This window comes from Bacillus atrophaeus (assembly GCF_039519175.1).
Classification (GTDB): domain Bacteria; phylum Bacillota; class Bacilli; order Bacillales; family Bacillaceae; genus Bacillus; species Bacillus atrophaeus.
The window spans coordinates 1267188-1324858 of the sequence record NZ_CP154443.1; the positions used below are offsets into that span (position 1 = coordinate 1267188).

Genomic DNA, 57671 nt, shown 5'->3' on the forward strand with positions numbered 1-57671 from the left:
CCCAGAGCCGCGGAGGCAAGGGACTTAAAACATGTAAGATTACAGAAAACAATGGCCGATTGGTTACGGTGAAGGCGACTAAAGGGGAAGAAGACCTGATGATCATCACAGCAAGCGGTGTGCTGATCAGAATGGATATTGAAGATATCTCTATTACAGGCCGTGTAACTCAAGGAGTTCGTCTCATCCGTATGGGCGAACAAGAACATGTGGCCACAGTAGCATTAGTAGAAAAGAATGACGAGACTCAAGAAGAAGATGAGCCGGAAGAAGAATAAAAAAGAGGCAGCCGATCAAAGGCTGCCTCTTTTTTTATAAACAGATAAACAAGGTTCAATAAGAAATAAAAAAAGTCTTTGACAGTCTGAATAAGTATGATATAATTCATTCTGTTGTCTTTTAAGAAAGGCACAGGCGTCAAAAACTTTTTTTAAAAAAGTATTGACCCAGACAATTCGAAATGTTATGATTAAATGGTCGCTTCAAGAGCGGCACACAAAGTTCTTTGAAAACTAAACAAGACAAAACGTACCTGTTAATTCAAAGTTTTAACATAAAAATCGCACAGCGATGTGCGTAGTCAGTCAAACTACTTTATCGGAGAGTTTGATCCTGGCTCAGGACGAACGCTGGCGGCGTGCCTAATACATGCAAGTCGAGCGGACAGATGGGAGCTTGCTCCCTGATGTTAGCGGCGGACGGGTGAGTAACACGTGGGTAACCTGCCTGTAAGACTGGGATAACTCCGGGAAACCGGGGCTAATACCGGATGCTTGTTTGAACCGCATGGTTCAAACATAAAAGGTGGCTTCGGCTACCACTTACAGATGGACCCGCGGCGCATTAGCTAGTTGGTGAGGTAATGGCTCACCAAGGCAACGATGCGTAGCCGACCTGAGAGGGTGATCGGCCACACTGGGACTGAGACACGGCCCAGACTCCTACGGGAGGCAGCAGTAGGGAATCTTCCGCAATGGACGAAAGTCTGACGGAGCAACGCCGCGTGAGTGATGAAGGTTTTCGGATCGTAAAGCTCTGTTGTTAGGGAAGAACAAGTGCCGTTCAAATAGGGCGGCACCTTGACGGTACCTAACCAGAAAGCCACGGCTAACTACGTGCCAGCAGCCGCGGTAATACGTAGGTGGCAAGCGTTGTCCGGAATTATTGGGCGTAAAGGGCTCGCAGGCGGTTTCTTAAGTCTGATGTGAAAGCCCCCGGCTCAACCGGGGAGGGTCATTGGAAACTGGGGAACTTGAGTGCAGAAGAGGAGAGTGGAATTCCACGTGTAGCGGTGAAATGCGTAGAGATGTGGAGGAACACCAGTGGCGAAGGCGACTCTCTGGTCTGTAACTGACGCTGAGGAGCGAAAGCGTGGGGAGCGAACAGGATTAGATACCCTGGTAGTCCACGCCGTAAACGATGAGTGCTAAGTGTTAGGGGGTTTCCGCCCCTTAGTGCTGCAGCTAACGCATTAAGCACTCCGCCTGGGGAGTACGGTCGCAAGACTGAAACTCAAAGGAATTGACGGGGGCCCGCACAAGCGGTGGAGCATGTGGTTTAATTCGAAGCAACGCGAAGAACCTTACCAGGTCTTGACATCCTCTGACACCCCTAGAGATAGGGCTTCCCCTTCGGGGGCAGAGTGACAGGTGGTGCATGGTTGTCGTCAGCTCGTGTCGTGAGATGTTGGGTTAAGTCCCGCAACGAGCGCAACCCTTGATCTTAGTTGCCAGCATTCAGTTGGGCACTCTAAGGTGACTGCCGGTGACAAACCGGAGGAAGGTGGGGATGACGTCAAATCATCATGCCCCTTATGACCTGGGCTACACACGTGCTACAATGGACAGAACAAAGGGCAGCGAGACCGCGAGGTTAAGCCAATCCCACAAATCTGTTCTCAGTTCGGATCGCAGTCTGCAACTCGACTGCGTGAAGCTGGAATCGCTAGTAATCGCGGATCAGCATGCCGCGGTGAATACGTTCCCGGGCCTTGTACACACCGCCCGTCACACCACGAGAGTTTGTAACACCCGAAGTCGGTGAGGTAACCTTTATGGAGCCAGCCGCCGAAGGTGGGACAGATGATTGGGGTGAAGTCGTAACAAGGTAGCCGTATCGGAAGGTGCGGCTGGATCACCTCCTTTCTAAGGATATTTAACGGAATATAAGACCTTGGGTCTTATAAACAGTACGTTCCCTGTCTTGTTTAGTTTTGAAGGAACTTTGTTCCTTTTATATGGAAGATGGGCCTGTAGCTCAGCTGGTTAGAGCGCACGCCTGATAAGCGTGAGGTCGGTGGTTCGAGTCCACTCAGGCCCACCATCTTATCCGAATGGGGCCTTAGCTCAGCTGGGAGAGCGCCTGCCTTGCACGCAGGAGGTCAGCGGTTCGATCCCGCTAGGCTCCACCAACGTGTTCTTTGAAAACTAGATAACGATAAGTAAGACATCACATTCAAAAGTAAGACCAAGAATTACTGTAGTGATTCTTTTTTAACGGTTAAGTTAGAAAGGGCGCACGGTGGATGCCTTGGCACTAGGAGCCGATGAAGGACGGGACGAACACCGATATGCTTCGGGGAGCTGTAAGCAAGCTTTGATCCGGAGATTTCCGAATGGGGAAACCCACCACTCGTAATGGAGTGGTATCCATATCTGAATACATAGGATATGAGAAGGCAGACCCGGGGAACTGAAACATCTAAGTACCCGGAGGAAGAGAAAGCAAATGCGATTCCCTGAGTAGCGGCGAGCGAAACGGGATCAGCCCAAACCAAGAGGCTTGCCTCTTGGGGTTGTAGGACACTCTATACGGAGTTACAAAGGAACGAGGTAGATGAAGAGGTCTGGAAAGGCCCGCCATAGCAGGTAACAGCCCTGTAGTCAAAACTTCGTTCTCTCCAGAGTGGATCCTGAGTACGGCGGAACACGTGAAATTCCGTCGGAATCCGGGAGGACCATCTCCCAAGGCTAAATACTCCCTAGTGACCGATAGTGAACCAGTACCGTGAGGGAAAGGTGAAAAGCACCCCGGAAGGGGAGTGAAACAGATCCTGAAACCGTGTGCCTACAAGTAGTCAGAGCCCGTTAACGGGTGATGGCGTGCCTTTTGTAGAATGAACCGGCGAGTTACGATCCCGTGCAAGGTTAAGCAGAAGATGCGGAGCCGCAGCGAAAGCGAGTCTGAATAGGGCGCATGAGTACGTGGTCGTAGACCCGAAACCAGGTGATCTACCCATGTCCAGGGTGAAGTTCAGGTAACACTGAATGGAGGCCCGAACCCACGCACGTTGAAAAGTGCGGGGATGAGGTGTGGGTAGGGGTGAAATGCCAATCGAACCTGGAGATAGCTGGTTCTCTCCGAAATAGCTTTAGGGCTAGCCTTAAGGTAAGAGTCTTGGAGGTAGAGCACTGATTGGACTAGGGGCCCCTACCGGGTTACCGAATTCAGTCAAACTCCGAATGCCAATGACTTATCCTTAGGAGTCAGACTGCGAGTGATAAGATCCGTAGTCGAAAGGGAAACAGCCCAGACCGCCAGCTAAGGTCCCAAAGTATACGTTAAGTGGAAAAGGATGTGGAGTTGCTTAGACAACCAGGATGTTGGCTTAGAAGCAGCCACCATTTAAAGAGTGCGTAATAGCTCACTGGTCGAGTGACTCTGCGCCGAAAATGTACCGGGGCTAAACGTATCACCGAAGCTGCGGACTGTTCTTCGAACAGTGGTAGGAGAGCGTTCTAAGGGCTGTGAAGCCAGACCGGAAGGACTGGTGGAGCGCTTAGAAGTGAGAATGCCGGTATGAGTAGCGAAAGAGGGGTGAGAATCCCCTCCACCGAATGCCTAAGGTTTCCTGAGGAAGGCTCGTCCGCTCAGGGTAAGTCGGGACCTAAGCCGAGGCCGAAAGGCGTAGGCGATGGACAACAGGTTGATATTCCTGTACCACCTCCTCACCATTTGAGCAATGGGGGGACGCAGGAGGATAGGGTAAGCGCGGTATTGGATATCCGCGTCCAAGCAGTTAGGCTGGGAAATAGGCAAATCCGTTTCCCATAAGGCTGAGCTGTGATGGCGAGCGAATTATAGTAGCGAAGTTCCTGATTCCACACTGCCAAGAAAAGCCTCTAGCGAGGTGAGAGGTGCCCGTACCGCAAACCGACACAGGTAGGCGAGGAGAGAATCCTAAGGTGATCGAGAGAACTCTCGTTAAGGAACTCGGCAAAATGACCCCGTAACTTCGGGAGAAGGGGTGCTCTGTTAGGGTGCAAGCCCGAGAGAGCCGCAGTGAATAGGCCCAGGCGACTGTTTAGCAAAAACACAGGTCTCTGCGAAGCCGTAAGGCGAAGTATAGGGGCTGACGCCTGCCCGGTGCTGGAAGGTTAAGAGGAGCGCTTAGCGTAAGCGAAGGTGCGAATTGAAGCCCCAGTAAACGGCGGCCGTAACTATAACGGTCCTAAGGTAGCGAAATTCCTTGTCGGGTAAGTTCCGACCCGCACGAAAGGCGCAACGATCTGGGCACTGTCTCAACGAGAGACTCGGTGAAATTATAGTACCTGTGAAGATGCAGGTTACCCGCGACAGGACGGAAAGACCCCGTGGAGCTTTACTGCAGCCTGATATTGAATGTTGGTACAGCTTGTACAGGATAGGTAGGAGCCTTGGAAACCGGAGCGCCAGCTTCGGTGGAGGCATCGGTGGGATACTACCCTGGCTGTATTGACCTTCTAACCCGCCGCCCTTATCGGGCGGGGAGACAGTGTCAGGTGGGCAGTTTGACTGGGGCGGTCGCCTCCTAAAGAGTAACGGAGGCGCCCAAAGGTTCCCTCAGAATGGTTGGAAATCATTCGCAGAGTGTAAAGGCACAAGGGAGCTTGACTGCGAGACCTACAAGTCGAGCAGGGACGAAAGTCGGGCTTAGTGATCCGGTGGTTCCGCATGGAAGGGCCATCGCTCAACGGATAAAAGCTACCCCGGGGATAACAGGCTTATCTCCCCCAAGAGTCCACATCGACGGGGAGGTTTGGCACCTCGATGTCGGCTCATCGCATCCTGGGGCTGTAGTCGGTCCCAAGGGTTGGGCTGTTCGCCCATTAAAGCGGTACGCGAGCTGGGTTCAGAACGTCGTGAGACAGTTCGGTCCCTATCCGTCGCGGGCGCAGGAAATTTGAGAGGAGCTGTCCTTAGTACGAGAGGACCGGGATGGACGCACCGCTGGTGTACCAGTTGTTCTGCCAAGGGCATCGCTGGGTAGCTATGTGCGGACGGGATAAGTGCTGAAAGCATCTAAGCATGAAGCCCCCCTCAAGATGAGATTTCCCATTCCGCAAGGAAGTAAGATCCCTGAAAGATGATCAGGTTGATAGGTCTGAGGTGGAAGTGTGGCGACACATGGAGCTGACAGATACTAATCGATCGAGGACTTAACCACACTTTTGAATTAGTGCTTACGCGTTATCTAGTTTTGAGAGAATACTCTCAAATTGTTTGGTGGCGATAGCGAAGAGGTCACACCCGTTCCCATACCGAACACGGTAGTTAAGCTCTTCAGCGCCGATGGTAGTCGGGGGCTTCCCCCTGTGAGAGTAGGACGCCGCCAAGCAACGCAACCCAGTTCATGTTGAACTGGGTTTTTTTATATGAATTGATGGAGAAACATACATGCATATTGAGGAAATTTAGACTCAGTAATAGATATGAAGTGTTGAATGATGACATAATCATCACTTGCATGCTGCGTCAACAGCTCATACCACCACTCCGTCTCATATCTCGCAATCATTCCTATATTGTATAAAACCAGATAATGAATTGCCATTTCCGGAAGGTGTAAAAATTGATCACGCTGGTTTGGAATAAAATATTGCTCATTTTCTATATCAAATAAGATACTGGTCGATGTCCATGGGTTTTTGTCTTTTAAGGGAATGTGAAATAGCAAATTGTCTTGTTCTTTCTTAAGAAATTCCCACTGTAAATGATATGACACATACTCTGCAAATCGAGAGTCAGACATGTTATAGCTGATAACAACACTCTCTGGAACTGAAACGATTTCATTTCTTTTTTCAATCCTTGTGATGAATTGTTCTTTTTGCTGAAAATAAAAGATAGAGCTTAACTCTGGGACGGCAGTTAAAAGTTTTTTCATTGTATAGCGTTCATCTTCTATACCCGATTTTTCAAAAAGATGCTTCATAACATGCATACATAACCCATTCCGCTGAATCTTCACTTCATCTTCAATAAAGCAATAATTTTGTTTCTTTCTTTTTCGGGCTGTCACTCCATGGGCAAGCACGGACGTATGGCTCGGATAGCTTGGATCTGTGGTGATAAGACATGCTTTTAATAATTGAGACATCCCGTAAAACAATAAAATCGGTTTGATTTCTAAAGGTGAAACAGAGGCCTGTTTATAAAAGGATTCAGCATGTTTCAAAAAGAAAATAAACCGTTCACTGTTTTTGAAAGAATGGCTTTTCGCATCATCAATGTCTTTAATTTTATAAACCTTTTCTAGAAATTTCTGGGTTGATTCGATCGAATAAAATAGAGATAAGTCTTTCCACTCTTGATATGTCATAGGTACTTCCTATTCCTTTCCGTTATCTAAATATTACAACTCTTCCCTGCTTCCTTGACATGCTCTTGGCTAGTTGATAATCTACATATAATATTTTGCCGAAAAGAGGGGGATTTACTAATGTGGGAAAGTAAATTTTCAAAAGAAGGCTTAACGTTTGATGATGTGTTGCTTGTACCAGCTAAATCAGAGGTACTTCCACGTGATGTGGATTTATCGGTTGAGCTCACAAAAACGTTAAAGCTGAATATTCCTGTCATCAGCGCAGGGATGGATACTGTAACAGAATCAGCAATGGCGATTGCAATGGCCAGACAAGGCGGGCTAGGCATTATCCATAAAAACATGTCAATTGAACAGCAAGCTGAACAGGTTGATAAAGTAAAACGCTCTGAACGCGGCGTTATTACGAATCCCTTCTTTTTAACTCCTGATCACCAAGTATTTGATGCGGAGCACTTGATGGGGAAATACAGAATTTCCGGTGTTCCGATTGTAGATAATAATGAAGATCAAAAGCTGGTCGGAATTATTACAAACCGCGATCTTCGCTTTATTTCCGACTACTCAATGAAAATCAGCGATGTAATGACAAGAGAAGAACTTGTCACTGCACCTGTAGGAACGACTTTAGATCAAGCAGAGAAGATTTTACAAAAGCATAAAATTGAAAAGCTTCCTCTTGTTGATGACCAGAATAAATTAAAAGGTCTTATTACGATTAAAGATATCGAAAAAGTAATTGAATTCCCTAACTCTTCAAAGGATGTTCACGGACGTCTTATCGTCGGTGCAGCCGTAGGAGTCACTGGTGACACAATGACACGCGTTAAAAAGCTTGTCGAAGCGAATGTTGACGCGATCGTTATTGATACAGCACACGGCCATTCACAGGGTGTATTAAATACTGTGGCCAATATTCGCGAGACATATCCTGAGTTAAATATCATCGCAGGAAACGTGGCTACAGCTGAAGCCACAAAAGCATTGATTGAAGCTGGAGCAAACGTTGTAAAAGTGGGAATCGGACCAGGCTCTATTTGTACAACACGTGTGGTTGCAGGTGTGGGTGTTCCACAAATCACTGCAATTTATGATTGTGCGACAGAGGCAAGAAAACATGGCGCGACAATTATCGCAGACGGCGGTATTAAATTCTCCGGAGACATTACAAAAGCTCTGGCAGCCGGCGGACATGCGGTTATGCTTGGAAGCCTGCTTGCAGGTACTTCTGAAAGCCCGGGTGAAACTGAAATCTATCAAGGCAGAAGGTTTAAAGTGTACCGTGGTATGGGTTCAGTTTCTGCTATGGAAAAAGGCAGTAAAGACCGTTACTTCCAAGAAGAAAACAAAAAATTCGTTCCAGAGGGAATCGAAGGCCGTACACCTTACAAAGGGCCTGTTGAAGAAACTGTTTATCAGCTTGTTGGCGGTATTCGTTCCGGTATGGGCTACTGCGGATCAAAAGATTTGCTTGCTTTAAGAGAAGAAGCTCAGTTCATCCGTATGACTGGCGCGGGTCTTCGTGAAAGCCATCCGCATGATGTTCAGATTACAAAAGAATCACCGAACTATACAATTTCATAATCAATTGTTACAAATTAAAAACATTTGACAGGGTCTCTGACTCTGTCTATTTTTTTTATACTGATTATGATAAAATTTATACTGTTGTGTTTTGAATATGTCCTTAACGGCTTAATTATAGATGAATGAAAAACGAAATACGGAGGTCGTAAGATTGAACATCAAGAAATGTAAACAGCTGATGATGTCATTTTTTGTATTAACTCTAATTGTGACTTGTCTGGCTCCAATGTCCAGAGCAAAAGCAGCCAGCGATCCGATTGACGTTAATGCGTCAGCAGCTATTATGATCGAAGCTTCTTCGGGGAAAATATTGTACAGTAAAAATGCAGATAAGAGATTGCCAATCGCCAGTATGACAAAAATGATGACTGAGTATCTGCTGTTGGAAGCAATTGATGAAGGAAAAGTGAAATGGGATCAAACATATACGCCTGATGACTATGTATATGAGATTTCCCAGGATAACAGCCTGTCAAACGTTCCTCTTCGCAAAGATGGAAAGTACACAGTGAAAGAGCTTTATCAAGCAACGGCAATCTATTCTGCCAACGCTGCTGCCATTGCTCTTGCTGAAGTCATGGCGGGCTCTGAAACAAAGTTTGTCGATAAAATGAATGCCAAGGCGAAAGAACTTGGGTTAACAAATTTCAAATTCGTAAATGCAACAGGTTTGGAAAATAAAGATCTTCACGGCAAACAGCCTGAGGGGACAAGCGTTGATGAAGAAAGTGAAGTATCTGCTAAAGATATGGCTATTCTTGCAGATCGTCTTATCACTGATTATCCTGAAATTCTGGATACTGCAAGCATTGCAAAAACAAAGTTCAGAGAAGGCACTGACGATGAAATGGATATGCCAAACTGGAACTTCATGCTTAAAGGCCTTGTAAGTGAATATAAGGGTGTGGACGGGTTAAAAACGGGTTCCACTGATTCTGCAGGCTCATGTTTTACTAGCACGGCTGAACGTAATGGCATGCGTGTCATCACTGTTGTGTTAAACGCTAAGGGCAATATACATACCGGACGCTTTGATGAAACGAAAAAAATGCTTAATTATGCGTTTGATAATTTCTCAATGAAAGAAATTTATGCTGAAGGTAAACAAGTTAAAGGGCATAAAACAATCTCTGTGGATAAAGGAAAAGATAAAGAGGTTGGCATCGTAACGAAAAAGGCATTTTCTATTCCTGTGAAAAATGGGGATGAAAAGAATTACAAAGCAAAGGTTACACTAGATAAAGACAAACTCGATGCTCCGGTGAAAAAAGGAGCGAAGGTCGGAAAGCTGACTGCAACATATACAGGTGATGATAAGGATTACGGTTTCCTATCAACCAATGTGTCAGGTGTAGATCTTGTAACGAAAGATAAAGTAGATAAAGCAAACTGGTTCATTTTAACAATGCGCGGTATCGGAGGCTTTTTCTCAGGCATTTGGGGAAGCATCGTTGATACAGTGACTGGCTGGTTTTAATAAAGACGAAGGAGCTCTGATTTATGTCGGGGCTCTTTTAATTAATATACTGAAAAAAGTGAATTTTTATTAAAAAATCATTTCCATTACGCCTTAAACCCGAATAAAATAATAATATCCATATGATTTATCAAGTTTCTAGGATACAATAAGATGTAGAAATTATCTAATTATATCTTACTAGGGGGACTAACAAATGGCTCAAACAGGTACCGACCGCGTAAAACGCGGAATGGCAGAAATGCAAAAAGGCGGCGTCATCATGGACGTAGTAAATGCGGAACAAGCGAAAATTGCAGAAGAGGCTGGAGCTGTCGCTGTTATGGCTCTGGAACGTGTGCCGGCTGACATTCGTGCGGCTGGAGGAGTTGCCCGTATGGCTGATCCTACAATCGTAGAAGAAGTTATGAATGCAGTATCTATCCCTGTAATGGCAAAAGCGCGTATCGGACATATTGTTGAGGCACGCGTGTTGGAGGCTATGGGAGTTGATTATATAGACGAAAGTGAAGTCTTGACTCCTGCTGATGAAGAGTTCCATTTGAATAAAAATGATTATACTGTTCCTTTTGTTTGCGGATGTCGTGATCTTGGTGAAGCAACTCGCCGAATTGCAGAAGGAGCATCAATGCTTCGTACGAAAGGTGAACCGGGAACAGGAAATATTGTTGAAGCTGTTCGCCATATGAGAAAAGTTAACGCTCAGGTTCGCAAAGTAGCTGCAATGAGTGACGATGAATTGATGACTGAAGCGAAAAACCTAGGTGCGCCTTACGAGCTTCTACAGCAAATTAAAAGAGACGGAAAACTTCCTGTCGTGAACTTTGCTGCTGGCGGCGTAGCTACACCTGCTGATGCAGCTTTAATGATGCAGCTTGGCGCGGACGGTGTGTTTGTAGGTTCTGGAATTTTCAAATCGGACAACCCTGCTAAATTTGCGAAAGCAATTGTTGAAGCAACAACACACTTTACAGATTACAAATTGATTGCTGAGCTTTCAAAAGAGCTTGGAACGGCAATGAAAGGGATCGAAATCTCAAATTTACTTCCAGAACAGCGTATGCAAGAGCGCGGCTGGTAAGAACATAGGAGTGCTGGTAACATGTTAACAATTGGTGTACTTGGACTTCAAGGAGCAGTAAGAGAGCACATCCGTTCAATTGAAGCATGCGGTGCAGCAGGACTTGTTGTTAAACGTCCGGAGCAGTTGAATGAGGTAGACGGTTTAATATTACCGGGCGGAGAAAGCACGACAATGCGCCGATTGATTGATACGTATCACTTCATGGAGCCATTGCGTGAATTTGCCGCTCAGGGCAAACCGCTGTTTGGCACATGTGCCGGACTCATCATTTTGGCAAAGGAAATACAGTGCTCTGACAATGCTCATCTGGGTTTATTGGATGTTAAAGTCGAACGAAATTCCTTTGGCCGGCAGGTAGACAGCTTTGAGGCTGATTTAACCATTGAGGGGCTCGCAGAACCCTTTACCGGTGTATTCATCCGTGCGCCTCATATCCTTGAGGCCGGAGAAGATGTTGAAGTGCTTTCCGAGCATGGCGGCCGCATCGTAGCAGCAAAACAAGACAATCTCTTGGGCTGCTCCTTCCATCCGGAACTGACGGATGATCATCGGGTGACAGAGCTGTTTGTTCAAATGGTTGAGAAGCACAAGCAGGAAGCTGTTGTATAAAACAGTTGAAAGCTGTGAAAACTTATAGTACATTATAAGCACAAATAAAGATCGAAAAGCGTTGACAGGAAGCAGTAGGAAGCCCCTCTTTCTAAGAGAGCCGATGGGTGGTGCGAATCGGTGAAAGATGCTGTCTGAATCCATCCTTGAGCGAAATGCTGAATTGAGTAGGCATTTACGGGATAACCGTTATGTGTTAAAGCGGAAAATAAGTTTTTTTAACTTGTTTTCAATCAGGGTGGCAACGCGAGAGCTCTCGTCCCTTTCATGGGGATGAGGGCTCTTTTTATTTTCGATACATTCAATGAAAAAGGAGTGTTTAGCATGCTTGATACGAAAATGCTGAGAGCTAATTTTCAAGAGGTAAAAGCAAAGCTGGTACATAAAGGCGAAGACTTATCAGACTTTGATAAGTTTGAGGAGCTTGATGAAAAAAGAAGAGAGCTTATTGGAAAAGTAGAAGAATTAAAAGGGAGACGGAATGAAGTATCCCAGCAAGTTGCCGTATTAAAACGCGAGAAAAAAGACGCGGATCATATTATTAAAGAAATGCGTGAAGTCGGAGAAGAAATTAAAACACTCGACGAAGAGTTAAGAACTGTGGAATCAACTCTTGATACGATTCTTTTATCTATCCCTAATATTCCGCACGACTCAGTGCCCGTCGGTGAAACGGAAGATGACAATATTGAAATCCGCAAGTGGGGAGAAGCTCCGGCTTTTTCATATGAGCCAAAACCGCATTGGGATATTGCTGATGATTTGAACATTCTGGACTTTGAACGTGCCGCCAAAGTAACAGGAAGCCGCTTTGTTTTCTATAAAGGCTTAGGCGCCCGTCTGGAACGTGCCCTCTATAACTTTATGCTTGATCTGCATGTGGATGAGTACAATTATACGGAGGTCATACCGCCTTATATGGTGAACCGTGCAAGCATGACAGGTACAGGGCAGCTGCCGAAGTTCGAAGAGGATGCGTTTAAGATCAGAGAAGAGGATTACTTCTTGATTCCGACTGCGGAAGTGCCGATTACAAATATGCACCGCGATGAAATTTTGTCAGGTGAAAGCCTTCCGATCAATTACGCGGCGTTCAGTGCCTGCTTCCGTTCAGAAGCTGGTTCAGCGGGTCGCGACACACGCGGATTAATCCGTCAGCATCAGTTTAATAAGGTTGAACTTGTGAAATTTGTAAAGCCGGAAGATTCTTATGACGAACTTGAGAAACTTACAAATCAGGCTGAGCGTGTCCTTCAGCTTTTAGAACTTCCTTACCGTGTGATGAGCATGTGTACTGGTGATTTAGGATTCACAGCTGCGAAAAAATACGATATCGAAGTATGGATTCCAAGCCAAGACACATATCGTGAAATTTCGTCTTGCAGCAACTTCGAAGCCTTTCAGGCCAGACGCGCTAACATTCGTTTCAGACGTGAAGCGAAAGGCAAGCCGGAGCATGTGCATACACTAAACGGCTCAGGTCTGGCTGTCGGCAGAACTGTCGCAGCCATTTTAGAGAATTATCAGCAGGATGACGGCAGTGTCGTCATTCCGAAGGTGCTTCGTCCTTATATGGGAAATAGAGAAGTCATCAAAGCATAAATCAAAAGGTGCGCCTCCAATAGGGCGCGCCTTTTATGTGATTCTGTAAAGTGATGCAATATTTCTCGACCTACTTATTACATTGTCTTTGATAAAGCTTGTGACATCTTCTTCGCAGTCTGTCTAAAACCCTGTCTTTTGCATGTGACAAATAAAGATGAAAAATAATTTATAAAAACACTTGACGATACTCAATTAATCATGATATAGTAAATCTTGTCGAAACGGAGGAATACCCAAGTCCGGCTGAAGGGATCGGTCTTGAAAACCGACAGGGGTGTCAAAGCCCGCGGGGGTTCGAATCCCTCTTCCTCCGCCATATGATTTTTAAATGAATGACTCAAGCATATATTGGAGATTGTTTTGCCCGCTGCATTTCGATGCATCGGGTTTTTTATATTCAAAAAAAGTGAGCCTCAGTTTCTGGGCTCACTTTTTTCTTGTTTCATGAATCACTGTGCTGACTTGATCAATGATTTTTTCGATAGAGTCTTCATCATTCAGCAAATCATAATCCTCAATACGAATTTTCAAAACGGGGCAAGCGTTAAATCCGCTTATCCAGTTTTCGTACCGGGTGTACATCTCTTCCCAATAAGAACGGTTTGTTTGCAGCTCCATTTCACGTCCCCGTTCTTCAATGCGTGCCAAAATGTTATTTAAATCGCCTTCTAGATAAATCAGAACGTCAGGGTGTGGAAAGTAGGGGGTCATCACCATGGCTTCAAAAAGGCTAGTATACGTTTTATAATCGACCTTTGACATGGTCCCTTTATCAGCGTGCATTTTTGCGAAAATCCCTGTATCTTCATAAATGGAACGGTCTTGCACAAACCCGCCGCCGGCTTCAAATATATTTTTTTGTTCTTTGAAACGTTCGGCTAAAAAATAGATTTGTAAATGAAAGCTCCAGCGTTCAAAATCGTGATAAAACTTTTCTAAGTATGGGTTATGATCCACTTCTTCAAGAGAGGTTTTAAAGCCGAGCCGTTTGGCCAGCGTTCTTGTTAACGTTGATTTTCCGACGCCTACTGTTCCTGCTACAGTAATGATTGAATCCTTGGGTATATGATGTTCTTTCATTTTATAAGCTCCTTTACCTGGGCGGCAATTCCTTTGAAGTCTCTTTCGTTCAAAACAAAATCCTCAGAATCTCCATCTATGGTTAATACCTTAAGCTCTGGATTTGCTTCCTGGAGCTGTCTGATTGCGGTCTCATAATCAGCGATAAGCTGCTCCAAGTAGCTCTGTTCAATTTTTTTCTCAAATGGGCGGCCTCGTTTTTCAATACGCTCCAGCAATGTTGTCAGGCTTGCCCGTATATAAATGATCAAATCAGGCTTTGGCAGATCATCAGTCAGCAGGTGATAAATCTTCCTGTATTTATCGAGGTGCTGGTCGTGTAAAGTGCGCTCAGCAAAAATCACATTTTTATAAATATGGTAATCAGCTATCACAGGCTGTCCTTCTTTTAGAAATTTGCGGTTTGTGTCCTCGAGCTGCTTATACCTGTGACAAAGAAAAAACATTTCAAGCTGGAAGCTCCATTCCTCTATATTGTCATAAAACTTATCAAGGTATGGATTGTCCTCCACAATTTCTTTTATGATAGGGAATCCAAGCTCCTGTGAAAGCATGGTAGCAAGTGTCGTTTTCCCTGCCCCGATAGGACCTTCTATTGCGATAAAAGGGGCTTTGTTCATTGCAATCCTCCTTAATTCTAAAGAAACATTCGTCGGCTGCCGACCATCATATTGTATCATAACCTCGTAGGAGCCCATGAAAAAAGACGTTTTCGAATTAACGAAACGTCTTTTTGACAATATTAAATTGATCAGCGATTAACAGCCAGTTTTGAGGGAAAGAGAGCCCGAGTTTCCAATAGCTGATCCCTCTTAAATTCAGTTCCTTAATTAAATTGAATTTAGCTTGAATGGAACGTGCGTCTTCGAACCATACCTCATGCTGTTTGTTGTTTGAATCGGTATAACGAAAGAAGGGAGCCTGAGATGTTTCATCGTATTGGATTGCTGCATTATTTTGGCCGGCCAGTACAATCGCCTGCTGCGGACTGAGAGCTTTCGCTAGGTCTCCGCCAGCGGTGTACGGCAAGGTCCAATCATATCCGTATAAATTCTGTCCCATAACGATTTTTTTTGCAGGCATTTCAGTTAAAGCATATTCAATGACATCCCGGACGGGCCCTATAGGAGAAACGGCTTGAGCCGGACCGCCGCTATACCCCCATTCATATGTCATAATCACAACAAAGTCCACAATCTCCCCGTGAGCCTTATAATCATGAGCCTCATACCATTGGCCTTTTTGAGTTGCACTGGTTTTCGGGGCAAGTGCCGTAGAGATCAGCCAGCCTTCCCTGTGTAAAATATCTCTTGCTTCACGCAGAAACTGATTATAGGCTTCTTTATCTTCAGGACGTAAGTATTCAAAGTCAAAATGAATATCCCGAAATCCATATTTTCTAGCAGTCGCAACAATTTCATTTAACAGTTTGGTTTTTACGGTATCGTCATTTAAAATAATCCGTCCAAGTTCATCACTAAATGCTTCATTTTCTAAGTTAGTGACAATCATCATTAACGTTGTATTCTGGCTGTCGCTGATGGCTTTTAGGTTTGTCATCGGGGGCTCTTCTAAAGTGCCGTCCCGCTGTACTTGAAAGCTGAACGCACCCAGATAAGTCAGGTAGGGAACAGCTTCTCTCACCGCCTGCTGAAGATTCTCGCTAACCCGAGTTCCACGTGGCTCCACATATGCATTTGATTCTATATCGCTTTTGGGAAGCGGAGGAATGTATAGACGAAAGCCAATTTGTAAAACAGCGTTTAACTGAATGCGATTAATCCTGGCAAGCTCGGCAGCTGTTGTATTGAACTGACGGGCGATGGACGTGAGGGTATCGCCTTGTTTAACATCATAAAACTGTCCTGCAATCGGAATTACAATGGTTTGTCCGACAACGAGTTTATCTGGATTCGGTATCTCGTTCGTTTCTGTTATTTCATTTACTGTGGTCCGGTATTGCGATGCGATAGCAGAAAGAGTGTCACCTTGTTTCACAACATAAATTTGAATAAAAAACGCCTCCTTTCATATCCGCTATCAATGTATGAAGAAAGAAGGGTGATCATGTTTATTTTTCCGATGTAATTTGTTTTTCGTCTGTAATTTCTGCAAAAAGGACATCTTTCATTATGGTTAAAGCAAACTGATTATCCTCATCACTATTGGAAGCAATACAGTCTTTTGGTATTGTAATATTGTATTCTCTCATATAAGCGTCATTGGCAGTGAAAAGCACACAAATATTTCCTGCGATCCCTGTAATGATGACCCGCTTTACCTTCTGCTCGGTTAGCAGAGTGTGCAGCGCTGTTTCATAAAAAGCGGAATGCATTGGTTTAATTAAAAAATAATCATCATCTTGCGGTGAGATCTTTTCAATAATTGATTCACTCAATTCATTTTTACATTCATTTTCAATCGTGGAAATATCGGCTTGCCAGAGCCCGTAATGATCGTTAATGTAGATAATTGGCCAATTGTTGTGTTTTGCATGCTTCTTTAATGATAAAATATGTGGCACGATCTGTACTGTTTTCTGGGCAAGGCTTTCCCCCTTATCGAATTGAAAATTGTTTATCATGTCTACAATAAGAAGAGCGGTGCCTGATTTAGACAATGGTCTGTCTCCTTTCCGACGGTTAATACTTTATATTATCCTTTATAGAAGATGAAAAAACTTTGAAGAGAGAGCTTAATATGACAAAAGATGAATTCTATATGCTAGAAGCCATAAAAGAAGCGAAAAAAGCGGAAGAAATAGGTGAGGTTCCAATCGGTGCCGTGCTCGTTATGAATGACGACATCGTGGCCCGTGCTCATAACCTGAGAGAAACTGAACAGCGCTCAATAGCCCATGCCGAAATGCTGGCAATTGATGAGGCTTGCCGTACTCTTGGAACGTGGAGGCTGGAAGGCGCGTCTCTCTATGTCACCCTCGAACCGTGTCCGATGTGTGCGGGCGCCGTGGTGCTTTCCAGAGTGGATAGAGTTGTGTTTGGAGCATTTGATCCTAAGGGAGGCTGCTCAGGGACACTGATGAATCTTCTTCAAGAAGAACGGTTTAATCACCAGGCGGAAGTCGTCAGCGGCGTGCTGGAAAATGAATGCGGGCAAATGCTAAGCGACTTTTTCAGAAACCTGCGTGAAAAAAAGAAAGCTGCCAGGAAAAACTTGTCTGAGTAGTCCGGTTGCAATTTTCGAATGAAAAGGATATACTTATGTGTGCGTCACTAAGTGATGCCAAATAAAAATTTGATATTTATTTTGCCGTGCTAAGCGGGGAGGTAGCGGTGCCCTGTACCCGCAATCCGCTCTAGCGGGGCCGAATCCCTTCTCGAGGTTCGTTTACTTTAAGGTCTGCCTTAAGTAAGTGGTGTTGACGTTTGGGTCCTGCGCAATGGGAATTCATGAACCATGTCAGGTCCGGAAGGAAGCAGCATTAAGTGAAACCTCTCATGTGCCGCAGGGTTGCCTGGGCCGAGCTAACTGCTTAAGTAACGCTTAGGGTAGCGAATCGACAGAAGGTGCACGGTAAATCAATCATCAAATTTTCAGACTCACCTATCAGTAGGTGGGTTTTTTGTTTTTTAAAACAGCTTTTGGAATCGAAACAACCTTCATGTATAATGGGAATGATGAATAACGGAGGAGGGCGCATCCCGTGAGTTACCAAGCTTTATATCGAGTTTTCAGGCCTCAGCGCTTTGAAGATGTGGTCGGTCAAGAGCACATTACAAAGACGTTGCAAAATGCCCTTTTGAAAAAGAAATTTTCTCACGCATACCTGTTTTCAGGGCCGAGGGGTACGGGGAAAACAAGTGCAGCTAAAATCTTTTCAAAAGCTGTCAACTGTGAACATGCTCCTGTGGAAGAGCCATGCAACAATTGTGCGGCCTGTAAAGGCATAACAAACGGTTCAATATCCGATGTCATCGAAATTGATGCTGCTTCAAACAACGGTGTTGATGAAATCCGCGACATTCGGGATAAAGTAAAGTTTGCCCCGTCAGCCGTCACTTATAAAGTATATATTATAGATGAGGTGCATATGCTCTCTATCGGCGCCTTTAATGCTTTGTTGAAAACATTAGAAGAACCGCCAGAGCATTGTATTTTCATTTTAGCGACGACAGAGCCGCATAAAATTCCTTTAACCATTATCTCCAGATGTCAGCGTTTTGACTTCAAACGTATTACACCCCAAGCCATTGTCGGACGAATGAAAAAAATTGTCGAGGCTGAGCAGCTAAAGGTAGAAGAAGGAGCGCTTGATATTATTGCGAGTGCCGCTGACGGCGGTATGAGGGATGCGTTGAGTCTTCTGGACCAAGCTGTATCATTCAGCGGAGATGAGCTTACAGTGGATGACGCATTGCTTATCACAGGAGCTGTTTCTCAGCACTACATTGGGAAGCTTGCGCAATCTTTGCATGAGAAGCAAGTTTCCGGGGCGTTGGAAACACTGAATGAATTGCTTCAGCAAGGAAAAGACGCGGCTAAGCTGATAGAGGATATGATCTTTTACTTTAGGGATATGCTTTTGTACAAAACAGCTCCCGGGCTGGAAGGCGTATTAGAGAAGGTAAAGGTTGATGATACCTTCCGTGCGTTGAGTGAACAGATACCGGCACCCGCCTTGTATGAAATGATTGATGTCTTGAATAAAAGCCATCAGGAAATGAAGTGGACCAATCATCCGCGTATTTTCTTTGAAGTCGCAGTCGTGAAGATTTGCCAGAATACTCATCAAGAAGCTGCCGCTCAGCCGGAAGTGGATATATTGATGAAGAAAGTGCAGCAGCTTGAACAAGAAATAGAACGTCTTAAAACGACCGGTGTACAAGCCGCGCCGGACAGCAGACCGCAAAAGGAGACGCCTCGTCCTCAAAAAAGCGGCAAAAGCAGCTACAAAGCGCCGACAGGAAGAATCCATGAAATTTTAAAAGAAGCCACCAGGCAGGATCTTGATCAGTTGAAAAGCAGCTGGGGCAAGCTGCTGGCGCATTTGAAACAGCAAAATAAAGTATCGCATGCAGCACTATTAAATGACAGTGAACCGGTGGCTGCTGCATCCAAGGCATTTGTGCTTAAATTCAAATATGAAATTCATTGTAAAATGGTCGCGGAAGATAATAACGGCGTGCGAACCAATCTTGAACAAATATTAGAATCAATGCTCGGAAAAAGAGTGGATTTGATTGGCGTTCCAGAAGCACAATGGGGTAAAATAAGAGAAGAATTTTTAGTTGACCATCAGCAGGAAAATGAAGGATCAAATGACCCGGCTGAAGAAGACCCGCTCATTGCAGAAGCAAAGAAGCTTGTGGGAGCGGAATTAATTGAAATAAAAGAATAACAAAATGAAAGAGAGTGGATAATATGCGTGGCGGAATGGGAAATATGCAAAAAATGATGAAACAAATGCAGAAAATGCAAAAGGATATGGCAAAAGCCCAAGAAGAGCTTGCTGAAAAAGTTCTTGAAGGAACAGCAGGCGGCGGCATGGTCACCGTTAAAGTAAACGGTCAAAAAGAAGTTGTAGACATTTCTATTCAAGAAGAGGTTGTAGACCCTGAAGATATCGAAATGCTTCAAGATCTTGTACTGGCCGCAACAAATGATGCGCTGAAGAAAATTGATGAGATGACAAACGAAACAATGGGCCAATTTACAAAAGGAATGAACATGCCCGGTTTATTCTAGGGGGATAAAAGAGAATGCAGTATCCTGAACCAATATCAAAGCTGATTGACAGCTTTATGAAATTGCCAGGGATCGGACCGAAAACAGCGGTTCGTCTGGCTTTTTTTGTTCTAGGTATGAAAGAAGACGTGGTATTAGACTTTGCAAAGGCGCTTGTTAATGCCAAGCGAAACCTGACATATTGTTCGATCTGCGGACATATTACAGATCAGGACCCTTGTTATATATGTGAAGATACAAGACGGGACAAATCGATCATTTGTGTAGTGCAGGACCCGAAAGATGTAATCGCTATGGAGAAAATGAAAGAATACAACGGACAGTATCACGTTCTCCATGGCGCCATCTCTCCAATGGACGGCATCGGACCCGAGGATATTAAAATACCAGAATTACTAAAACGGCTGCAGGATGATCAAGTGACAGAGGTAATTCTTGCTACAAACCCTAATATAGAAGGGGAAGCAACAGCGATGTATATATCAAGGCTGTTAAAGCCATCTGGTATTAAGCTCTCCCGTATTGCCCACGGACTGCCTGTCGGCGGTGATTTGGAATATGCTGATGAGGTCACGCTTTCTAAAGCGCTTGAAGGAAGACGTGAAATGTAAGGGAGGAAAAAGCGATCCATGGGTTTTCTTCGCAAGAAAAAGCTAAGAAAAGAGTTTGATGAAAAATTAATCGAACAGCTCTTCAAACAAAAAGAAGAATGGGGCAGGCAAAAGAGGCTTGTCGAAAAAAGTGTGGAACCGTCAGCTGAGGTATTGAATGAGTTGAAAATGGCGGAGGCAAAGTATTTCTTTTATTTAAGAGAAGCTAAGCAAAGAAACCTGAGAATCAGCGGGTGGAAGTAAGTGGTCTATTCTCCTGGATCTTCTCATAAGCTTGTACTAGAACAAGCGAAGGAGCTGAGAAGATTCATGGAGTCAATTTTCATTATAGGGATAATTTTAGGTTTAATTGTTCTGCTGTTTTTATCGGGAGCGCCGGCTAAACCATTAAGATGGATCGGTATTACTGCGGTAAAGTTTGTGGTGGGAGCTTTGCTTTTAGTATGTGTGAATATGTTTGGCGGCAGCCTCGGTATTCATGTACCTATTAATATAGTAACCACTGGTGTCAGCGGAATTCTTGGTATACCGGGAGTGGCTGCATTAGTAGTGATTAAACACTTCATTATTTAATTCAAAATATAAGTTGACTTTATTATATCAAGATGTTATTCTAATATACGTCGCTGATAACGAAACGAACTTTTGAAAAAGAAGTTGAAAAAAGTTGTTGACGACGAGCGAGAAAACGTGTTATGATTATCAAGTCGCTTCAAGAGCGGCACACAAAGTTCTTTGAAAACTAAACAAGACAAAACGTACCTGTTAATTCAAAGTTTTAACATAAAAATCGCACAGCGATGTGCGTAGTCAGTCAAACTACTTTATCGGAGAGTTTGATCCTGGCTCAGGACGAACGCTGGCGGCGTGCCTAATACATGCAAGTCGAGCGGACAGATGGGAGCTTGCTCCCTGATGTTAGCGGCGGACGGGTGAGTAACACGTGGGTAACCTGCCTGTAAGACTGGGATAACTCCGGGAAACCGGGGCTAATACCGGATGCTTGTTTGAACCGCATGGTTCAAACATAAAAGGTGGCTTCGGCTACCACTTACAGATGGACCCGCGGCGCATTAGCTAGTTGGTGAGGTAATGGCTCACCAAGGCAACGATGCGTAGCCGACCTGAGAGGGTGATCGGCCACACTGGGACTGAGACACGGCCCAGACTCCTACGGGAGGCAGCAGTAGGGAATCTTCCGCAATGGACGAAAGTCTGACGGAGCAACGCCGCGTGAGTGATGAAGGTTTTCGGATCGTAAAGCTCTGTTGTTAGGGAAGAACAAGTGCCGTTCAAATAGGGCGGCACCTTGACGGTACCTAACCAGAAAGCCACGGCTAACTACGTGCCAGCAGCCGCGGTAATACGTAGGTGGCAAGCGTTGTCCGGAATTATTGGGCGTAAAGGGCTCGCAGGCGGTTTCTTAAGTCTGATGTGAAAGCCCCCGGCTCAACCGGGGAGGGTCATTGGAAACTGGGGAACTTGAGTGCAGAAGAGGAGAGTGGAATTCCACGTGTAGCGGTGAAATGCGTAGAGATGTGGAGGAACACCAGTGGCGAAGGCGACTCTCTGGTCTGTAACTGACGCTGAGGAGCGAAAGCGTGGGGAGCGAACAGGATTAGATACCCTGGTAGTCCACGCCGTAAACGATGAGTGCTAAGTGTTAGGGGGTTTCCGCCCCTTAGTGCTGCAGCTAACGCATTAAGCACTCCGCCTGGGGAGTACGGTCGCAAGACTGAAACTCAAAGGAATTGACGGGGGCCCGCACAAGCGGTGGAGCATGTGGTTTAATTCGAAGCAACGCGAAGAACCTTACCAGGTCTTGACATCCTCTGACACCCCTAGAGATAGGGCTTCCCCTTCGGGGGCAGAGTGACAGGTGGTGCATGGTTGTCGTCAGCTCGTGTCGTGAGATGTTGGGTTAAGTCCCGCAACGAGCGCAACCCTTGATCTTAGTTGCCAGCATTCAGTTGGGCACTCTAAGGTGACTGCCGGTGACAAACCGGAGGAAGGTGGGGATGACGTCAAATCATCATGCCCCTTATGACCTGGGCTACACACGTGCTACAATGGACAGAACAAAGGGCAGCGAGACCGCGAGGTTAAGCCAATCCCACAAATCTGTTCTCAGTTCGGATCGCAGTCTGCAACTCGACTGCGTGAAGCTGGAATCGCTAGTAATCGCGGATCAGCATGCCGCGGTGAATACGTTCCCGGGCCTTGTACACACCGCCCGTCACACCACGAGAGTTTGTAACACCCGAAGTCGGTGAGGTAACCTTTATGGAGCCAGCCGCCGAAGGTGGGACAGATGATTGGGGTGAAGTCGTAACAAGGTAGCCGTATCGGAAGGTGCGGCTGGATCACCTCCTTTCTAAGGATATTTAACGGAATATAAGACCTTGGGTCTTATAAACAGTACGTTCCCTGTCTTGTTTAGTTTTGAAGGAACTTTGTTCCTTTTATATGGAAGATGGGCCTGTAGCTCAGCTGGTTAGAGCGCACGCCTGATAAGCGTGAGGTCGGTGGTTCGAGTCCACTCAGGCCCACCATCTTATCCGAATGGGGCCTTAGCTCAGCTGGGAGAGCGCCTGCCTTGCACGCAGGAGGTCAGCGGTTCGATCCCGCTAGGCTCCACCAACGTGTTCTTTGAAAACTAGATAACGATAAGTAAGACATCACATTCAAAAGTAAGACCAAGAATTACTGTAGTGATTCTTTTTTAACGGTTAAGTTAGAAAGGGCGCACGGTGGATGCCTTGGCACTAGGAGCCGATGAAGGACGGGACGAACACCGATATGCTTCGGGGAGCTGTAAGCAAGCTTTGATCCGGAGATTTCCGAATGGGGAAACCCACCACTCGTAATGGAGTGGTATCCATATCTGAATACATAGGATATGAGAAGGCAGACCCGGGGAACTGAAACATCTAAGTACCCGGAGGAAGAGAAAGCAAATGCGATTCCCTGAGTAGCGGCGAGCGAAACGGGATCAGCCCAAACCAAGAGGCTTGCCTCTTGGGGTTGTAGGACACTCTATACGGAGTTACAAAGGAACGAGGTAGATGAAGAGGTCTGGAAAGGCCCGCCATAGCAGGTAACAGCCCTGTAGTCAAAACTTCGTTCTCTCCAGAGTGGATCCTGAGTACGGCGGAACACGTGAAATTCCGTCGGAATCCGGGAGGACCATCTCCCAAGGCTAAATACTCCCTAGTGACCGATAGTGAACCAGTACCGTGAGGGAAAGGTGAAAAGCACCCCGGAAGGGGAGTGAAACAGATCCTGAAACCGTGTGCCTACAAGTAGTCAGAGCCCGTTAACGGGTGATGGCGTGCCTTTTGTAGAATGAACCGGCGAGTTACGATCCCGTGCAAGGTTAAGCAGAAGATGCGGAGCCGCAGCGAAAGCGAGTCTGAATAGGGCGCATGAGTACGTGGTCGTAGACCCGAAACCAGGTGATCTACCCATGTCCAGGGTGAAGTTCAGGTAACACTGAATGGAGGCCCGAACCCACGCACGTTGAAAAGTGCGGGGATGAGGTGTGGGTAGGGGTGAAATGCCAATCGAACCTGGAGATAGCTGGTTCTCTCCGAAATAGCTTTAGGGCTAGCCTTAAGGTAAGAGTCTTGGAGGTAGAGCACTGATTGGACTAGGGGCCCCTACCGGGTTACCGAATTCAGTCAAACTCCGAATGCCAATGACTTATCCTTAGGAGTCAGACTGCGAGTGATAAGATCCGTAGTCGAAAGGGAAACAGCCCAGACCGCCAGCTAAGGTCCCAAAGTATACGTTAAGTGGAAAAGGATGTGGAGTTGCTTAGACAACCAGGATGTTGGCTTAGAAGCAGCCACCATTTAAAGAGTGCGTAATAGCTCACTGGTCGAGTGACTCTGCGCCGAAAATGTACCGGGGCTAAACGTATCACCGAAGCTGCGGACTGTTCTTCGAACAGTGGTAGGAGAGCGTTCTAAGGGCTGTGAAGCCAGACCGGAAGGACTGGTGGAGCGCTTAGAAGTGAGAATGCCGGTATGAGTAGCGAAAGAGGGGTGAGAATCCCCTCCACCGAATGCCTAAGGTTTCCTGAGGAAGGCTCGTCCGCTCAGGGTAAGTCGGGACCTAAGCCGAGGCCGAAAGGCGTAGGCGATGGACAACAGGTTGATATTCCTGTACCACCTCCTCACCATTTGAGCAATGGGGGGACGCAGGAGGATAGGGTAAGCGCGGTATTGGATATCCGCGTCCAAGCAGTTAGGCTGGGAAATAGGCAAATCCGTTTCCCATAAGGCTGAGCTGTGATGGCGAGCGAATTATAGTAGCGAAGTTCCTGATTCCACACTGCCAAGAAAAGCCTCTAGCGAGGTGAGAGGTGCCCGTACCGCAAACCGACACAGGTAGGCGAGGAGAGAATCCTAAGGTGATCGAGAGAACTCTCGTTAAGGAACTCGGCAAAATGACCCCGTAACTTCGGGAGAAGGGGTGCTCTGTTAGGGTGCAAGCCCGAGAGAGCCGCAGTGAATAGGCCCAGGCGACTGTTTAGCAAAAACACAGGTCTCTGCGAAGCCGTAAGGCGAAGTATAGGGGCTGACGCCTGCCCGGTGCTGGAAGGTTAAGAGGAGCGCTTAGCGTAAGCGAAGGTGCGAATTGAAGCCCCAGTAAACGGCGGCCGTAACTATAACGGTCCTAAGGTAGCGAAATTCCTTGTCGGGTAAGTTCCGACCCGCACGAAAGGCGCAACGATCTGGGCACTGTCTCAACGAGAGACTCGGTGAAATTATAGTACCTGTGAAGATGCAGGTTACCCGCGACAGGACGGAAAGACCCCGTGGAGCTTTACTGCAGCCTGATATTGAATGTTGGTACAGCTTGTACAGGATAGGTAGGAGCCTTGGAAACCGGAGCGCCAGCTTCGGTGGAGGCATCGGTGGGATACTACCCTGGCTGTATTGACCTTCTAACCCGCCGCCCTTATCGGGCGGGGAGACAGTGTCAGGTGGGCAGTTTGACTGGGGCGGTCGCCTCCTAAAGAGTAACGGAGGCGCCCAAAGGTTCCCTCAGAATGGTTGGAAATCATTCGCAGAGTGTAAAGGCACAAGGGAGCTTGACTGCGAGACCTACAAGTCGAGCAGGGACGAAAGTCGGGCTTAGTGATCCGGTGGTTCCGCATGGAAGGGCCATCGCTCAACGGATAAAAGCTACCCCGGGGATAACAGGCTTATCTCCCCCAAGAGTCCACATCGACGGGGAGGTTTGGCACCTCGATGTCGGCTCATCGCATCCTGGGGCTGTAGTCGGTCCCAAGGGTTGGGCTGTTCGCCCATTAAAGCGGTACGCGAGCTGGGTTCAGAACGTCGTGAGACAGTTCGGTCCCTATCCGTCGCGGGCGCAGGAAATTTGAGAGGAGCTGTCCTTAGTACGAGAGGACCGGGATGGACGCACCGCTGGTGTACCAGTTGTTCTGCCAAGGGCATCGCTGGGTAGCTATGTGCGGACGGGATAAGTGCTGAAAGCATCTAAGCATGAAGCCCCCCTCAAGATGAGATTTCCCATTCCGCAAGGAAGTAAGATCCCTGAAAGATGATCAGGTTGATAGGTCTGAGGTGGAAGTGTGGCGACACATGGAGCTGACAGATACTAATCGATCGAGGACTTAACCACACTTTTGAATTAGTGCTTACGCGTTATCTAGTTTTGAGAGAACACTCTCAAATTGTTTGGTGGCGATAGCGAAGAGGTCACACCCGTTCCCATACCGAACACGGTAGTTAAGCTCTTCAGCGCCGATGGTAGTCGGGGGCTTCCCCCTGTGAGAGTAGGACGCCGCCAAGCAACGCAACCCAGTTCATGTTGAACTGGGTTTTTTGTTTTATGACCATTTAAATATAAACATATACAGACACCGAAAGCCTAAGCTGCCCATATACTAATTGCAAACTTCAAAAACATCTAAATATTGTATACAACGTTTGTTTTGGGGGAAGGCTATACAGTACGGAGGTGGGATAATGAGCGAAACGTCCAATCATGGGGAAACTTGTATTGTTTGTGATCAAAAGAAAAATAGAGGGATTCATATTTATACAAAATTTATATGTTCAGATTGCGAAAAAAAGGTAATCTCCACTTCAACATCAGATCCAGACTATGCCTTTTATGTGAAAAAGCTAAAAAGTATTCATACACCGCCATTATATTCTTAGACCTGAACAGGTCTTTTTTTTATTGAGGATTTTGATCACCGCCTTTCACTTTAGACAAAGGAACTGATACTATAAAGAAGATGAAACTTGTTTAGAGACCAAACGTAGTAGATAATAATAGTAAATAAAAGTATGTTATAGGAGTCGATCATGTATGAAACCATTTCTTCGTTTTTTGATATGGATCTTAGCAAGCGGTACGACTTCTTTTTTTATAGGAATCATGAGCTTTTTTGTATTGAATCAATCCTTTTTCTTATCACTTATCTATGGAGTAGCGGCAGGCGGAGCTGCACTTTCTGTCGGGAGCTGGTATTCCAAACGCCTCTTTTTGAAAAAACATCAGCTGACGAGAAAAGAGTATATCTATATCAAGAAGAATCTTGAGGAAGCAAGAGGTAAAATCATACGATTGAGAAAAGCGCTCTTTCAGGCAAAAAGCATTCAGATATTTAAGCAAAATGCAGAAATGCTGAGGATTGTAAGAAGAATTTATGTCCTTGTAAAAAAAGAACCGAAGCGGTTTTACCAAGCAGAGCGGTTTTTTTACCAGACTCTTGATTCAATTGTGGAACTGATTGAAAAGTACAGCTTTCTTTCAACTCATCCGCGAAAAAACAAAGCTCTTTCCATGTCGTTGAGTGAAACACGGATAACACTTGCTGAGCTGACGAAGCGTTTAGAAGAAGATCTAAACCTTGTGATGGAAGAAGATATTGATGATTTGCATTTTGAACTAGATATAGCGAAGCATTCTTTAAAAAAATGAAAGAAAGGAGGAAAGTGAATTGAGTAAAGATCATCAGGAGGTTCAAAAAAGAGAAGCTGCATTTGACGATCTATTATCAGATCCATTTGGGGAAAATGGCATTCCTTCACCCGATGAACGCCCAAAAAAGGAAGAACAGCAGATCAGGCTAGTTGATGTGCTGCCTGAAGAAAATAAAGAAAAGGCGTTTCAGCTTGCGAGCCAAATTGACCCAAAAAATATGCAAAGCATCGTTTTATATGGATCACAGGCTCAATCCAAGCTGCTGAACTTCTCACACTCTATGATTGACCATGTGCAAAAGAAAGATGTCGGGGAAGTGGGAGTTATTTTGGGAGAGCTGATGAAAAAGCTTGAACAAGTGAACCCTGACGATCTGCAATCGAAGAAAAAGCGCTTCTTTTCCCGCATGTTCGGAAAAGTATCAAACTCTGTCCAGGAAGTTCTCTCAAGGTACCAAAAAACGAGTGTGCAGATTGACAGAATCAGCTTGAAGCTGGAGCATTCTAAAAATGCTTTAATCAGTGATAATAAATTGTTAGAGCAGCTTTATGAAAAGAATAAAGAGTACTTTGCCGCTTTAAATATTTATATAGCCGCAGGCGAGCTGAAAATTGAAGAATTAAAAACAAAGATCATTCCTGAGCTGAAGAAACAAGCTGAATCAAGTGAGCATAATCAGATGGCGGTTCAAGAAGTGAACGATATGGTTCAATTTGCTGACAGGCTGGATAAACGAGTTTACGATTTGCTGTTGAGCAGACAAATTACCATTCAGAGCGCTCCGCAAATACGGCTTATCCAAAACACAAACCAGACATTAGCAGAAAAAATTCAATCATCTATCGTGACGGCCATTCCGCTTTGGAAAAATCAAGTGGCGATCGCATTAACACTTTTGCGCCAACGAAGTGCCGTTGATGCTCAGCAAAAAGTATCCGATACAACAAATGAACTGCTGGTGAAAAATGCTGAGCTGTTAAAAACCAATACAATTGAAACAGCAAAAGCCAATGAACGCGGTCTGGTAGATGTTGATACATTAAAAAAAGTGCAGGAAAGCTTGATCAGTACACTTGAAGAAACTATGACCATTCAAGAAGAGGGCAGGTTGAAACGCCGGCAGGCAGAAGAGGAGCTTATGATGATGGAAGGCGATTTAAAGCAAAAACTTCTGACTATGAAAGCCAATCAAAACAATCAGTTACCAAAAGTCTAAGCTTTAAGTTCTGTCACATGCACGATATAATAAGAGCATGCCTCGGTTATTTATAAACCGAGTGCTCTTGACCAACTATTCAAAGGATTGTTTCGATGAACACACCTTTATATACTGCATTAGTTAATCATGCGCAAACAAACGCTTATTCGTTTCACGTTCCGGGACATCACAATGGAGATGTCTTTTTTGATGAAGCTAAATCTATATATCAGTCCCTTCTCACTATTGATATGACTGAGATTGCAGGACTTGACGATTTGCATCAGCCTTCAGGAGTGATTCGAGAAGCGCAAGACCTCGTCTCAAGTCTGTATAGGTCAGACGAAAGTTTTTTTCTCGTGAATGGCACCACAGTGGGGAATCTGGCGATGATTTTATCTGTTTGCGAACCTGGTGATTCAATATTGATTCAGCGAAATTGTCATAAATCAGTGTTTCATGCCGTAGATATGGCTGGGGCAAAGCCGATATATGTATCACCCGAAATGGATGAAGTCATGAATGTGCCGACACATGTTCATTTAGCGATAATTGAAGAAGCAATTGCAGCTTATCCGACCGCTAAAGGTCTTGTGCTGACGAACCCAACCTATTATGGACATACCGCTGATTTGACGGCTGTCATTGCAAAAGCGCATCAGCACGGCATCCCCGTTCTTGTAGATGAAGCACATGGCGCACATTTTGTTCTTGGCGAGCCCTTTCCTGCATCTGCGTTGCAAATGGGAGCAGATGTGGTTGTTCAATCTGCGCATAAAACCCTACCTGCTATGACAATGGGCTCTTATCTGCATGTAAACAGCCGTCTGATCAACAGAGACAAGCTGGCCTATTACTTGGGCAGTTTGCAGAGCAGCAGTCCCTCTTATCCCATTATGGCATCTTTGGATATAGCCAGAGCTTATGTACAGCATGTCATCGAGGAAAAAAAGCTTTCAGGAATTTTGCAGCATTTGGACCATTTTAAACAAACGTTTGCTTCAATCCCGCAGATTGAAGTAATTGAACCTGTCAGCCCCCATATTCAGACTGATCCTCTGAAACTATCGATTCGGTCAAGGCGCGGTCATTCAGGTTATACGCTGCAAAGAATATTGGAAAGTGTAAATATATTTTCTGAACTTGCAGATGAAAAACAGGTGCTGCTTATTCTTCCGCTGGGAGGAAAAAGAAAAATACCTGCTAATGTAGTCCAACAAGTTCAGCAAGCGATCGAAGATACACCTCCAGATCTCGTGTCTGCTTCTGTTGATTTGGCGTTTCCGCCTGTGACAGCTCTTCCATATGATAAAAAGACTTTAATCGGTTTCAAAAAAGAATATATAGAGATTGAAGCAGCGGCGGGCCGGCTGAATGCAGAAAATATAATTCCGTATCCCCCGGGAATTCCGCTGATTATGGCGGGAGAAAGAATAACGGAAGAAAGCATCCAAAAGCTGTCCGGTTTAATCAACATGAACGCGCACATTCAGGGCAGTATGAAAATGAAAGAAAATCAATTACTCGTATATATAGAAGAGGAGAAATCATGAGCGGTTTATTTATTACATTTGAAGGCCCTGAAGGAGCAGGAAAAACGACTGTTCTTCAGGAAATCAAAAAATCACTTGCAGCTAGAGGCCTTCAGGTCACGGCTACGCGGGAGCCAGGCGGCATAGACATTGCAGAACAGATTCGAGAGGTCATTTTGAATGAAAAAAATACTCTGATGGATGCAAAAACGGAAGCTCTGCTTTATGCAGCAGCAAGACGCCAGCATTTGGTGGAAAAAGTGAAACCGGCTTTGGAACAGGGACATATCGTTCTATGTGACCGATTTATTGATAGTTCATTGGCCTACCAAGGTTATGCCAGAGGTCTTGGAATTGATGAGGTTCTCTCAATTAATGAATTTGCCATCGGAGATATGATGCCCAACCTGACCATTTATTTCTCAATCAAGCCGGAAGAAGGCTTAAGCCGAATTCATGCTAATGGATTGAGGGAAAAAAACCGTCTTGATCTTGAAGAGCTCAGCTTTCATACAAGAGTGCGAGAAGGGTATCACGAATTAATGAAGCGTTTTCCTAAAAGATTCCGTACAATAGATGCTTCACAATCAAAAGAGCGCGTGATTCAAGACGTCCAAATCGTTATAAATGAAGCATTGAAAAAAATTCAGTTGTGACCTGTTTCTCATTAGTTGATATAATAAAGTAAGTGATTCATGTTGTTTCCAATCTAAAGGAGGCCTTCAAGATGAAATTAATAGTTGCAGTTGTACAGGACCAGGATAGCAACAGGCTTTTAAAGACGTTAACCGACCACAACTTTAGAGTAACCAAATTGGCTACTACCGGAGGATTTCTAAAGTCGGGAAATACGACATTTATGATTGGTGTGGAAGATATTCGTGTAGAAAAAGCGCTCAATCTCATTAAAGAAAATGGAAGAAAACGTGATCAGATGATTGCGCCTGTCTCTCCAATGGGCGGAAATGCAGATTCCTACGTCCCTTATCCAGTAGAAGTTGAAGTTGGCGGTGCGACGGTATTTGTCCTTCCGGTCGATGAATTTCATCAATTTTAAGGATTTGAAATCGTGAAAATTAATCAAGATATACGTACAATAGTAGAAAAAAAGCAGCTTCCTTCTGTTAAATCAGCAGAGATTTCTGCGTCTTTTAAAACATCTATGGACAGCCAAAGCAGCAAACTGAAGTTTGACCAGCTGACAAGGCTTTTAAGTGATATAGAAGCGTTCGGAAAAAGACTGACAAAATCCAGAAACTTTAAAGACCTGGCCAGATTCAAAGGATTAGTAAAGCGTTTTGTCAAAGAAGCTGTAGATAATGGTCTATCGCATGAAACAGCCAGAAGTTTCGACCTATATGGAAACAGCAGAAAACTGGGAATTGTAAAAGAAATTGATGAGAAACTGATTCAGCTCACAGAAGAGATGATGAATCAGGAACAGCCGGCAATTGACTTGCTGGAACGTATTGGCGAAATAAAAGGTTTATTGATTAACCTTTACACATAGAGAGTGATACAATGGCAATAACCTGGAAAGAAATGACGGAGCAGCAGCCCAGAGTGATGAGGCTTTTGCATAATAGTATAGATAAAGACAGACTGTCCCACGCTTATTTGTTTGAAGGAAGAAAAGGAACGGGGAAATTAGATGCGGCATTGCTGCTTGCCAAGAGCTTTTTTTGCCTTGAGGACGGTGCGGAACCGTGTGAGAACTGCCGGAACTGCAAAAGGATCGAGTCTGGAAACCATCCCGATTTACATGTTGTCCATCCCGACGGTTTATCTATAAAAAAGGCACAGATTCAGGCACTCCAAGAAGAGTTCTCAAAAACAGGGCTCGAATCGCATAAAAAGCTCTACATTATTTCGCATGCAGACAAAATGACGGCAAACGCAGCGAACAGTCTGTTGAAGTTTTTAGAGGAACCAAATAAAGATACAATGGCTGTCTTGATGACAGAGCAGCCGCAAAAGTTGTTAGATACCATTATCTCTCGGTGCCAAACCCTAGCATTTCAGCCTTTGCAGCCAAAAGCGATAGAAGACAGACTGACAGAACAGGACGTATCGCCGCATATGGCAAGGCTTTTGGCGAATATGACCAATAATGTATCGGAAGCCGTCGAATTAAGTCGAAATGATGAGTTTGCAGAGTCGAGAGCGAAAGTGATAAAATTGTATGAAGTCTTACACCAGCGGAAAGGACATGCCTTTTTCTTTATTCAAGATCAATGGATGCCCTTTTTCAAGGAGAAAGCCCATCAAGAAATGGGTCTTGATATGCTCTTATTGATATATCGTGATGTGTTATCCATCCAAATAGGAAATGAAGATAAACTGATTTATCAAGACTTATTCCAATCAATAAAACAGCACGCGCTACAATCAACACAACAAAGCGTTACGAACCAAATTCTCGCTGTTTTAGAAGCAAAAAAACGGCTTCATTCCAATGTGAATGTGCAAGGATTAATGGAGCACTTGGTGTTAACGTTGCAGGAGGGATAAGCTTGTACAACGTAATTGGAGTCCGCTTTAAAAAAGCGGGGAAGATTTATTATTTTGATCCAAACGGATTTGATATAGAACATGACAGCTGTGTCATCGTAGAAACCGTCAGAGGTGTAGAATACGGGCAGGTTGTCATAGCAAATAAACAGGTGGATGAGCATGATGTCGTGCTTCCGCTTCGTAAAGTCATCCGCGTCGCAGATGAGCGCGATCTTCTCATTGTAGAAGAAAATAAGCAAGAAGCCCTTTCGGCATTTGAAGTATGTCAGAAAAAAGTAAGTGACCATGGCTTGGATATGAAACTGGTTGATGTGGAATTTACATTTGACCGCAATAAAGTGATTTTTTATTTCACAGCCGATGGAAGAGTCGACTTTAGAGAACTTGTTAAGGATTTGGCGTCCATTTTTAAAACAAGGATTGAACTGCGCCAGATCGGCGTCAGAGACGAGGCGAAAATGCTCGGAGGAATCGGTCCTTGCGGAAGAATGCTGTGCTGCTCAACGTTTCTGGGGGATTTTGAACCGGTATCCATCAAGATGGCGAAGGATCAGAATTTATCCTTGAATCCAACTAAGATTTCCGGTCTGTGCGGCCGTCTGATGTGCTGTCTGAAATACGAGAACGATGAGTATGAGACAGCAAAGGAACAGCTGCCGGATATAGGGGAAATGATTAAGACAGCGAACGGCCCTGCGAAGGTTGTCGGACTTAATATTCTGGAACGGGTGCTTCAGGTGGAACTGAAGAACCGTGAAAAAGTGATAGAATATACTTGGGAAGAGCTCTTGGAAGAGGGCGTCGTATCCGCGCAAACCACAGATTAACGAGGTGTGGAACCTTGGATAAAAAAGAGTTATTTGATACAGTCATAAACCTGGAAGAACAAATCGGATCGCTTTACCGCCAACTGGGTGATTTAAAGCAGCATATTGGAGAGATGATTGAAGAAAATCATCATTTACAGCTTGAAAACGAGCATTTGCGCAAAAGGCTGGAAGATACGACGCAAAGAATTGAAAAATTCGAAGCGGATCAAAAAGAAACAAAAAACCAAAAGACAGAGCAGACAGATATAGGAGAAGGTTACGATAATCTGGCCCGGCTGTATCAGGAAGGTTTTCATATCTGTAACGTTCACTATGGAAGTGTGCGAAAAGAAGATTGTCTCTTCTGTCTGTCATTCTTAAATAAAAAATAGGCAAAAAGGCTTCCGGTGCAGACGGAAGCCTTTTTCAAAGATTGCTGAAAGGGTAGGATTATGGTTTCATTACGTGATGACGAGAGATTGGATTATTTGTTGGCAGAAGACATGAAAATTGTACAAAGCCCCACGGTGTTTGCTTTTTCTTTAGATGCAGTGCTGTTATCGAAGTTTGCATATGTGCCGATTCAAAAAGGAAAAATAGTGGATTTATGTACGGGCAATGGCATTGTGCCTCTTTTGTTAAGCACGAGGTCAAAAGCGGACATCATTGGAGTTGAAATTCAGGAAAGATTGCACAATATGGCGGTTCGCAGTGTGGAGTTTAACAAGCTGCAAAACCAAATTAAGATCATTCATGATGATTTGAAAAATATGCCGGAAGAGCTGGGGCACAATAAATATGACGTGGTCACATGTAATCCGCCTTATTTTAAAACACCGAAACAAACAGAACAAAATTTGAATGAGCATCTCAGAATAGCCAGGCATGAAATTCACTGCACGCTTGAGGATGTCATTTCCGTCAGCAGCAAACTGTTAAAGCAAGGAGGAAAAGCTGCGCTTGTTCACCGGCCGGGAAGGCTTTTGGAGATTTTTGAGCTGATGAAGGCGTATCAAATTGAACCGAAACGTGTTCAGTTTGTGTATCCTAAACAGGGCAAAGAAGCAAACACCATTTTAGTAGAAGGCATAAAAGGCGGGCGTCCTGACTTAAAAATACTCCCTCCGCTATTTGTGTATGATGATCAAAATGAATATACAAAAGAAATCAGGACCATTTTATATGGAGACAAATAATCATTACTTTTACGTTTTGAAATGTAAGGACAACAGTCTATATGCAGGATATACAAATGATCTGCAAAAACGCCTGAAAACACACAACGATGGAAAGGGCGCAAAGTATACAAGAGCAAGACGGCCTGTTACATTACTATTTGCAGAAGCATACTCAACTAAGCGGGAAGCGATGCAGGTTGAATATTATTTCAAAACGCTGACACGCAAGAAAAAAGAACTTTATATAGAAGAAAAACGGAACAGTAAGGAGGCAGTCTATGTTAAGACGCCAAATGAGCTTTAATGGAAAGTCAGAAATGGGGATTCTTTATCTTGTCCCAACCCCTATCGGCAATTTAGAAGATATGACATTCCGGGCAGTAAACACTCTGAAGTCAGTGGATGTAATCGCTGCCGAAGACACCAGACAAACAAAGAAACTCTGCCATGTATATGAGATAGAAACTTCACTCGTCAGTTATCACGAACACAATAAGGAAAGCAGCGGCTATAAAATTATTGAATGGCTGAAATCCGGGAAAAATGTCGCGTTAGTCAGTGATGCGGGAATGCCGACCATTTCTGATCCGGGAGCGGAAATCGTCAAGGATTTTACGGAAATCGGCGGCTATGTTGTTCCATTGCCTGGAGCGAACGCCGCATTAACAGCGCTGACTGCTTCCGGTATCGTTCCGCAACCTTTTTTCTTCTATGGATTCCTAAACAGACAAAAGAAAGAAAAGAAGAAAGAACTGGAGATCCTGAAAAAGCGTCAAGAGACGATCATTTTTTATGAAGCTCCGCACAGATTAAAGGAAACACTGTCGCTCATGTTAGACGCTTTAGGTGATCGGGAAATTGCGGTGACACGAGAGCTGACTAAGAAGTATGAAGAATTTATCAGAGGTTCGATTTCTGAAGCCATGAAATGGGCCGGTGAAGATCAAATTCGCGGTGAGTTTTGTCTTGTTGTCGAAGGAAATAGGAACACAGAACCAGAGGAAGAGATTCAATGGTGGGAAAACCTGACTGAAAAAGAACATGTGGAGCATTATATTGAAAAAGGGGCCACGTCTAAAGAAGCTATTAAAAAAGCATCTGTTGACCGCAATGTCCCAAAGCGGGAGATTTATGACGCTTATCATATTCAGCAATAAAAAAAGCCGTTCTTGTGTCGTGACAAGAACGGCTTTTTTTAAAAAGTCAGCTTATTTTTGGCTTTGAAGCTGGTTTTGGATTTCTTTAATGATTTGCTCAGCGCCTTCTTGGCTAAGAACCAATTTACCGTTTGCAAGTTTAAGGTTATCGTCAGAAACTTCACCAGTTACTTGGCAAGTCATGTTAGGCTTATATTTTTTAAGGATGATTTTTTCATCATCAACATAAATTTCAAGAGCGTCTTTTTCTGCGATTCCAAGTGTACGGCGCAGTTCGATAGGAATAACTACACGTCCTAGTTCATCAACTTTACGTACGATACCAGTAGATTTCATAAACATTCTCCTCCCAAGAGATACTTATTTGTAAATTATAATTATCTTCGTCATTATTCGACAAAATCCTTACATTCATAGCATATCAAGGTTTCCAATAATCGTCAATCATTTTGTTTACTATTGTTTGTAAGAATTAGTTCTTATAGTCAATAAAGTCCTTGAAAATACTGAAATAACAGCTTTTATATGCTCTTTCATAAAGCCATTATCCTACTAAAAAAGCTTTTAAATCAAGACTTTCGAACCAAAGTTTTTTATATCAGTAGATTATATACGACAAAATTCGACATGAACAGACTTTTTTTATTTTCATTAAAGATTTTTAATTTTTATTCTCTTTTTTCTCCATATGTATATATCCTTGATCTTAAAGGCTAAGATGGTATCATAGATAGAGGACAAAATATAAAACATATTGTATATCAGTTAACAGCCGCTCTCGTCCATTGGGCGGGAGTTTTTTTGACATTCTGATTGGGAGGTTTCAAGATGCCGCAAGACAAAAATACATTCTATATTACAACACCGATTTATTATCCGAGCGGAAAATTACATATCGGCCATGCCTACACAACAGTGGCAGGAGATGCAATGGCACGTTACAAAAGATTAAAAGGCTTTGATGTTCGCTATTTAACGGGAACGGATGAGCACGGCCAAAAGATTCAGCAAAAAGCGGAAGAAGAAAATATCACACCGCAGGAATATGTAGACCGTGCAGCGGCCGATATCCAAAAACTATGGAAGCAGCTTGAAATCTCTAACGATGACTTTATTCGGACGACAGAGAGCCGGCATAAAGTTGTGATTGAAAAAGTGTTTCAAAAATTGTTTGATAACGGAGACATCTATCTCGATGAATATGAAGGCTGGTACAGCATTCCAGATGAAACGTTCTACACGGAAACGCAGCTTGTTGACATTGAACGGAATGAAAAAGGTGAAGTAGTCGGCGGGAAAAGCCCTGACAGCGGCCATCCTGTTGAATTAATTAAAGAGGAGTCTTATTTCTTCCGTATGAGTAAATATGCGGATCGTCTGTTGGCTTTCTATGAGGAAAATCCTACTTTCATTCAGCCGGAATCACGTAAAAATGAGATGATTAACAACTTTATTAAGCCTGGACTAGAGGATCTAGCCGTTTCACGCACCACTTTTGACTGGGGCGTAAAGGTTCCGGGAAATCCAAAGCATGTCGTGTACGTATGGATCGACGCCTTGTTTAATTATTTAACCGCACTAGGCTTTGATACTGAAAATGATGAGCTTTATCAGAAGTATTGGCCTGCCGATGTTCATTTAGTCGGAAAAGAAATTGTGCGCTTCCATACGATCTATTGGCCGATTATGCTGATGGCTCTTGATCTCCCATTGCCTAAGCAAGTATTCGCACATGGCTGGCTGCTGATGAAGGATGGAAAAATGTCGAAATCTAAAGGGAATGTCGTTGATCCGGTAACATTGATTGAACGATATGGTTTAGATGAACTTCGTTATTACCTTCTTCGTGAAGTGCCGTTTGGATCAGATGGTGTGTTTACGCCAGAAGGATTTGTGGAACGGATTAATTATGATTTGGCCAATGACTTAGGAAACCTTTTAAACCGTACCGTTGCGATGATCAACAAATATTTTGACGGAAATCTTGGTTCATATGAAGGGACAATCACTGAATTTGACCAAACTCTTTCTTCCGTTGCTGAAGAAACGGTAAAGTCGTATGAACGTGCTATGGAAAACATGGAATTCTCAGTGGCCTTGTCGACATTATGGCAGCTGATCAGCCGTACAAATAAATATATTGATGAAACTGCTCCATGGGTGCTAGCTAAGGATCCGGCGAAAGAAAAAGAATTACAATCTGTTATGTATCACTTGGCTGAGTCGTTGCGTATTTCAGCTGTGCTACTTCAGCCGTTCTTAACAAAAACACCGAAAAAAATGTTTGAACAGCTAGGCATAACTGATGAAACTTTAAAAGCTTGGGACAGTATTACGCGCTTTGGCCAGCTGAATAAAACAAAAGTACAAAAAGGCGATCCTTTATTCCCTCGTCTTGAAGCTGAAGAAGAAATTGCCTACATCAAAGAGAAAATGCAAGGAACAGCTCCGGCTCAAGAAGAGACAAAAGAAGAAGAGCCGCAAGAGGTCGATCGTTTACCTGAAATTACAATTGATCAGTTCATGGATGTAGAGCTTCGGGTGGCCGAAGTCCTTCAAGCAGAGCCTGTGAAAAAAGCTGACCGATTATTGAAATTGCAACTTGATCTTGGATTTGAAAAACGCCAAGTTGTATCAGGAATTGCGAAGCATTACACTCCTGAACAGCTTGTCGGCAGAAAATTAATATGTGTAACAAATTTAAAACCAGTCAAACTAAGAGGAGAGCTTTCTCAAGGAATGATCCTTGCCGGAGAAGCTGACGGCGTGTTATCAGTCGTCTCTATTGACCAGTCCTTACCAAAAGGCACAAGAATTAAATAATATCAAACAAAGGGTGTTTCACGTGTAACAATTCGTCGAACACCCTTTGTGTTTTCGACAAGAAAGGAGTTTTTATATATGTTATTTGACACGCATGTGCATTTAAATGCCGAACAATATGATACAGATTTAGAAGAAGTGATTCAGCGGGCAAGAGAGGAAAAAGTCGACCATGTGGTAGTGGTAGGTTTTGACCGTCCGACAATCACACGGGCGATGGAACTCATTGAGGAGTATGATTTTATGTACGCTGCCATCGGTTGGCACCCGGTTGATGCCATTGATATGACGGATGAAGACCTGTTATGGATAAAGGAGCTGTCCGCTCATGAAAAAGTGGTGGCTATTGGTGAAATGGGCTTAGATTATCACTGGGATAAATCACCTAAAGATGTGCAGAAGGAAGTCTTTAGGAAACAGATAGCTCTCGCAAAAGAAGTTCGCCTTCCGATCATTATTCATAATCGTGATGCAACCGAGGATGTTGTAACCATATTGAAAGAGGAAGGCGCGGAGGCCGTCGGGGGAATCATGCATTGCTTTACAGGCAGTGTGGAAGTCGCACGGCAATGTATGGACATGAATTTTTATTTATCCTTCGGAGGCCCGGTGACATTTAAAAACGCAAAAAAACCAAAAGAAGTTGTAAAAGAAATTCCAAATGACCGTTTATTGATTGAAACGGATTGTCCTTTTCTAACGCCGCATCCTTTTCGGGGAAAAAGAAATGAACCAAGCTATGTTAAATATGTCGCTGAACAAATTGCTGAATTAAAGGGCATGACTTATGAGGAAGTGGCAGCTGTCACGACAGAAAACGCGAAAAGACTTTTCCGCATAAACTGACAGCATACGCTGTTGCCTTTTGTTGGGGCTTGTCCTTTTCAACGACGATTCAAAAAAGTTCTACACGCTTTCTTCTTCTCATAGGATAGGTTTGTCGACAAGTCTTTCTTCCTTTTCCAGGTTCGGTTTTGCATAATTAGGAATACACACTGAGCTTTTGGGAGGAAAAGAAAGGAGGGTTGACAGCCTTTTAGATACTCTATATAATCTCTCCGAGGAGAAGGAGGCGTTTTTCATCACACAAAAAATGAAAAAGCTGTTTTCCGTAAAGCTTAGCAAAAGCAAAGTCATTCTGATTGCTGCTTGTTTGCTATTGGCAGGAAGCGGGACTGCGTACGGGGCTCATGAGCTCACGAAACAACCAATCTCAGTTTCTATCAATGGCAAAAAGGAACAAATGCGCACACATGCAAAAACTGTAGGGGAGCTTTTAGAGGCTCTGGACATAAAGACAAGAGAAGAAGACCAGATCACCCCTTCTAAACAGACAAAGATAACAGCTAACATGAATGTTGTGTATGCAGCTGCAAAACCTGTCGAGCTTACAAGAGACGGGGAAGAAAAGACATTATGGACAACGGCAAAAACAGTCGGTGCATTACTGGACGAACAAGATTTTGATGTGAAAGAACACGATCAAATAGATCCTGCAATAGATACAGAAATTTCTAAAGACATGAAGATAACCATAGATCCCGCGTTTCAGGTCACCGTAAATGACGCTGGGAAAGAGAAAAAGATATGGACGACTTCGACTACGGTCGCTGACTTTTTAAAACAGCACAAGATGAACATAAAAGACGAAGATAAAATCAAGCCTGCGTTAGACGATAAGCTGACGAAAGGAAAGGCTGATATTCACATTACTCGTATCGAAAAGGTCACCGATGTAGTTGAAGAAAAAATAGCGTTTGACGTGAAAGAAAAAGAAGACGCATCTCTTGAACAAGGGAAAGAAAAGGTCGTTCAAAAAGGAAAAGAAGGCAAGCTCAAAAAACATTATGATGTTGTGAAGGAAAACGGCAAGGAAGTTTCCAGAGAGCTTGTAAAAGAAGAAACAGCTGAACAAAGTGAAGATAAAGTCATTGCTGTCGGCACAAAGCAAACCAGTCCGAAGATTGAAAAGGTCGGCGCGGCATCAACTGCTGATAATCAAGCTTCTGACACTGTATCACGCAGCAATGAATCAACAGGTAAAGTGCTTACTGTAGCTTCTACGGCTTATACGGCAAGCTGCAGCGGTTGTTCCGGTCACACGGCTACGGGTGTCAACCTAAAGAATAATCCGGACGCAAAAGTTATTGCAGTTGACCCCAACGTTATTCCGCTGGGCTCTAAAGTCCATGTGGAAGGGTATGGCTATGCCATCGCCGCTGATACTGGGTCTGCTATTAAAGGAAAGAAAATTGACGTCTTTTTCCCTGAAAAATCGGCCGCTTACCGATGGGGAAACAAACAAGTTACGATTAAAGTTCTTAACTAAATTTGAGTATGTATTCAGAGGGTTTTGCGCCCTCTGTTTTTTTCGTTATAATAGATGAAGTGTATTTTCTGTTTATTAGACGCTTAAAATGAGGGAAAGTTTCGTTTGAATATAAAAAAGTTTTTACTTTTTATGTGGAGGCAGCAATGAAAATTAAAGAAATTATCGTGGTCGAAGGTCGCGACGATACAGCGCGTATAAAGCTGGCTGTTGATGCGGATACAATTGAAACAAACGGTTCAGCAATCGGAGACCATGTGATAAAACAGGTTCGCTTGGCGCAGGAGACAAGGGGCGTCATTATCTTGACCGATCCTGACTTTCCGGGCGAAAAAATCCGTAAAACGATATCTGAGGCTGTTCCCGGATGCAAGCATGCCTTCTTGCCGAAGCATCTTGCCAAACCTAAGAATAAACGGGGAATCGGAGTGGAGCACGCTTCGATTGAAAGCATCAGAGCTTGCTTGCAAAACGTTCATGAAGAAATGGAAGATCAGCCAAGCGAAATTGCTGCTGAAGATTTAATCCATGCCGGGCTGATTGGCGGTTCTGCTGCAAAACGCCGTCGTGAAAGGCTTGGCGATATATTAAAGATAGGCTATACAAATGGAAAACAACTTCAGAAACGGCTGCAAATGTTTCAAATTACAAAAAGCGATTTTATGAGTGCACTTGATGATGTACTGCGGGAGGAACAGAATGAATAAAGACATAGCGACGCCGATTAGAACGAAAGAAATACTGAAAAAATACGGTTTTTCTTTTAAAAAGAGCTTAGGGCAGAACTTCCTGATTGACACGAATATTTTAGACAGAATCGTGGATCATGCAGGAGTGACGGAGAGAACCGGTGTAATTGAAATCGGTCCGGGAATAGGGGCTTTAACTGAACAGCTCGCCAAACGGGCAAAGCAGGTCGTCGCTTTTGAAATCGATCAGCGGCTTCTTCCGATTCTGAAAGATACATTGTCTCCTTACGATAATGTAACCGTCATTCATCAGGATGTGCTAAAGGCTGACGTACGGACCGTCATCGAAGAACAATTTCATGATTGTGATGAGATCATGGTTGTAGCAAACCTTCCGTATTATGTAACGACTCCGATTATCATGAAGCTGTTGGAAGAAAACCTTCCGTTAAAAGGGATTGTTGTGATGCTGCAAAAAGAAGTTGCGGAGCGTATGGCGGCTGATCCATCTTCGAAGGAGTATGGTTCACTTTCAATTGCCGTGCAGTTTTATACCGAAGCAAAAACAGTAATGACCGTTCCGAAAACGGTATTTGTCCCTCAGCCTAATGTAGATTCAGCTGTTATTCGGCTGCTGCTTCGTGAGGGTCCTGCTGTCGATGTGGTAAATGAAGCCTTTTTCTTTCAGTTGATTAAGGCAAGCTTTGCTCAGCGCCGTAAAACCCTTTTAAATAACCTGGTGAACAACCTTCCTCAAGGGAAAGAAAAGAAATCAATCATTGAGGAAGTCTTGAAAGAAACACAAATTGACGGCAAGCGCCGAGGCGAAGCATTATCGATTGATGAATTCGCGGCCTTGTCTAACGGATTGTATAAAGCCCTTTTCTAAGAGGGCTTTTTTATTTTGCGTCACCACATGGACTGCCGGCACATAGGCTAGAGAAGGACCTTATATTCAGCCGTAAGGAAAGCTTGGACTTTTCAGGCGTCGCAGGGGAAGAGAGAGGCCTTCAGAAAGGCTCTTTCTTTCTCAATGAGGCTTAGTCTATGTGTGGAGTGAGTAACATGCAATTTCAAATAGGGGATATGGTAGTCAGAAAATCCTATCAAATGGATATTTTATTTCGGATTATAGGCATAGAACAAACAAGCAAGGGTAATACAATCGCTATTTTGCATGGTGATGAAGTGAGATTGATTGCAGATGCTGATTTTTCTGATTTGGTGGCGGTTCAAAAAGATGAGCAGCTGATGCGGAGAAAGAAAGACGAGACCAGGATGAATGAATCGCTTGAATTGCTTCGCCAAGATTATAAATTGCTTCGTGAAAAACAGGAGTATCATGCCACAAGCCAGTATCAGCATCAAGAGCACTATTTTCATATGCCGGGAAAAGTGCTGCATCTGGATGGTGATGAAGCATATTTGAAAAAATGTCTCGCCGTCTACAAGAAAATAGGTGTACCCGTTTACGGCATTCATTGCCATGAAAAGAAAATGGCCGCTTCGATTGACGAATTACTCGACAAATATCGACCTGACATTTTAGTCATCACCGGGCACGACGCTTATTCCAAGCAAAAAGGCGGTATTGATGATTTGAGTGCTTACAGACATTCAAAGCACTTTGTCGAAACAGTTCAGAAAGCAAGGCGAAAAGTGCCGCACTTGGACCAGCTTGTCATTTTTGCGGGTGCCTGCCAATCGCATTTTGAATCCTTAATAAGAGCGGGAGCCAATTTCGCAAGCTCCCCTTCAAGGGTCAACATTCATGCCCTCGATCCCGTTTATATCGTAGCGAAAATCAGTTTTACGCCCTTTATGGAGCGGGTCAATGTATGGGATGTGCTCCGTAACACGTTGACCAGAGAAAAGGGATTAGGCGGCATTGAAACACGGGGTGTGCTTAGGGTGGGTATGCCGTTTAAGTCAAATCAATAAAATGAAAACCCGCATATTTCGTGTATGCGGGTTTTTAAATTTACATAATGATACATAATTTACCGAAACTTGCGGAAAATATCAAAGGAATCAAAAGAATTTTGTCAAAATAATTTTGTTGACAATAGCTTATTAACGTTGATATAATTTAAATTTTATTTGACAAAAATGGGCTCTTGTTGTACAATAAGTGTAGTGAGGTGGATGCAATGGCGAAGACGTTGTCCGACATTAAAAGATCGCTTGATGGGAATTTAGGTAAACGGCTGACGTTAAAAGCAAACGGTGGCCGCCGAAAAACGATTGAGCGTTCGGGCATTTTAGCTGAGACGTACCCTTCTGTTTTTGTGATACAATTAGACCAAGACGAGAATTCGTTTGAAAGAGTTTCATACAGTTATGCAGATATTTTGACTGCAACGGTTGAATTACGATTCAATGATGATGCAGCAAGCTCATTGGCATTTTAACGGGCAGTGAATCTTTTGTTCACTGCTTTTTGTTTTGTCTAAAAAATGATTTCCCAATAATTTTCTTGAAAGTTTCATCTGATTAAACAAATGATAAAAGGGTCACATGTTTTATCGTGGCGTGCACGAATGGCTATCATCTCTGAAAGGGGCTGTTTCGTTTGGGCAGACGTCGTGGAGTTATGTCAGATGAGTTTAAATATGAGCTGGCGAAAGACCTTGGTTTTTACGACACTGTAAAAAATGAAGGTTGGGGAGGCATTCGTGCCCGTGATGCCGGTAATATGGTTAAGCGGGCAATTGAATTAGCCGAACAGCAAATGGCTCAGAATCAGAATAACCGATAAGGCAGTGGCCCGGGGGACTTTTGTTCCCCGGTTTTTTGAATTCATCATGAATACTTGATTGCCGGCATTATCGGTATATACCTCCTGCTCTTCAAATGTGATACAATGTTCATACTTATGTTTAGATGGAGAAGTAGGTGAAAGCTATGCGTATTTTAGAAAAAGCGCCGGCCAAAATAAATCTGTCACTCGACGTCACGAAAAAGCGCCCGGATGGTTATCATGAAGTTGAAATGATTATGACAACAATCGATCTGGCTGATCGGATTGAACTGACAGAGATTGCTGAGGATGAAGTAAGGGTAGCCTCACACAATCGCTTTGTTCCAGACGACCAAAGAAACTTGGCTTATCAGGCTGCCAAGCTTATCAAAGACAGATACAAGGTGAAAAAAGGAGTTTCCATCATGATCACAAAGGTGATTCCGGTGGCAGCGGGCCTTGCGGGCGGAAGCAGCGACGCAGCGGCTACACTCAGAGGGCTGAACAGACTGTGGAAATTGAACCTTTCTGTTGAAGAGCTTGCAGAGCTTGGGGCTGAAATCGGATCAGATGTCTCGTTTTGTGTATATGGAGGAACTGCTCTTGCGACCGGGCGAGGAGAAAGAATCAGGCATATTAGTGCGCCTCCGCACTGCTGGGTAATTCTTGCGAAGCCGACTGTAGGTGTGTCCACAGCAGAAGTATATAGGCAATTAAAGCTTGATAAAGTAGAACACCCGGACGTAAACGGCATGATTGAGGCCATTGAAGAAAAGAGTTTTCAGAAGGTATGCGGCCAGTTAGGAAATGTGCTTGAATCCGTGACGCTTGATATGCATCCGGAAGTGGCTATGATTAAAAATCAAATGAAGCGGTTTGGGGCAGATGCCGTTTTAATGAGCGGCAGCGGGCCGACTGTTTTCGGGCTGGTTCAGTATGAATCAAAGGTGCAAAGAATATATAACGGGTTAAGAGGTTTCTGTGACCAGGTTTATGCTGTCAGAATGATCGGCGAACAGAATGCCCTTGATTAAATCCGTATGTTAAGTTATATTATTTTTAAAATTATTCGGATTTTGGGGGTAAGTTCATGAAGTTTCGTCGGAGCGGCAGATTGGTGGACTTAACAAATTATTTGTTAACCCATCCGCACGAATTAATACCATTGACCTTTTTTTCGGAAAGGTATCAATCTGCAAAATCATCCATCAGTGAAGATTTAACAATTATTAAACAAACCTTTGAGCAGCAAGGAATCGGTACATTGCTTACTGTTCCGGGAGCTGCTGGAGGAGTCAAATATATTCCAAAGGTCAAACAGGCTGAAGCGGAAGAGTTTGTGCAGACACTTGGACAGTCATTAGTGAACCCTGAGCGTATCCTTCCGGGCGGTTATTTATATTTAACGGATATCTTAGGAAAACCATCTGTTCTTTCTAAAGTAGGGAAGCTGTTCGCTTCTGTATTTGCGGAAAGGGATATAGATGTTGTCATGACAGTTGCGACAAAGGGCATTCCGCTTGCTTATGCAGCTGCAAGCTTTCTTAATGTTCCTGTAGTTATCGTACGAAAAGATAATAAAGTAACCGAAGGGTCGACAGTCAGCATTAACTATGTCTCTGGCTCTTCTAATCGTATTCAAACCATGTCTCTCGCGAAAAGAAGTATGAAAACGGGTTCAAACGTTTTGATTATTGACGACTTTATGAAAGCGGGCGGCACGATTAATGGTATGATTAACCTGTTGGATGAGTTCAATGCCAATGTAGCGGGGATCGGTGTCTTGGTTGAAGCTGAAGGAGTAGATGAACGTCTCGTAGATGAGTATATGTCTCTTCTTACTCTTTCAAAAATCAACATGAAAGATAAATCAATTGAGATTCAAAATGGCAATTTTCTGCGTTTTTTTAAAGAAAACCTTTTAAAGAATGGGGAGACAGAAAAATGACAAAAGCAGTCCATACAAAACATGCACCAGCAGCGATAGGACCGTATTCTCAAGGAATTATTGTCAATAATATGTTTTACAGTTCAGGCCAGATTCCCTTGACTGCCGCCGGCGAAATGGTAAACGGCGACATTACTGAGCAAACTCATCAAGTATTCAGCAACCTGAAAGCAGTTTTGGAAGAGGCGGGCGCTTCTTTTGAAACAGTTGTGAAAGCTACCGTATTTATCGCTGATATGGAACAGTTTGCTGAAGTTAATGAAGTATACGGACAATACTTCAACACTCACAAACCGGCCAGATCCTGCGTTGAAGTAGCCAGACTCCCTAAGGACGCGTTAGTGGAAATTGAAGTAATTGCGTTAGTTAAATAACACAAAAAAAAGTGATTCTGAGCGCTCAGGATCACTTTTTTATTTATTTTATGCCGAGATAACAGCGGTATGACCTATTTGTGCAATATTATCCTATATTTTCAAAAAATATTTTTGAATTAAGCAGGAATTTAAAAAGAATCGTGGAATTGTTAGACTAATGCTTTTATATAGGGAAAAGGTGGTGAACTACTGTGGAAGTTACTGACGTAAGATTACGCCGCGTGAATACCGATGGTCGCATGAGAGCGATTGCATCCATCACGCTGGATCACGAATTTGTCGTACATGATATTCGTGTGATTGATGGAAACAATGGTCTTTTCGTTGCGATGCCGAGTAAACGCACCCCTGATGGAGAGTTCCGCGATATTGCTCATCCCATTAATTCTAGCACACGTGGAAAGATTCAAGATGCTGTGTTAAATGAGTACCATCGTTTGGGTGACACTGAAGCATTAGAATATGAAGAAGCTGGGGCTTCTTAAAATAACAAACAGCAAGGACTGCTTAGACGGCTGATCAAAGGGCCTCTATTTAGCGGTCCTTTTTTAATTCTGATTTTTCAATTATAAACCCGCTACATAGAAAATTCTTGCACTTAATGAAGTCTCCTTGAAATCAACGCATATTTAGGATATATTTTTCTATGGATAAAAGGGATATTGGAGGCCATTAAATGGATAAGCGGTTTGCAGTTGTTTTAGCGGCTGGACAAGGCACGAGAATGAAATCAAAGCTTTATAAAGTCCTTCATCCAGTTTGCGGTAAGCCTATGGTGGAGCATGTTGTAGACGAAGCTCTCAAATTATCTTTAGCTAAGCTTGTTACCATTGTCGGACACGGAGCCGAAGATGTGAAGAAGCAGCTCGGAGAAAAAAGCGAGTATGCGCTTCAAGCCGAACAGCTTGGAACAGCCCATGCTGTCAAACAGGCAAAACCTTTTCTTACAGGTGAAAAAGGAGTTACCATTGTTATATGCGGAGATACACCGCTTTTAACTGCAGAGACAATGGAAGCAATGCTGAAGGAACATAAAGAAAAAGACGCAAAAGCAACGATTCTGACCGCTGTAGCAGATGATCCGGCCGGATACGGACGCATCATCCGTAGTGAAAGCGGAGCGGTTCAAAAAATCGTGGAACATAAAGACGCTTCAGATCAGGAACGTCTTGTGAAAGAAATCAATACCGGAACGTATTGTTTTGATAACGAGGCTCTTTTTCGTGTCATCGAACAGGTTTCCAACGACAACGTGCAGGGCGAATATTATCTTCCTGATGTCATTGAAATTCTTAAAAATGAAGGCGAAACTGTTGCTGCTTACCAGACTGGTAATTTCCAAGAAACGCTCGGAGTTAATGATAGAGTCGCTCTTTCTCAGGCAGAATTGTTTATGAAACAGCGGATTAATAAACGGCATATGCAAAACGGCGTAAGCCTGATTGATCCGATGAACACATATATCTCCCCGGAAGCCGTCATCGGAAGCGATACTGTAATCTATCCCGGAACCGTGATCAAAGGTCAGGTTCAAATCGGAGAAGATTCAATCATCGGTCCTCATTCAGAGATTGAGAACAGCTCAATCGGCAGCCGCACTGTTATTAAACAATCAGTTGTCAATAACAGTAAAGTTGGGAATGATGTCAATATAGGCCCGTTCGCTCACATCAGACCGGAATCGACTATCGGCAACGAGGTAAAGATCGGCAATTTTGTTGAGGTTAAGAAAACTCAATTCGGAGACCGAAGCAAGGCTTCTCATTTAAGTTATGTCGGTGATGCTGAAGTAGGCACGGACGTGAATCTGGGCTGCGGATCAATTACTGTTAATTATGATGGGAAAAATAAATTTTTGACGAAAATTGAAGACGGCGCCTTTATTGGCTGCAACTCCAATTTAGTCGCTCCTGTTACAGTCGGAAAAGGCGCGTATGTAGCTGCCGGCTCAACGGTAACGGAGGATGTGCCTGGCGAAGCGCTTGCTATTGCCAGAGCAAGACAAGTAAATAAAGATGACTATGTGAAAAAAATTCATAAAAAACAATCCTAAAATCGGAGGTTTATCCATGTCTAATCAATACGGAGATAAGAATTTAAAGATTTTTTCTTTGAATTCTAATCCAGAGCTTGCAAAAGAAATTGCGGATAATGTTGGAGTTCAGTTAGGGAAGTGCTCTGTTAAAAGATTTAGCGACGGCGAGGTCCAAATCAATATTGAAGAAAGTATTCGCGGATGCGACTGCTATATCATTCAATCTACAAGTGACCCGGTCAATGAGCATATCATGGAGCTGCTGATTATGGTAGACGCGCTAAAACGCGCTTCTGCGAAAACCATTAATATCGTCATTCCATATTACGGATACGCTCGCCAGGACAGAAAGGCAAGAGCGCGTGAACCGATCACGGCTAAGCTTTTTGCGAATCTGCTTGAAACTGCCGGTGCGACCCGTGTGATCGCCCTTGACCTGCATGCGCCGCAGATCCAAGGTTTCTTCGATATACCGATTGACCACTTGATGGGTGTTCCGATTTTAGGAGAATATTTTGAAGGCAAGAACCTTAAGGATATCGTGATCGTTTCCCCTGACCATGGCGGAGTGACACGTGCGCGCAAGCTTGCAGACCGATTGAAAGCGCCGATTGCGATTATTGATAAACGCCGTCCGAGACCAAACGTGGCGGAAATCATGAATATTGTCGGTAACATTGAAGGCAAAACAGCTATTCTTATTGATGATATTATCGATACTGCGGGTACAATTACGCTTGCCGCTAATGCGCTTGTTGAAAACGGGGCAGAAGAAGTGTATGCGTGCTGTACACACCCTGTATTATCCGGCCCTGCTGTTGAACGGATCAATAACTCAAGAATCAAGGAGCTTGTTGTGACAAACAGCATCAAACTTCCTGAAGAAAAGAAAATTGAGCGATTCAAGCAGCTTTCTGTAGGACCGCTTTTGGCAGAAGCCATTATCCGCGTTCACGAAAAGCAATCTGTCAGCTTTTTATTCAGCTAATTCGGCCGCCGATGTTTAAATCCTAATCGTTATGGGTATTGTTCTATTAGGACGAGAAAACGATAATAGGATGGTGCTGAATATGGCAACTTTAAAAGCAAAAGAAAGAACGGATTTTAAACGTTCATCTCTTCGGAAAATCCGTACTTCAGGACATGTTCCAGGTATTATATATGGTAAAGAAACGACAAACACACCCGTCTCCCTAGACAGTATAGAACTTATTAAAACTCTGCGGGATGAAGGGAAAAACACGATTATTACGATTGACATCGACGGAAAGAAACATGCTGTGATGGTGTCTGAGCTTCAAACTGACCCGTTAAAAAACGAAGTCACTCACGCTGATTTTCAAGTTGTGAATATGAGTGAAGACATTGAAGTGGATGTTCCTATTCATTTGACTGGAGAATCAGTCGGAGTAAAAGAGGGAGGCGTATTGCAGCAGCCGCTGTATGAGCTTTCTGTAAAAGCTAAGCCAAAAGCGATACCGCAATCCATTGAGGCGGATATATCCGGTCTTGATATTAACGATGTGTTGACGATTGCAGACTTATCAGCTGACGGCGAATACTCCTTTAATCATGAGTCAGATGAAGTGGTGGCTTCTATTCTTCCGCCTCAGCAGCAAGAAGCGGCTGAAGGGGAGGAAGAGGAACAGACGGGCGGTCAGCCTGAAGGCGAAGACGAAAATCAATAATGGCTTAAGGCGTAACCCTCCCGCGGTTACGTCTTTTGTGCTAGAATGAGAAGAATTATAGCTCGCCTGCGCGAGCTTACGTAACTAAGGGAGGATTCGCCATGCTTGTGCTTGCCGGTCTGGGAAACCCGGGAAAAAATTATGAAAATACGCGACACAATGTAGGCTTTATGACAATAGACCAGCTCGCAAAGGAATGGAATATTGAGCTGAATCAAACTAAATTTAATGGTTTGTACGGAACCGGATTTGTTTCCGGACAAAAGGTTCTACTTGTTAAACCGCTTACATATATGAATTTATCAGGAGAATGTTTGAGGCCGTTGATGGATTATTATGACGTGGGGAATGAAGAACTAAAAGTGATTTATGATGATCTGGATCTGCCGGCAGGTAAAATCCGTTTACGGACGAAAGGCAGCGCCGGAGGGCATAACGGCATTAAGTCGCTCATTCAGCATTTAGGCACGTCTGAATTCGACCGGATCCGAATCGGAATCGGACGTCCTGTAAATGGTATGAAAGTAGTTGACTATGTGTTAGGAGCCTTCACAAAAGAAGAAGCGCCTGCCATCGATGAAGCGATTTCAAAATCAGTAAAAGCTTGTGAGGCTTCATTAAGCAAACCTTTTTTAGAGGTAATGAACGAATTTAACGCGAATGTATAAGATAAATAATCGAAGCCCATACTAGCTGAAAACGACTTTATCAGGAGGTTCGGCGTATGGCTTTGCATTATTACTGCCGACATTGCGGCGTTAAAGTAGGAAGCCTTGAACAATCACTCGTCACAACGGATTTACTTGGATTTCATCACTTAACAAATGAGGAAAGAAACGATATGATTTCTTATAAAGATAATGGAGATGTCCATGTTCTTACAATTTGTGAAGACTGCCAAGAGGCTCTTGAACGAAATCCGCATTTTCATGAATATCAAACATTTATTCAATAAAAAGCTTTGGTGTAGACACTAGACCAAAGCATTTTTCTGTTCTTATAGGAAACAGAGAGGAGGGGCCATATGGATAACATTCAAACCTTTATTAAAGAAAGCGATGACTTTAAATCCATCGTAACCGGTTTACACGAGGGTTTAAGGGAACAACTGCTCGCGGGTCTGTCAGGTTCCGCGCGGTCTGTGTTTACTTCCGCCCTTTCGGAGAAAATCAATCAGCCCATTTTTTTAATCACGCATAATCTGTATCAAGCCCAAAAAGTAACGGAAGACTTGACTGCTCTCCTGGAGGATCAGTCTGTTCTTTTATACCCGGTCAATGAACTGATTTCTTCTGAAATTGCAGTGGCAAGCCCTGAACTGCGTGCACAGCGTCTTGACGTCATCAACAGATTGACGGCTGGTGAAACGCCGATTGTCGTTGCCCCTGTGGCAGCGGTCAGAAGAATGCTTCCGCCCGTCGATGTCTGGAAAAACAGCCAAATGACAATTACAACTGGTGAAGATATAGAGCCGGATCAGCTGTCCTCACGCCTTGTAGAAGTGGGGTATGAGCGTTCCGATATGGTTTCTGCACCCGGTGAATTCAGTATTCGCGGCGGAATAATAGATATTTACCCATTAACAGCTGAACATCCGGTACGGATCGAATTATTTGATACAGAAGTTGATTCTATCCGCACCTTTAATTCAGATGATCAAAGATCAATTGAAACGCTTACTTCCGTCAGTATCGGTCCGGCGAAAGAACTGATTATCCGAGCGGAGGAAAAAGCCCGCGCGATTGAAAAAATAGATAAAGGTCTTGCTGCCAGTCTGAAAAAGGTAAAGGCGGATAAACAAAAAGAGATTCTCCACATGAATATTTCTCATGATAAAGAGCGTCTGTCAGAAGGCCAAACAGATCAGGAGTTAGTGAAGTATCTCTCGTATTTTTATGAAAAACCTGCTAGTTTGCTAGATTACACTCCGCCTGATACTCTTCTTTTGTTAGATGAAGTCAGCCGGATTCACGAAATGGAAGAACAGCTTCAAAAAGAAGAAGCGGAATTTGTGACGAATCTTTTAGAGGAAGGGAAGATTCTGCATGACGTCAGTCTGTCCTTCAGCTTCCAAAATCTAGTGTCCAAACAGCAGCGGCCTATTTTATACTATTCTTTATTTTTGCGTCACGTACAGCATACGAGCCCGCAAAACATCGTCAATGTATCCAGCAGACAAATGCAGAGCTTCCATGGCCAAATGAATGTCCTTGCAAGTGAAATGGAACGATTCAAAAAATCAAATTTCACAGTGGTATTTTTAGGGGCAAATAAAGAGCGGACAGAAAGACTTTCGTCTGTGCTTGCTGATTATGAAATAGAAGCCGCTATGATTGACAACAAAAAAGCCCTTGTCCAAGGACAGGTGTATGTCATGGAGGGCGAGCTTCAGTCAGGATTTGAACTGCCGCTGATGAAGCTTGCGGTCATCACAGAAGAAGAATTATTTAAAAATCGCATGAAAAAGAAGCCGAGAAAACAAAAGCTTACAAACGCAGAACGAATCAAAAGCTATTCAGAGCTTCAGGTCGGCGATTATGTCGTTCATGTGAATCACGGGATCGGTAAGTATTTAGGAATTGAAACCCTTGAAATCAATGGAATCCATAAAGATTATTTAAACATTCATTATCAAGGCAGCGACAAGCTCTACGTACCCGTTGAACAAATTGACCAAGTCCAAAAGTATGTCGGTTCAGAGGGGAAAGAGCCGAAGCTTTACAAATTGGGCGGCAGTGAATGGAAGCGCGTAAAGAAAAAAGTAGAAACCTCTGTTCAGGATATTGCTGACGATCTCATCAAGCTTTACGCAGAAAGGGAAGCGAGCAAAGGCTACGCCTTCTCTCCTGACCATGAAATGCAGCGCGAATTCGAATCAGCCTTCCCTTATCAAGAAACGGAAGACCAGCTGCGTTCTATCAATGAAATCAAAAAGGATATGGAAAGAGAACGGCCGATGGACCGCCTGCTGTGCGGAGATGTAGGTTACGGTAAAACAGAGGTCGCCATACGTGCGGCGTTTAAAGCAATTGCAGATGGCAAGCAGGTTGCATTACTCGTGCCGACAACCATATTGGCTCAGCAGCACTATGAAACGATTATGGAACGATTCCAAGACTATCCGCTTACGGTTGGTCTGCTCAGCAGATTCCGGACGAGAAAAGAAGCGAACGAGACGATTAAAGGTTTGAAAAACGGAACTGTGGATATGGTGATCGGGACTCATCGCCTTTTATCAAAGGATGTCGTTTACAAGGATTTGGGCTTACTCATCATAGATGAGGAGCAGCGTTTCGGCGTAACGCATAAGGAAAAAATCAAACAAATCAAAGCAAATGTTGATGTATTAACATTAACGGCGACACCGATCCCAAGAACATTGCATATGTCTATGCTCGGGGTAAGGGATTTATCTGTTATCGAAACACCGCCTGAAAATCGTTTTCCTGTGCAGACGTACGTTGTTGAATATAACGGAGCTCTTGTAAGAGAAGCGATTGAACGGGAATTGGCCCGCGGAGGCCAGGTATATTTCTTATACAATCGTGTCGATGACATCGAGCGGAAAGCGGATGAGATTTCCATGCTTGTCCCTGACGCCAAAGTGGCTTATGCCCATGGGAAAATGACAGAAAATGAATTAGAAAGTGTTATGCTTAATTTCCTGGAAGGGGAATCAGACGTTCTTGTCAGCACCACTATTATCGAGACAGGCGTGGATATACCGAATGTGAACACCCTTATTGTGTTTGACGGCGATAAGATGGGCCTCTCCCAGCTCTACCAGCTCCGGGGACGTGTCGGTCGTTCCAATCGCGTAGCTTACGCTTATTTCACATACCGCAGAGACAAAGTGCTGACGGAAGTAGCGGAAAAACGGCTTCAAGCCATTAAAGAATTTACGGAGCTTGGATCTGGTTTTAAAATCGCAATGCGTGACTTGACGATTCGCGGAGCCGGAAATCTTCTTGGCGCTCAGCAGCACGGATTTATTGATTCAGTCGGTTTTGATCTTTATTCGCAAATGCTCAAGGAAGCAATTGAAGAGCGCAGAGGAGACACGTCGAAATCCGAGCAATTTGAAACCGAAATTGACGTGGAACTTGATGCGTATATTCCGGAAACCTATATACAAGACGGAAAACAAAAAATAGATATGTATAAACGCTTTAGATCAGTCGCAACTCTTGAAGAAAAATATGAGCTTCAAGATGAAATGATTGACCGATTTGGAAATTATCCGAAAGAAGTGGAATACTTATTTACCGTCGCTGAAATGAAGGTTTACGCAAAAAATGAGCGGGTCGAATTGATTAAACAGGACAAAGACGCGGTCAGATTTACAATTACTGAGTCTGCGAGCGCCGAAATTGACGGTCAGAAATTGTTTGAGCTGGGAAATAAATACGGCAGACAAATCGGACTGGGAATGGAAGGAAAAAAATTAAAAATCTCCATTCAAACCAAAGGCAGAAAAACAGACGAATGGCTGGAAACCGTACTCGGAATGCTAAAAGGACTCAAAAAAGTAAAAAAACAAACCATTGCTTCATCATAAATTTTGTTACTCTCTGGTGTATATTACATTTGATGTGACGGATACTAATTTCAAGCGAGTCGGAAGGTACATAAAGTAGACAGCTTTAGGTCTTTCCCATATATATCATCAAATGAAAGAGAGGCACCAGAGAGATGAAAGCAACCGGTATCGTACGTCGTATTGATGATTTAGGACGGGTCGTCATCCCTAAAGAAATCCGAAGAACTTTAAGAATCAGGGAAGGTGATCCGCTCGAAATTTTTGTTGATCGTGATGGAGAAGTCATTTTAAAGAAATACTCTCCTATCAGCGAGCTTGGAGACTTTGCAAGAGAATACGCAGACGCACTTTATGACAGTCTTGGGCATTCTGTACTGATTTGTGACCGTGATGTATTTATCGCAGTCTCAGGCAGTTCCAAAAAGGACTATATGAACAAATCAATCAGCGAATTGCTTGAGAAGTCCATGGATCAGCGCAGCTCCGTTGTGGAGAGTGATGTCAAGTCAGCGCAGCTTCTTGATGGCATTGATGAAGACATGAATTCTTATACCATAGGCCCAATTGTGGCAAATGGCGATCCAATTGGAGCTGTGGTCATTTTTTCAAAGGATCAATCATTGGGTGAGGTAGAACATAAAGCTGTAGAAACGGCCGCCGGTTTTCTCGCTCGTCAAATGGAACAGTAGGTCTTATACCATTTACTGAAACCAATACATTCTTAAACGATGATAGAACAGCTCACATATGTGCTGTTCTTTTTCATTGGTTGAAAAAGGGTTCCAAGCCTGGGGATATGTTATAATAAGCTCGTTTTTATCCGTTTTAACAGAGAACCATTGAGGTCCCCTGCAAGTGGAAGGAGCTTTTGGATGAATGATTCAATAGACGTCAAACGGCATCAGATGTGGCAAGGGGCTTTTGTTTTAGTACTCGCGGGCGTGATGACCAAGATACTAGGCGCCGTTTACAGAGTCCCATTTCAAAACATTGTCGGCGATGTTGGATTTTATATATATCAGCAGGTGTATCCTTTTCTCGGTATCGCGGTTATGCTATCAACATCAGGATTTCCGGTCATTATATCAAAGCTGATGAATGATTATGGAGAAAAAAACAGCGGCAAAATATTAAAAATAGCCGCGTTGTTTTTATCATCAGTCGGTTTGATCTTGTTTATCCTTCTATATGCGGGCGCGGTTCCGATAGCGCGGTTTATGGGAGACATTCAGCTCGCTTTGTTAATACAAGTAGCGGCATTTGCCTTTCTCCTGTTTCCGTTCGCTGCCCTATTAAGGGGCTATTTTCAAGGGATCAGCTACATGCTGCCATCTGCGTTATCACAAATTTCAGAACAGCTTTTGCGTGTTGCAGTTTTGCTCGGATTGTCATTTTGGATTGTGAAAGAAGGATACTCTCTCTATGCTGCGGGTGCGGCCGCGGCCTCCGGCTCGCTTGCCGGAAGTATGGCGGCGCTCATTTTATTATGCTTATTTTGGTTTAAAGCGAAGAAAGTCGAAAATAAGAACTCAGAACCAGAATTAGATGTGGTCGGAACAACTGCAATCGTAAAAAAATTGCTGCTTTATTCCGTGACAATTTGTGTCAGCAGTTTGCTTTTGATTTTGATCCAGCTGGTGGATGCTCTAAACCTGTATGCATTGCTGTCAGACGGATTAGCGGACGAAGAAGCAAAGCGGCTTAAAGGTATTTATGATCGCGGCCAGCCTCTTATTCAGCTCGGAACCGTGTTTGCCGTAAGCATTGCGGCATCTCTGGTACCGTATATATCAAAGGCTGTAAAAGAAAATGAAATGTCGTTATTAAAGGAAAAGATAACGTCCTCGTTAAAGCTTTCTCTTGTCATCGGAACTGGGGCGTCGGCAGGGCTTATTTGTATACTTGAACCTGTCAATATGATGCTGTTTCGGAATACCGAAGGAACAGCGGCCTTGCAGATTTTCAGCGGTTCCATCTTTTTTACTTCTATTGCCGTTACCGCTGCAGCTGTTTTGCAGGGAGCGGGAAATACAGTTTTCCCCGCCATCTCGGTCTGTGCGGGAATAGCGGCCAAATGGATATTGAATTCCGTTCTGGTACCGAGCTGCGGTATTGAAGGCGCGTCGCTTGCAACAGTCATTTCTTTTGCGGCAGTCGCCGGGTTCAATCTGTTTCGGTTATGGCAAAAAGGGTGGCTGAAAAATCTGGGAAGCTCCATTTTTCCGCTTCTTAGCTCAGCGCTTTTGATGTCAGTGGTCCTGTTCGCGTATTTGAGTATCTGTTCTATGGTTTTCCCTGAGGCAGGAAGGGGAATAGCCGCTGTTGAGAGTTTATCGGCAGTAGCCATTGGTGGCGCTGTGTTTATTTATTGTATGATGAATATGAATATATTTACGGACGAAGAGCTGAACAGCGTGCCTTTTGGCAGCAAGTTGAGCAAATTCAAAAGAAGGAGAGAACAAAATGGCAGGTAATATTACAGTCGTCGGTCTCGGGGCCGGCGATATGGACCAGTTGACTCTGGGCGTACATAAGCTGCTGACAAAGGCTGAAGCTCTCTATGTCAGAACAAAAGACCACCCCCTGATCGAAGAGTTGGAAAAGGAAACGGGCCACATTCGGTTTTTTGACGACATTTACGAAAAGCATGGCCAGTTTGATGCGGTATACGAAGAAATTACCGACATCCTGTTTGCGGAAGCAGAACATCAAGACATCGTTTATGCCGTGCCTGGTCACCCTTTCATGGCAGAAAAAACCGTCCAGCTGCTCATTGATCGGCAGGAGGAAAAACAAGTGAAGG

The 57671-nt window shown here is 43.9% G+C and carries 52 protein-coding genes, 5 tRNA genes, 6 rRNA genes, 1 other RNA gene and 1 other annotated feature (2 of these 65 cut by a window edge); of the genes, 58 read left to right on the forward strand and 6 right to left on the reverse strand.

Going from position 1 to position 57671, the window contains the following annotated elements; genetic code table 11:
• The 6 genes from gyrA to rrf (AAHT65_RS06525) form a co-directional block, all read left to right on the forward strand.
• On the forward strand, positions 1 to 278 hold the final stretch of the coding sequence (gene gyrA / locus AAHT65_RS06500; protein ID WP_343311189.1) for a DNA topoisomerase (ATP-hydrolyzing) subunit A. Its footprint begins 2188 nt before the window's first position; only the last 278 of its 2466 coding nucleotides appear in the window; its start codon lies off the left edge, out of view; its stop codon occupies positions 276 to 278.
• Between the two features lie 316 nt (positions 279 to 594).
• A 16S ribosomal RNA gene (locus AAHT65_RS06505) occupies positions 595 to 2144 on the forward strand.
• Positions 2145 to 2245: 101 nt separating this feature from the next.
• Positions 2246 to 2322 (forward strand) — tRNA-Ile (locus AAHT65_RS06510).
• Between the two features lie 12 nt (positions 2323 to 2334).
• Positions 2335 to 2410, forward strand: a tRNA-Ala gene (locus AAHT65_RS06515).
• Positions 2411 to 2497: 87 nt separating this feature from the next.
• Positions 2498 to 5425, forward strand: a 23S ribosomal RNA gene (locus tag AAHT65_RS06520).
• A 55-nt stretch (positions 5426 to 5480) separates the two neighbouring features.
• A 5S ribosomal RNA gene (gene rrf / locus AAHT65_RS06525) occupies positions 5481 to 5596 on the forward strand.
• The 16S, 23S and 5S rRNA genes sit together here with 2 tRNA genes alongside, the layout of an rRNA operon.
• A gap of 33 nt (positions 5597 to 5629) precedes the next feature.
• On the opposite strand, the gene AAHT65_RS06530 is transcribed toward rrf (AAHT65_RS06525), so the two are convergent.
• Positions 5630 to 6580 (reverse strand): YaaC family protein, encoded by a 951-nt coding sequence (locus tag AAHT65_RS06530; RefSeq protein WP_343311190.1) that lies wholly within the window; start codon positions 6578 to 6580, stop codon positions 5630 to 5632.
• A gap of 120 nt (positions 6581 to 6700) precedes the next feature.
• Between AAHT65_RS06530 and guaB the strand changes: the two genes are divergently transcribed.
• The 6 genes from guaB (at position 6701) to AAHT65_RS06560 (ending at position 13261) form a co-directional block, all read left to right on the forward strand.
• Positions 6701 to 8167, forward strand: a complete 1467-nt coding sequence (guaB, locus tag AAHT65_RS06535; RefSeq protein WP_010788758.1) for an IMP dehydrogenase — start codon at positions 6701 to 6703, stop codon at positions 8165 to 8167.
• Between the two features lie 154 nt (positions 8168 to 8321).
• Positions 8322 to 9647, forward strand: a complete 1326-nt coding sequence (gene dacA, locus AAHT65_RS06540; protein WP_063639033.1) for a D-alanyl-D-alanine carboxypeptidase — start codon at positions 8322 to 8324, stop codon at positions 9645 to 9647.
• A gap of 196 nt (positions 9648 to 9843) precedes the next feature.
• On the forward strand, positions 9844 to 10728 hold the full coding sequence (gene pdxS, locus AAHT65_RS06545; RefSeq protein ID WP_003328102.1) for a pyridoxal 5'-phosphate synthase lyase subunit PdxS: 885 nt from the start codon (positions 9844 to 9846) through the stop codon (positions 10726 to 10728).
• A gap of 21 nt (positions 10729 to 10749) precedes the next feature.
• Positions 10750 to 11340: a pyridoxal 5'-phosphate synthase glutaminase subunit PdxT gene (pdxT, locus tag AAHT65_RS06550; protein WP_343311193.1), complete on the forward strand. Its 591-nt coding sequence runs from the start codon at positions 10750 to 10752 to the stop codon at positions 11338 to 11340.
• A 52-nt stretch (positions 11341 to 11392) separates the two neighbouring features.
• Positions 11393 to 11607, forward strand: a binding site (T-box leader).
• A 57-nt stretch (positions 11608 to 11664) separates the two neighbouring features.
• On the forward strand, positions 11665 to 12942 hold the full coding sequence (serS, locus tag AAHT65_RS06555; RefSeq protein WP_003328100.1) for a serine--tRNA ligase: 1278 nt from the start codon (positions 11665 to 11667) through the stop codon (positions 12940 to 12942).
• Positions 12943 to 13168: 226 nt separating this feature from the next.
• Positions 13169 to 13261, forward strand: a tRNA-Ser gene (locus AAHT65_RS06560).
• Between the two features lie 110 nt (positions 13262 to 13371).
• Here AAHT65_RS06560 and dck read toward each other — a convergent pair.
• The 4 genes from dck to AAHT65_RS06580 form a co-directional block, all read right to left on the reverse strand.
• Entirely contained in the window at positions 13372 to 14025 is a 654-nt protein-coding gene (gene dck, locus AAHT65_RS06565; RefSeq protein ID WP_003328099.1) for a deoxyadenosine/deoxycytidine kinase, read from the reverse strand.
• Positions 14022 to 14645 (reverse strand): deoxyguanosine kinase, encoded by a 624-nt coding sequence (gene dgk / locus AAHT65_RS06570; protein ID WP_063639034.1) that lies wholly within the window; start codon positions 14643 to 14645, stop codon positions 14022 to 14024. Before dgk ends, dck begins: the two co-directional genes overlap by 4 nt.
• A gap of 97 nt (positions 14646 to 14742) precedes the next feature.
• Positions 14743 to 16032: a glycoside hydrolase family 18 protein gene (locus tag AAHT65_RS06575; protein WP_343311509.1), complete on the reverse strand. Its 1290-nt coding sequence runs from the start codon at positions 16030 to 16032 to the stop codon at positions 14743 to 14745.
• A 64-nt stretch (positions 16033 to 16096) separates the two neighbouring features.
• The gene (locus AAHT65_RS06580; RefSeq protein WP_003328096.1) at positions 16097 to 16645 is read right to left on the reverse strand and encodes an isochorismatase family cysteine hydrolase; all 549 of its coding nucleotides are present in this window, start codon (positions 16643 to 16645) and stop codon (positions 16097 to 16099) included.
• A gap of 80 nt (positions 16646 to 16725) precedes the next feature.
• Here AAHT65_RS06580 and tadA point away from each other — a divergent pair, with 80 nt between their 5' ends.
• From tadA to rsmI, 25 genes are all read left to right on the forward strand, one after another.
• A complete protein-coding gene (gene tadA / locus AAHT65_RS06585) occupies positions 16726 to 17211 on the forward strand; it encodes a tRNA adenosine(34) deaminase TadA (protein WP_010788765.1) in 486 nt (161 codons plus the stop codon).
• Between the two features lie 84 nt (positions 17212 to 17295).
• Positions 17296 to 17560: signal recognition particle sRNA large type (gene ffs, locus AAHT65_RS06590), an RNA gene on the forward strand.
• 129 nt (positions 17561 to 17689) lie between these two features.
• Positions 17690 to 19384, forward strand: a complete 1695-nt coding sequence (dnaX, locus tag AAHT65_RS06595; RefSeq protein ID WP_010788766.1) for a DNA polymerase III subunit gamma/tau — start codon at positions 17690 to 17692, stop codon at positions 19382 to 19384.
• A 23-nt stretch (positions 19385 to 19407) separates the two neighbouring features.
• Positions 19408 to 19731: a YbaB/EbfC family nucleoid-associated protein gene (locus tag AAHT65_RS06600; RefSeq protein WP_003328092.1), complete on the forward strand. Its 324-nt coding sequence runs from the start codon at positions 19408 to 19410 to the stop codon at positions 19729 to 19731.
• A 14-nt stretch (positions 19732 to 19745) separates the two neighbouring features.
• Positions 19746 to 20342, forward strand: coding sequence for a recombination protein RecR (gene recR, locus AAHT65_RS06605; RefSeq protein ID WP_003328091.1), 597 nt, complete (start codon positions 19746 to 19748; stop codon positions 20340 to 20342).
• An 18-nt stretch (positions 20343 to 20360) separates the two neighbouring features.
• Positions 20361 to 20585 (forward strand): YaaL family protein, encoded by a 225-nt coding sequence (locus tag AAHT65_RS06610; RefSeq protein ID WP_003328090.1) that lies wholly within the window; start codon positions 20361 to 20363, stop codon positions 20583 to 20585.
• 66 nt (positions 20586 to 20651) lie between these two features.
• A complete protein-coding gene (locus AAHT65_RS06615; RefSeq protein WP_003328089.1) occupies positions 20652 to 20915 on the forward strand; it encodes a pro-sigmaK processing inhibitor BofA family protein in 264 nt (87 codons plus the stop codon).
• A gap of 251 nt (positions 20916 to 21166) precedes the next feature.
• Positions 21167 to 22716, forward strand: a 16S ribosomal RNA gene (locus AAHT65_RS06620).
• A 101-nt stretch (positions 22717 to 22817) separates the two neighbouring features.
• Positions 22818 to 22894, forward strand: a tRNA-Ile gene (locus AAHT65_RS06625).
• A gap of 12 nt (positions 22895 to 22906) precedes the next feature.
• Positions 22907 to 22982: transfer RNA gene (locus AAHT65_RS06630), tRNA-Ala, on the forward strand.
• An 87-nt stretch (positions 22983 to 23069) separates the two neighbouring features.
• Positions 23070 to 25997, forward strand: a 23S ribosomal RNA gene (locus tag AAHT65_RS06635).
• A gap of 55 nt (positions 25998 to 26052) precedes the next feature.
• A 5S ribosomal RNA gene (gene rrf, locus AAHT65_RS06640) occupies positions 26053 to 26168 on the forward strand.
• A gap of 176 nt (positions 26169 to 26344) precedes the next feature.
• On the forward strand, positions 26345 to 26539 hold the full coding sequence (locus AAHT65_RS06645; protein WP_003328611.1) for a sigma factor G inhibitor Gin: 195 nt from the start codon (positions 26345 to 26347) through the stop codon (positions 26537 to 26539).
• 154 nt (positions 26540 to 26693) lie between these two features.
• The gene (locus tag AAHT65_RS06650; protein WP_343311195.1) at positions 26694 to 27308 is read left to right on the forward strand and encodes a 5-bromo-4-chloroindolyl phosphate hydrolysis family protein; all 615 of its coding nucleotides are present in this window, start codon (positions 26694 to 26696) and stop codon (positions 27306 to 27308) included.
• A gap of 19 nt (positions 27309 to 27327) precedes the next feature.
• Positions 27328 to 28527 carry a toxic anion resistance protein gene (locus AAHT65_RS06655; RefSeq protein ID WP_343311196.1) on the forward strand — a complete coding sequence of 400 codons (1200 nt, stop codon included), beginning with the start codon at positions 27328 to 27330 and terminating at the stop codon, positions 28525 to 28527.
• Between the two features lie 95 nt (positions 28528 to 28622).
• Complete coding sequence (locus AAHT65_RS06660; protein WP_343311197.1) at positions 28623 to 30062, forward strand: aminotransferase class I/II-fold pyridoxal phosphate-dependent enzyme; 1440 nt, start codon at positions 28623 to 28625, stop codon at positions 30060 to 30062.
• Positions 30059 to 30697 (forward strand): dTMP kinase, encoded by a 639-nt coding sequence (gene tmk, locus AAHT65_RS06665; RefSeq protein WP_106273532.1) that lies wholly within the window; start codon positions 30059 to 30061, stop codon positions 30695 to 30697. The genes AAHT65_RS06660 and tmk overlap by 4 nt, the downstream gene beginning before the upstream one ends.
• Positions 30698 to 30768: 71 nt before the next feature.
• A complete protein-coding gene (gene darA, locus AAHT65_RS06670; protein WP_003328606.1) occupies positions 30769 to 31098 on the forward strand; it encodes a cyclic di-AMP receptor DarA in 330 nt (109 codons plus the stop codon).
• Positions 31099 to 31110: 12 nt separating this feature from the next.
• Positions 31111 to 31551: a YaaR family protein gene (locus AAHT65_RS06675; protein WP_003328605.1), complete on the forward strand. Its 441-nt coding sequence runs from the start codon at positions 31111 to 31113 to the stop codon at positions 31549 to 31551.
• Between the two features lie 11 nt (positions 31552 to 31562).
• Positions 31563 to 32552: a DNA polymerase III subunit delta' gene (holB, locus tag AAHT65_RS06680; protein WP_010787388.1), complete on the forward strand. Its 990-nt coding sequence runs from the start codon at positions 31563 to 31565 to the stop codon at positions 32550 to 32552.
• 2 nt (positions 32553 to 32554) lie between these two features.
• Complete coding sequence (gene ricT / locus AAHT65_RS06685) at positions 32555 to 33382, forward strand: competence/sporulation regulator complex protein RicT (RefSeq protein ID WP_061571110.1); 828 nt, start codon at positions 32555 to 32557, stop codon at positions 33380 to 33382.
• Between the two features lie 14 nt (positions 33383 to 33396).
• The gene (gene yabA / locus AAHT65_RS06690; protein WP_003328601.1) at positions 33397 to 33756 is read left to right on the forward strand and encodes a replication initiation-control protein YabA; all 360 of its coding nucleotides are present in this window, start codon (positions 33397 to 33399) and stop codon (positions 33754 to 33756) included.
• Positions 33757 to 33816: 60 nt separating this feature from the next.
• Positions 33817 to 34560 carry a tRNA1(Val) (adenine(37)-N6)-methyltransferase gene (locus AAHT65_RS06695; protein ID WP_106273530.1) on the forward strand — a complete coding sequence of 248 codons (744 nt, stop codon included), beginning with the start codon at positions 33817 to 33819 and terminating at the stop codon, positions 34558 to 34560.
• Entirely contained in the window at positions 34547 to 34846 is a 300-nt protein-coding gene (locus tag AAHT65_RS06700; RefSeq protein WP_063639019.1) for a GIY-YIG nuclease family protein, read from the forward strand. Before AAHT65_RS06695 ends, AAHT65_RS06700 begins: the two co-directional genes overlap by 14 nt.
• On the forward strand, positions 34821 to 35699 hold the full coding sequence (gene rsmI / locus AAHT65_RS06705; protein ID WP_010787389.1) for a 16S rRNA (cytidine(1402)-2'-O)-methyltransferase: 879 nt from the start codon (positions 34821 to 34823) through the stop codon (positions 35697 to 35699). Before AAHT65_RS06700 ends, rsmI begins: the two co-directional genes overlap by 26 nt.
• A 51-nt stretch (positions 35700 to 35750) precedes the next feature.
• Here rsmI and abrB read toward each other — a convergent pair whose 3' ends face one another.
• Complete coding sequence (gene abrB, locus AAHT65_RS06710) at positions 35751 to 36041, reverse strand: transition state genes transcriptional regulator AbrB (protein ID WP_088116342.1); 291 nt, start codon at positions 36039 to 36041, stop codon at positions 35751 to 35753.
• 486 nt (positions 36042 to 36527) lie between these two features.
• On the opposite strand from abrB, the gene metG reads away from it, so the two are divergent.
• The 21 genes from metG to mazG all read left to right on the forward strand — a co-directional run.
• Complete coding sequence (metG, locus tag AAHT65_RS06715) at positions 36528 to 38522, forward strand: methionine--tRNA ligase (RefSeq protein ID WP_003328595.1); 1995 nt, start codon at positions 36528 to 36530, stop codon at positions 38520 to 38522.
• Positions 38523 to 38600: 78 nt separating this feature from the next.
• Positions 38601 to 39368: a TatD family hydrolase gene (locus AAHT65_RS06720; protein WP_010787391.1), complete on the forward strand. Its 768-nt coding sequence runs from the start codon at positions 38601 to 38603 to the stop codon at positions 39366 to 39368.
• Positions 39369 to 39525: 157 nt separating this feature from the next.
• Positions 39526 to 40851, forward strand: a complete 1326-nt coding sequence (locus AAHT65_RS06725) for a ubiquitin-like domain-containing protein (RefSeq protein WP_343311200.1) — start codon at positions 39526 to 39528, stop codon at positions 40849 to 40851.
• Positions 40852 to 40997: 146 nt separating this feature from the next.
• Positions 40998 to 41558 carry a ribonuclease M5 gene (rnmV, locus tag AAHT65_RS06730; RefSeq protein WP_003328592.1) on the forward strand — a complete coding sequence of 187 codons (561 nt, stop codon included), beginning with the start codon at positions 40998 to 41000 and terminating at the stop codon, positions 41556 to 41558.
• The gene (gene rsmA, locus AAHT65_RS06735) at positions 41551 to 42429 is read left to right on the forward strand and encodes a 16S rRNA (adenine(1518)-N(6)/adenine(1519)-N(6))-dimethyltransferase RsmA (protein WP_003328591.1); all 879 of its coding nucleotides are present in this window, start codon (positions 41551 to 41553) and stop codon (positions 42427 to 42429) included. The genes rnmV and rsmA overlap by 8 nt, the downstream gene beginning before the upstream one ends.
• 176 nt (positions 42430 to 42605) lie before the next feature.
• Positions 42606 to 43481 carry a sporulation peptidase YabG gene (gene yabG, locus AAHT65_RS06740; protein ID WP_088116346.1) on the forward strand — a complete coding sequence of 292 codons (876 nt, stop codon included), beginning with the start codon at positions 42606 to 42608 and terminating at the stop codon, positions 43479 to 43481.
• A 209-nt stretch (positions 43482 to 43690) separates the two neighbouring features.
• Entirely contained in the window at positions 43691 to 43951 is a 261-nt protein-coding gene (veg, locus tag AAHT65_RS06745) for a biofilm formation stimulator Veg (RefSeq protein WP_003328589.1), read from the forward strand.
• A gap of 161 nt (positions 43952 to 44112) precedes the next feature.
• Positions 44113 to 44298 carry a small, acid-soluble spore protein, alpha/beta type gene (locus AAHT65_RS06750; RefSeq protein ID WP_003328588.1) on the forward strand — a complete coding sequence of 62 codons (186 nt, stop codon included), beginning with the start codon at positions 44113 to 44115 and terminating at the stop codon, positions 44296 to 44298.
• Between the two features lie 146 nt (positions 44299 to 44444).
• The gene (gene ispE / locus AAHT65_RS06755; protein WP_003328587.1) at positions 44445 to 45314 is read left to right on the forward strand and encodes a 4-(cytidine 5'-diphospho)-2-C-methyl-D-erythritol kinase; all 870 of its coding nucleotides are present in this window, start codon (positions 44445 to 44447) and stop codon (positions 45312 to 45314) included.
• Between the two features lie 56 nt (positions 45315 to 45370).
• Positions 45371 to 46228: a pur operon repressor gene (gene purR / locus AAHT65_RS06760; RefSeq protein WP_003328585.1), complete on the forward strand. Its 858-nt coding sequence runs from the start codon at positions 45371 to 45373 to the stop codon at positions 46226 to 46228.
• Positions 46225 to 46602 carry a 2-iminobutanoate/2-iminopropanoate deaminase gene (gene ridA / locus AAHT65_RS06765; RefSeq protein WP_088116347.1) on the forward strand — a complete coding sequence of 126 codons (378 nt, stop codon included), beginning with the start codon at positions 46225 to 46227 and terminating at the stop codon, positions 46600 to 46602. Before purR ends, ridA begins: the two co-directional genes overlap by 4 nt.
• 194 nt (positions 46603 to 46796) lie before the next feature.
• Positions 46797 to 47090 carry a septation regulator SpoVG gene (gene spoVG, locus AAHT65_RS06770; RefSeq protein ID WP_003328583.1) on the forward strand — a complete coding sequence of 98 codons (294 nt, stop codon included), beginning with the start codon at positions 46797 to 46799 and terminating at the stop codon, positions 47088 to 47090.
• A 191-nt stretch (positions 47091 to 47281) separates the two neighbouring features.
• Positions 47282 to 48658 carry a bifunctional UDP-N-acetylglucosamine diphosphorylase/glucosamine-1-phosphate N-acetyltransferase GlmU gene (glmU, locus tag AAHT65_RS06775; protein WP_010787400.1) on the forward strand — a complete coding sequence of 459 codons (1377 nt, stop codon included), beginning with the start codon at positions 47282 to 47284 and terminating at the stop codon, positions 48656 to 48658.
• A gap of 16 nt (positions 48659 to 48674) precedes the next feature.
• On the forward strand, positions 48675 to 49628 hold the full coding sequence (locus tag AAHT65_RS06780) for a ribose-phosphate diphosphokinase (protein WP_010787401.1): 954 nt from the start codon (positions 48675 to 48677) through the stop codon (positions 49626 to 49628).
• Positions 49629 to 49710: 82 nt separating this feature from the next.
• A complete protein-coding gene (locus tag AAHT65_RS06785; RefSeq protein WP_003328580.1) occupies positions 49711 to 50328 on the forward strand; it encodes a 50S ribosomal protein L25/general stress protein Ctc in 618 nt (205 codons plus the stop codon).
• Positions 50329 to 50429: 101 nt separating this feature from the next.
• Positions 50430 to 50996 carry an aminoacyl-tRNA hydrolase gene (gene pth / locus AAHT65_RS06790; protein ID WP_003328579.1) on the forward strand — a complete coding sequence of 189 codons (567 nt, stop codon included), beginning with the start codon at positions 50430 to 50432 and terminating at the stop codon, positions 50994 to 50996.
• Between the two features lie 56 nt (positions 50997 to 51052).
• Entirely contained in the window at positions 51053 to 51283 is a 231-nt protein-coding gene (locus AAHT65_RS06795) for an anti-sigma-F factor Fin family protein (protein WP_003328578.1), read from the forward strand.
• Between the two features lie 69 nt (positions 51284 to 51352).
• Positions 51353 to 54886, forward strand: coding sequence for a transcription-repair coupling factor (mfd, locus tag AAHT65_RS06800; RefSeq protein ID WP_343311201.1), 3534 nt, complete (start codon positions 51353 to 51355; stop codon positions 54884 to 54886).
• A 134-nt stretch (positions 54887 to 55020) separates the two neighbouring features.
• Positions 55021 to 55557 carry a stage V sporulation protein T gene (gene spoVT, locus AAHT65_RS06805; RefSeq protein WP_061571124.1) on the forward strand — a complete coding sequence of 179 codons (537 nt, stop codon included), beginning with the start codon at positions 55021 to 55023 and terminating at the stop codon, positions 55555 to 55557.
• 183 nt (positions 55558 to 55740) lie between these two features.
• Positions 55741 to 57342, forward strand: a complete 1602-nt coding sequence (locus AAHT65_RS06810) for a polysaccharide biosynthesis protein (RefSeq protein WP_343311202.1) — start codon at positions 55741 to 55743, stop codon at positions 57340 to 57342.
• Positions 57332 to 57671 carry the start of a nucleoside triphosphate pyrophosphohydrolase gene (gene mazG / locus AAHT65_RS06815; RefSeq protein WP_343311203.1) on the forward strand. Its footprint extends 1148 nt past the window's final position, so only the first 340 of its 1488 coding nucleotides appear in the window; it begins with the start codon at positions 57332 to 57334; its stop codon lies beyond the right edge, outside the window. Before AAHT65_RS06810 ends, mazG begins: the two co-directional genes overlap by 11 nt.

Bases quoted from the DNA above. Each gene is read 5' to 3' on its own strand.
- AAHT65_RS06530 (WP_343311190.1), bottom strand. From the start codon at position 6,580: ATGACATATCAAGAGTGGAAAGACTTATCTCTATTTTATTCGATCGAA.
- guaB (WP_010788758.1), top strand. From the start codon at position 6,701: ATGTGGGAAAGTAAATTTTCAAAAGAAGGCTTAACGTTTGATGATGTG.
- pdxS (WP_003328102.1), top strand. From the start codon at position 9,844: ATGGCTCAAACAGGTACCGACCGCGTAAAACGCGGAATGGCAGAAATG.
- pdxT (WP_343311193.1), top strand. From the start codon at position 10,750: ATGTTAACAATTGGTGTACTTGGACTTCAAGGAGCAGTAAGAGAGCAC.
- serS (WP_003328100.1), top strand. From the start codon at position 11,665: ATGCTTGATACGAAAATGCTGAGAGCTAATTTTCAAGAGGTAAAAGCA.
- dck (WP_003328099.1), bottom strand. From the start codon at position 14,025: ATGAAAGAACATCATATACCCAAGGATTCAATCATTACTGTAGCAGGA.
- dgk (WP_063639034.1), bottom strand. From the start codon at position 14,645: ATGAACAAAGCCCCTTTTATCGCAATAGAAGGTCCTATCGGGGCAGGG.
- tadA (WP_010788765.1), top strand. From the start codon at position 16,726: ATGACAAAAGATGAATTCTATATGCTAGAAGCCATAAAAGAAGCGAAA.
- AAHT65_RS06600 (WP_003328092.1), top strand. From the start codon at position 19,408: ATGCGTGGCGGAATGGGAAATATGCAAAAAATGATGAAACAAATGCAG.
- recR (WP_003328091.1), top strand. From the start codon at position 19,746: ATGCAGTATCCTGAACCAATATCAAAGCTGATTGACAGCTTTATGAAA.
- AAHT65_RS06610 (WP_003328090.1), top strand. From the start codon at position 20,361: ATGGGTTTTCTTCGCAAGAAAAAGCTAAGAAAAGAGTTTGATGAAAAA.
- AAHT65_RS06615 (WP_003328089.1), top strand. From the start codon at position 20,652: ATGGAGTCAATTTTCATTATAGGGATAATTTTAGGTTTAATTGTTCTG.
- AAHT65_RS06645 (WP_003328611.1), top strand. From the start codon at position 26,345: ATGAGCGAAACGTCCAATCATGGGGAAACTTGTATTGTTTGTGATCAA.
- AAHT65_RS06650 (WP_343311195.1), top strand. From the start codon at position 26,694: ATGAAACCATTTCTTCGTTTTTTGATATGGATCTTAGCAAGCGGTACG.
- AAHT65_RS06660 (WP_343311197.1), top strand. From the start codon at position 28,623: ATGAACACACCTTTATATACTGCATTAGTTAATCATGCGCAAACAAAC.
- tmk (WP_106273532.1), top strand. From the start codon at position 30,059: ATGAGCGGTTTATTTATTACATTTGAAGGCCCTGAAGGAGCAGGAAAA.
- darA (WP_003328606.1), top strand. From the start codon at position 30,769: ATGAAATTAATAGTTGCAGTTGTACAGGACCAGGATAGCAACAGGCTT.
- holB (WP_010787388.1), top strand. From the start codon at position 31,563: ATGGCAATAACCTGGAAAGAAATGACGGAGCAGCAGCCCAGAGTGATG.
- AAHT65_RS06695 (WP_106273530.1), top strand. From the start codon at position 33,817: ATGGTTTCATTACGTGATGACGAGAGATTGGATTATTTGTTGGCAGAA.
- AAHT65_RS06700 (WP_063639019.1), top strand. From the start codon at position 34,547: ATGGAGACAAATAATCATTACTTTTACGTTTTGAAATGTAAGGACAAC.
- rsmI (WP_010787389.1), top strand. From the start codon at position 34,821: ATGTTAAGACGCCAAATGAGCTTTAATGGAAAGTCAGAAATGGGGATT.
- abrB (WP_088116342.1), bottom strand. From the start codon at position 36,041: ATGTTTATGAAATCTACTGGTATCGTACGTAAAGTTGATGAACTAGGA.
- metG (WP_003328595.1), top strand. From the start codon at position 36,528: ATGCCGCAAGACAAAAATACATTCTATATTACAACACCGATTTATTAT.
- AAHT65_RS06720 (WP_010787391.1), top strand. From the start codon at position 38,601: ATGTTATTTGACACGCATGTGCATTTAAATGCCGAACAATATGATACA.
- rnmV (WP_003328592.1), top strand. From the start codon at position 40,998: ATGAAAATTAAAGAAATTATCGTGGTCGAAGGTCGCGACGATACAGCG.
- rsmA (WP_003328591.1), top strand. From the start codon at position 41,551: ATGAATAAAGACATAGCGACGCCGATTAGAACGAAAGAAATACTGAAA.
- yabG (WP_088116346.1), top strand. From the start codon at position 42,606: ATGCAATTTCAAATAGGGGATATGGTAGTCAGAAAATCCTATCAAATG.
- veg (WP_003328589.1), top strand. From the start codon at position 43,691: ATGGCGAAGACGTTGTCCGACATTAAAAGATCGCTTGATGGGAATTTA.
- ispE (WP_003328587.1), top strand. From the start codon at position 44,445: ATGCGTATTTTAGAAAAAGCGCCGGCCAAAATAAATCTGTCACTCGAC.
- purR (WP_003328585.1), top strand. From the start codon at position 45,371: ATGAAGTTTCGTCGGAGCGGCAGATTGGTGGACTTAACAAATTATTTG.
- ridA (WP_088116347.1), top strand. From the start codon at position 46,225: ATGACAAAAGCAGTCCATACAAAACATGCACCAGCAGCGATAGGACCG.
- glmU (WP_010787400.1), top strand. From the start codon at position 47,282: ATGGATAAGCGGTTTGCAGTTGTTTTAGCGGCTGGACAAGGCACGAGA.
- AAHT65_RS06780 (WP_010787401.1), top strand. From the start codon at position 48,675: ATGTCTAATCAATACGGAGATAAGAATTTAAAGATTTTTTCTTTGAAT.
- AAHT65_RS06785 (WP_003328580.1), top strand. From the start codon at position 49,711: ATGGCAACTTTAAAAGCAAAAGAAAGAACGGATTTTAAACGTTCATCT.
- pth (WP_003328579.1), top strand. From the start codon at position 50,430: ATGCTTGTGCTTGCCGGTCTGGGAAACCCGGGAAAAAATTATGAAAAT.
- AAHT65_RS06795 (WP_003328578.1), top strand. From the start codon at position 51,053: ATGGCTTTGCATTATTACTGCCGACATTGCGGCGTTAAAGTAGGAAGC.
- mfd (WP_343311201.1), top strand. From the start codon at position 51,353: ATGGATAACATTCAAACCTTTATTAAAGAAAGCGATGACTTTAAATCC.
- spoVT (WP_061571124.1), top strand. From the start codon at position 55,021: ATGAAAGCAACCGGTATCGTACGTCGTATTGATGATTTAGGACGGGTC.
- AAHT65_RS06810 (WP_343311202.1), top strand. From the start codon at position 55,741: ATGAATGATTCAATAGACGTCAAACGGCATCAGATGTGGCAAGGGGCT.